The organism is Mycobacterium sp. RTGN6 (assembly GCF_033804605.1).
In the GTDB taxonomy this organism is placed as follows: Bacteria; Actinomycetota; Actinomycetes; order Mycobacteriales; family Mycobacteriaceae; genus Mycobacterium.
On sequence record NZ_JAPZKZ010000001.1, the window covers coordinates 281,857 to 338,652 of the forward strand.

57 protein-coding genes (2 of these 57 cut by a window edge) are annotated in these 56,796 nt (G+C 68.4%); 32 read left to right on the top strand and 25 right to left on the bottom strand.

Annotated features, from left to right (window positions below):
- A protein-coding gene (gene glnA / locus SLQ33_RS01350; RefSeq protein ID WP_319451979.1) for a type I glutamate--ammonia ligase crosses the window boundary here: on the bottom strand, positions 1–1,324 show its 5' portion. It extends 113 nt beyond the left edge of the window; 1,324 of the gene's 1,437 nt are visible here — the first part of the coding sequence; it begins with the start codon at positions 1,322–1,324; its stop codon lies off the left edge, out of view.
- Between the two features lie 117 nt (positions 1,325–1,441).
- Here glnA and SLQ33_RS01355 point away from each other — a divergent pair, with 117 nt between their 5' ends.
- Entirely contained in the window at positions 1,442–1,918 is a 477-nt protein-coding gene (locus SLQ33_RS01355; protein WP_319451980.1) for an RDD family protein, read from the top strand.
- 33 nt (positions 1,919–1,951) lie between these two features.
- On the opposite strand, the gene SLQ33_RS01360 is transcribed toward SLQ33_RS01355, so the two are convergent.
- From SLQ33_RS01360 to sucB, 5 genes are read right to left on the bottom strand one after another with little or no spacing between them, the layout of a single operon-like run.
- Complete coding sequence (locus tag SLQ33_RS01360; protein WP_319451981.1) at positions 1,952–2,707, bottom strand: DUF4191 domain-containing protein; 756 nt, start codon at positions 2,705–2,707, stop codon at positions 1,952–1,954.
- A 4-nt stretch (positions 2,708–2,711) separates the two neighbouring features.
- Positions 2,712–3,656 (bottom strand): lipoyl synthase, encoded by a 945-nt coding sequence (gene lipA, locus SLQ33_RS01365; protein WP_319451982.1) that lies wholly within the window; start codon positions 3,654–3,656, stop codon positions 2,712–2,714.
- Positions 3,653–4,330: a lipoyl(octanoyl) transferase LipB gene (gene lipB, locus SLQ33_RS01370; RefSeq protein WP_319451983.1), complete on the bottom strand. Its 678-nt coding sequence runs from the start codon at positions 4,328–4,330 to the stop codon at positions 3,653–3,655. Before lipB ends, lipA begins: the two co-directional genes overlap by 4 nt.
- A 17-nt stretch (positions 4,331–4,347) precedes the next feature.
- Positions 4,348–5,256, bottom strand: coding sequence for a TIGR01777 family oxidoreductase (locus SLQ33_RS01375; RefSeq protein WP_319451984.1), 909 nt, complete (start codon positions 5,254–5,256; stop codon positions 4,348–4,350).
- Between the two features lie 5 nt (positions 5,257–5,261).
- Entirely contained in the window at positions 5,262–7,016 is a 1,755-nt protein-coding gene (gene sucB, locus SLQ33_RS01380) for a 2-oxoglutarate dehydrogenase, E2 component, dihydrolipoamide succinyltransferase (protein WP_319451985.1), read from the bottom strand.
- A gap of 168 nt (positions 7,017–7,184) precedes the next feature.
- Here sucB and SLQ33_RS01385 point away from each other — a divergent pair, with 168 nt between their 5' ends.
- Both SLQ33_RS01385 and SLQ33_RS01390 read left to right on the top strand, forming a co-directional pair.
- A complete protein-coding gene (locus SLQ33_RS01385) occupies positions 7,185–7,535 on the top strand; it encodes an oxidoreductase (protein WP_319451986.1) in 351 nt (116 codons plus the stop codon).
- Complete coding sequence (locus SLQ33_RS01390; RefSeq protein ID WP_319451987.1) at positions 7,522–9,285, top strand: SDR family oxidoreductase; 1,764 nt, start codon at positions 7,522–7,524, stop codon at positions 9,283–9,285. Before SLQ33_RS01385 ends, SLQ33_RS01390 begins: the two co-directional genes overlap by 14 nt.
- Positions 9,286–9,289: 4 nt before the next feature.
- Here SLQ33_RS01390 and SLQ33_RS01395 read toward each other — a convergent pair whose 3' ends face one another.
- The gene (locus tag SLQ33_RS01395) at positions 9,290–10,801 is read right to left on the bottom strand and encodes a leucyl aminopeptidase (protein WP_319451988.1); all 1,512 of its coding nucleotides are present in this window, start codon (positions 10,799–10,801) and stop codon (positions 9,290–9,292) included.
- A 73-nt stretch (positions 10,802–10,874) separates the two neighbouring features.
- Between SLQ33_RS01395 and gcvT the strand changes: the two genes are divergently transcribed.
- Both gcvT and SLQ33_RS01405 read left to right on the top strand, forming a co-directional pair.
- Entirely contained in the window at positions 10,875–11,972 is a 1,098-nt protein-coding gene (gene gcvT, locus SLQ33_RS01400) for a glycine cleavage system aminomethyltransferase GcvT (RefSeq protein WP_319451989.1), read from the top strand.
- Positions 11,973–11,994: 22 nt separating this feature from the next.
- Complete coding sequence (locus tag SLQ33_RS01405; RefSeq protein WP_319451990.1) at positions 11,995–13,101, top strand: branched-chain amino acid aminotransferase; 1,107 nt, start codon at positions 11,995–11,997, stop codon at positions 13,099–13,101.
- On the opposite strand, the gene SLQ33_RS01410 is transcribed toward SLQ33_RS01405, so the two are convergent.
- The 4 genes from SLQ33_RS01410 to SLQ33_RS01425 are packed head-to-tail and all read right to left on the bottom strand — an operon-like array spanning position 13,098 to position 16,102.
- Positions 13,098–13,823, bottom strand: a complete 726-nt coding sequence (locus tag SLQ33_RS01410; RefSeq protein ID WP_319451991.1) for an adenosylcobinamide-GDP ribazoletransferase — start codon at positions 13,821–13,823, stop codon at positions 13,098–13,100. The two genes, SLQ33_RS01405 and SLQ33_RS01410, sit on opposite strands and share 4 nt — an antisense overlap.
- Positions 13,820–14,881, bottom strand: a complete 1,062-nt coding sequence (gene cobT, locus SLQ33_RS01415; protein ID WP_319451992.1) for a nicotinate-nucleotide--dimethylbenzimidazole phosphoribosyltransferase — start codon at positions 14,879–14,881, stop codon at positions 13,820–13,822. The genes SLQ33_RS01410 and cobT overlap by 4 nt, the downstream gene beginning before the upstream one ends.
- The gene (locus SLQ33_RS01420; RefSeq protein WP_319451993.1) at positions 14,878–15,405 is read right to left on the bottom strand and encodes a bifunctional adenosylcobinamide kinase/adenosylcobinamide-phosphate guanylyltransferase; all 528 of its coding nucleotides are present in this window, start codon (positions 15,403–15,405) and stop codon (positions 14,878–14,880) included. Before SLQ33_RS01420 ends, cobT begins: the two co-directional genes overlap by 4 nt.
- A 13-nt stretch (positions 15,406–15,418) precedes the next feature.
- Positions 15,419–16,102 carry a DUF3043 domain-containing protein gene (locus SLQ33_RS01425; RefSeq protein ID WP_319451994.1) on the bottom strand — a complete coding sequence of 228 codons (684 nt, stop codon included), beginning with the start codon at positions 16,100–16,102 and terminating at the stop codon, positions 15,419–15,421.
- Between the two features lie 70 nt (positions 16,103–16,172).
- Here SLQ33_RS01425 and SLQ33_RS01430 point away from each other — a divergent pair, with 70 nt between their 5' ends.
- Together SLQ33_RS01430 and SLQ33_RS01435 are read left to right on the top strand one after the other, a co-directional pair.
- Positions 16,173–17,258 (top strand): glycerate kinase, encoded by a 1,086-nt coding sequence (locus SLQ33_RS01430; protein ID WP_319451995.1) that lies wholly within the window; start codon positions 16,173–16,175, stop codon positions 17,256–17,258.
- 56 nt (positions 17,259–17,314) lie between these two features.
- A complete protein-coding gene (locus SLQ33_RS01435) occupies positions 17,315–17,677 on the top strand; it encodes an iron-sulfur cluster assembly accessory protein (protein WP_319451996.1) in 363 nt (120 codons plus the stop codon).
- Between the two features lie 14 nt (positions 17,678–17,691).
- Here the strand turns inward: SLQ33_RS01435 and SLQ33_RS01440 are convergent, their stop codons facing one another.
- On the bottom strand, positions 17,692–18,324 hold the full coding sequence (locus SLQ33_RS01440; protein WP_319451997.1) for a hypothetical protein: 633 nt from the start codon (positions 18,322–18,324) through the stop codon (positions 17,692–17,694).
- A gap of 75 nt (positions 18,325–18,399) precedes the next feature.
- On the opposite strand from SLQ33_RS01440, the gene SLQ33_RS01445 reads away from it, so the two are divergent.
- The gene (locus tag SLQ33_RS01445) at positions 18,400–19,374 is read left to right on the top strand and encodes a carbohydrate kinase family protein (protein ID WP_319451998.1); all 975 of its coding nucleotides are present in this window, start codon (positions 18,400–18,402) and stop codon (positions 19,372–19,374) included.
- On the opposite strand, the gene asnB is transcribed toward SLQ33_RS01445, so the two are convergent.
- The gene (asnB, locus tag SLQ33_RS01450) at positions 19,371–21,302 is read right to left on the bottom strand and encodes an asparagine synthase (glutamine-hydrolyzing) (RefSeq protein WP_319451999.1); all 1,932 of its coding nucleotides are present in this window, start codon (positions 21,300–21,302) and stop codon (positions 19,371–19,373) included. The two genes, SLQ33_RS01445 and asnB, sit on opposite strands and share 4 nt — an antisense overlap.
- 127 nt (positions 21,303–21,429) lie before the next feature.
- Between asnB and SLQ33_RS01455 the strand changes: the two genes are divergently transcribed.
- The 4 genes from SLQ33_RS01455 (at position 21,430) to SLQ33_RS01470 (ending at position 24,513) form a co-directional block, all read left to right on the top strand.
- Entirely contained in the window at positions 21,430–22,470 is a 1,041-nt protein-coding gene (locus SLQ33_RS01455; RefSeq protein WP_413467548.1) for a cytochrome c oxidase subunit II, read from the top strand.
- Positions 22,471–22,478: 8 nt separating this feature from the next.
- Entirely contained in the window at positions 22,479–22,898 is a 420-nt protein-coding gene (locus tag SLQ33_RS01460) for a cytochrome c oxidase subunit 4 (RefSeq protein ID WP_319452001.1), read from the top strand.
- Positions 22,899–23,068: 170 nt separating this feature from the next.
- Complete coding sequence (locus tag SLQ33_RS01465) at positions 23,069–23,893, top strand: MmpS family transport accessory protein (RefSeq protein ID WP_319452002.1); 825 nt, start codon at positions 23,069–23,071, stop codon at positions 23,891–23,893.
- Entirely contained in the window at positions 23,893–24,513 is a 621-nt protein-coding gene (locus SLQ33_RS01470; protein WP_319452003.1) for a DUF2561 family protein, read from the top strand. The genes SLQ33_RS01465 and SLQ33_RS01470 overlap by 1 nt, the downstream gene beginning before the upstream one ends.
- An 80-nt stretch (positions 24,514–24,593) precedes the next feature.
- On the opposite strand, the gene SLQ33_RS01475 is transcribed toward SLQ33_RS01470, so the two are convergent.
- The 4 genes from SLQ33_RS01475 to SLQ33_RS01490 are packed head-to-tail and all read right to left on the bottom strand — an operon-like array spanning position 24,594 to position 28,899.
- Entirely contained in the window at positions 24,594–26,276 is a 1,683-nt protein-coding gene (locus tag SLQ33_RS01475) for a cytochrome bc complex cytochrome b subunit (RefSeq protein ID WP_319452004.1), read from the bottom strand.
- Complete coding sequence (locus SLQ33_RS01480; protein ID WP_319452005.1) at positions 26,273–27,439, bottom strand: ubiquinol-cytochrome c reductase iron-sulfur subunit; 1,167 nt, start codon at positions 27,437–27,439, stop codon at positions 26,273–26,275. The genes SLQ33_RS01475 and SLQ33_RS01480 overlap by 4 nt, the downstream gene beginning before the upstream one ends.
- Complete coding sequence (locus tag SLQ33_RS01485) at positions 27,436–28,242, bottom strand: c-type cytochrome (protein WP_413467549.1); 807 nt, start codon at positions 28,240–28,242, stop codon at positions 27,436–27,438. Before SLQ33_RS01485 ends, SLQ33_RS01480 begins: the two co-directional genes overlap by 4 nt.
- Before the next feature lie 45 nt (positions 28,243–28,287).
- Complete coding sequence (locus tag SLQ33_RS01490) at positions 28,288–28,899, bottom strand: heme-copper oxidase subunit III (RefSeq protein ID WP_319452006.1); 612 nt, start codon at positions 28,897–28,899, stop codon at positions 28,288–28,290.
- A gap of 128 nt (positions 28,900–29,027) precedes the next feature.
- Here SLQ33_RS01490 and trpD point away from each other — a divergent pair, with 128 nt between their 5' ends.
- Positions 29,028–30,095, top strand: a complete 1,068-nt coding sequence (trpD, locus tag SLQ33_RS01495; protein ID WP_319452007.1) for an anthranilate phosphoribosyltransferase — start codon at positions 29,028–29,030, stop codon at positions 30,093–30,095.
- A 7-nt stretch (positions 30,096–30,102) separates the two neighbouring features.
- On the opposite strand, the gene SLQ33_RS01500 is transcribed toward trpD, so the two are convergent.
- Positions 30,103–31,905, bottom strand: coding sequence for a DEDD exonuclease domain-containing protein (locus tag SLQ33_RS01500; RefSeq protein WP_319452008.1), 1,803 nt, complete (start codon positions 31,903–31,905; stop codon positions 30,103–30,105).
- A gap of 90 nt (positions 31,906–31,995) precedes the next feature.
- Here SLQ33_RS01500 and SLQ33_RS01505 point away from each other — a divergent pair, with 90 nt between their 5' ends.
- From SLQ33_RS01505 to SLQ33_RS01520, 4 genes are all read left to right on the top strand, one after another.
- Complete coding sequence (locus tag SLQ33_RS01505; protein WP_319452531.1) at positions 31,996–32,265, top strand: hypothetical protein; 270 nt, start codon at positions 31,996–31,998, stop codon at positions 32,263–32,265.
- 153 nt (positions 32,266–32,418) lie between these two features.
- Positions 32,419–33,546: a peptidoglycan hydrolase RipC gene (gene ripC, locus SLQ33_RS01510; RefSeq protein ID WP_319452009.1), complete on the top strand. Its 1,128-nt coding sequence runs from the start codon at positions 32,419–32,421 to the stop codon at positions 33,544–33,546.
- Positions 33,515–34,348 (top strand): peptidase, encoded by an 834-nt coding sequence (locus SLQ33_RS01515; RefSeq protein ID WP_319452010.1) that lies wholly within the window; start codon positions 33,515–33,517, stop codon positions 34,346–34,348. The genes ripC and SLQ33_RS01515 overlap by 32 nt, the downstream gene beginning before the upstream one ends.
- Before the next feature lie 10 nt (positions 34,349–34,358).
- Complete coding sequence (locus SLQ33_RS01520; RefSeq protein ID WP_319452011.1) at positions 34,359–35,501, top strand: glycosyltransferase family 4 protein; 1,143 nt, start codon at positions 34,359–34,361, stop codon at positions 35,499–35,501.
- A 6-nt stretch (positions 35,502–35,507) separates the two neighbouring features.
- Here the strand turns inward: SLQ33_RS01520 and SLQ33_RS01525 are convergent, their stop codons facing one another.
- On the bottom strand, positions 35,508–37,316 hold the full coding sequence (locus SLQ33_RS01525) for a long-chain fatty acid--CoA ligase (RefSeq protein WP_319452012.1): 1,809 nt from the start codon (positions 37,314–37,316) through the stop codon (positions 35,508–35,510).
- Positions 37,317–37,406: 90 nt separating this feature from the next.
- Here SLQ33_RS01525 and SLQ33_RS01530 point away from each other — a divergent pair, with 90 nt between their 5' ends.
- From SLQ33_RS01530 to SLQ33_RS01550, 5 genes are all read left to right on the top strand, one after another.
- Positions 37,407–37,799 carry a polyketide cyclase / dehydrase and lipid transport gene (locus tag SLQ33_RS01530; RefSeq protein WP_319452013.1) on the top strand — a complete coding sequence of 131 codons (393 nt, stop codon included), beginning with the start codon at positions 37,407–37,409 and terminating at the stop codon, positions 37,797–37,799.
- Between the two features lie 90 nt (positions 37,800–37,889).
- A complete protein-coding gene (locus tag SLQ33_RS01535) occupies positions 37,890–38,327 on the top strand; it encodes an SRPBCC family protein (protein WP_319452014.1) in 438 nt (145 codons plus the stop codon).
- Positions 38,324–39,583, top strand: a complete 1,260-nt coding sequence (locus SLQ33_RS01540) for an ArsA family ATPase (RefSeq protein ID WP_319452015.1) — start codon at positions 38,324–38,326, stop codon at positions 39,581–39,583. The genes SLQ33_RS01535 and SLQ33_RS01540 overlap by 4 nt, the downstream gene beginning before the upstream one ends.
- Positions 39,580–39,957, top strand: coding sequence for a hypothetical protein (locus SLQ33_RS01545; protein WP_319452016.1), 378 nt, complete (start codon positions 39,580–39,582; stop codon positions 39,955–39,957). Before SLQ33_RS01540 ends, SLQ33_RS01545 begins: the two co-directional genes overlap by 4 nt.
- 109 nt (positions 39,958–40,066) lie before the next feature.
- Positions 40,067–40,786, top strand: coding sequence for a lysophospholipid acyltransferase family protein (locus SLQ33_RS01550; RefSeq protein ID WP_319452017.1), 720 nt, complete (start codon positions 40,067–40,069; stop codon positions 40,784–40,786).
- Positions 40,787–40,793: 7 nt separating this feature from the next.
- On the opposite strand, the gene SLQ33_RS01555 is transcribed toward SLQ33_RS01550, so the two are convergent.
- Positions 40,794–42,086, bottom strand: a complete 1,293-nt coding sequence (locus tag SLQ33_RS01555; RefSeq protein ID WP_319452018.1) for a glycosyltransferase 87 family protein — start codon at positions 42,084–42,086, stop codon at positions 40,794–40,796.
- A gap of 95 nt (positions 42,087–42,181) precedes the next feature.
- On the opposite strand from SLQ33_RS01555, the gene SLQ33_RS01560 reads away from it, so the two are divergent.
- Genes SLQ33_RS01560 through SLQ33_RS01570 form a run of 3 tightly spaced genes read left to right on the top strand, consistent with a single transcriptional unit; the run spans position 42,182 to position 45,026 of the window.
- Positions 42,182–43,069 carry a hypothetical protein gene (locus SLQ33_RS01560; RefSeq protein WP_319452019.1) on the top strand — a complete coding sequence of 296 codons (888 nt, stop codon included), beginning with the start codon at positions 42,182–42,184 and terminating at the stop codon, positions 43,067–43,069.
- Between the two features lie 6 nt (positions 43,070–43,075).
- The gene (locus SLQ33_RS01565; protein ID WP_319452020.1) at positions 43,076–43,576 is read left to right on the top strand and encodes a polyadenylate-specific 3'-exoribonuclease AS; all 501 of its coding nucleotides are present in this window, start codon (positions 43,076–43,078) and stop codon (positions 43,574–43,576) included.
- A 52-nt stretch (positions 43,577–43,628) separates the two neighbouring features.
- Positions 43,629–45,026 (top strand): class II 3-deoxy-7-phosphoheptulonate synthase, encoded by a 1,398-nt coding sequence (locus SLQ33_RS01570; RefSeq protein WP_319452021.1) that lies wholly within the window; start codon positions 43,629–43,631, stop codon positions 45,024–45,026.
- On the opposite strand, the gene SLQ33_RS01575 is transcribed toward SLQ33_RS01570, so the two are convergent.
- On the bottom strand, positions 45,023–46,273 hold the full coding sequence (locus SLQ33_RS01575; protein WP_319452022.1) for a protein kinase domain-containing protein: 1,251 nt from the start codon (positions 46,271–46,273) through the stop codon (positions 45,023–45,025). The genes SLQ33_RS01570 and SLQ33_RS01575 overlap by 4 nt on opposite strands.
- 23 nt (positions 46,274–46,296) lie before the next feature.
- On the opposite strand from SLQ33_RS01575, the gene SLQ33_RS01580 reads away from it, so the two are divergent.
- Positions 46,297–46,701 carry an Rv2175c family DNA-binding protein gene (locus SLQ33_RS01580; RefSeq protein WP_319452023.1) on the top strand — a complete coding sequence of 135 codons (405 nt, stop codon included), beginning with the start codon at positions 46,297–46,299 and terminating at the stop codon, positions 46,699–46,701.
- Between the two features lie 71 nt (positions 46,702–46,772).
- Here the strand turns inward: SLQ33_RS01580 and SLQ33_RS01585 are convergent, their stop codons facing one another.
- The 4 genes from SLQ33_RS01585 to SLQ33_RS01600 form a co-directional block, all read right to left on the bottom strand.
- A complete protein-coding gene (locus SLQ33_RS01585; protein WP_319452024.1) occupies positions 46,773–48,290 on the bottom strand; it encodes an alpha-(1->6)-mannopyranosyltransferase A in 1,518 nt (505 codons plus the stop codon).
- A gap of 5 nt (positions 48,291–48,295) precedes the next feature.
- Positions 48,296–49,381: a bifunctional (2E,6E)-farnesyl/geranyl diphosphate synthase gene (idsA2, locus tag SLQ33_RS01590; protein WP_319452025.1), complete on the bottom strand. Its 1,086-nt coding sequence runs from the start codon at positions 49,379–49,381 to the stop codon at positions 48,296–48,298.
- Positions 49,382–49,471: 90 nt separating this feature from the next.
- A complete protein-coding gene (locus SLQ33_RS01595) occupies positions 49,472–50,089 on the bottom strand; it encodes an LppM family (lipo)protein (protein ID WP_413467566.1) in 618 nt (205 codons plus the stop codon).
- 89 nt (positions 50,090–50,178) lie between these two features.
- Positions 50,179–50,769, bottom strand: a complete 591-nt coding sequence (locus tag SLQ33_RS01600) for a GNAT family N-acetyltransferase (RefSeq protein ID WP_319452027.1) — start codon at positions 50,767–50,769, stop codon at positions 50,179–50,181.
- A 278-nt stretch (positions 50,770–51,047) separates the two neighbouring features.
- Between SLQ33_RS01600 and SLQ33_RS01605 the strand changes: the two genes are divergently transcribed.
- The 6 genes from SLQ33_RS01605 to SLQ33_RS01630 form a co-directional block, all read left to right on the top strand.
- Entirely contained in the window at positions 51,048–51,452 is a 405-nt protein-coding gene (locus SLQ33_RS01605) for a DUF3040 domain-containing protein (RefSeq protein ID WP_319452028.1), read from the top strand.
- A gap of 332 nt (positions 51,453–51,784) precedes the next feature.
- A complete protein-coding gene (mraZ, locus tag SLQ33_RS01610; RefSeq protein WP_319452029.1) occupies positions 51,785–52,219 on the top strand; it encodes a division/cell wall cluster transcriptional repressor MraZ in 435 nt (144 codons plus the stop codon).
- Positions 52,194–53,339: a 16S rRNA (cytosine(1402)-N(4))-methyltransferase RsmH gene (rsmH, locus tag SLQ33_RS01615; protein ID WP_319452030.1), complete on the top strand. Its 1,146-nt coding sequence runs from the start codon at positions 52,194–52,196 to the stop codon at positions 53,337–53,339. The genes mraZ and rsmH overlap by 26 nt, the downstream gene beginning before the upstream one ends.
- Positions 53,336–54,346, top strand: a complete 1,011-nt coding sequence (locus SLQ33_RS01620; protein WP_413467550.1) for a hypothetical protein — start codon at positions 53,336–53,338, stop codon at positions 54,344–54,346. Before rsmH ends, SLQ33_RS01620 begins: the two co-directional genes overlap by 4 nt.
- Positions 54,347–54,384: 38 nt before the next feature.
- Complete coding sequence (locus tag SLQ33_RS01625; protein ID WP_413467567.1) at positions 54,385–56,262, top strand: peptidoglycan D,D-transpeptidase FtsI family protein; 1,878 nt, start codon at positions 54,385–54,387, stop codon at positions 56,260–56,262.
- A gap of 42 nt (positions 56,263–56,304) precedes the next feature.
- Positions 56,305–56,796: the beginning of a UDP-N-acetylmuramoyl-L-alanyl-D-glutamate--2,6-diaminopimelate ligase gene (locus SLQ33_RS01630; RefSeq protein WP_319452032.1), read on the top strand. 1,038 nt of this gene lie beyond the right edge of the window; 492 of the gene's 1,530 nt are visible here — the first part of the coding sequence; it begins with the start codon at positions 56,305–56,307; the stop codon falls past the right edge of the window.

The window sequence follows — 56,796 nt, forward strand, 5'->3', positions numbered from 1 at the left end:
CGCCACCCTCGGTGAGGTACTCGTGGTCGGCCTCGAGGCGGTCGATCACCGTGGACAGCGAGGTCGGTGCCTGCGGGATGTTGTTGGCCTCGTCCGGCGGCAACTCGTAGAGGTCCTTGTCGATGGGCAGCCCCGGATCGATCTTGTTCTTGATGCCGTCGAGGCCGGCCATCATCATCGCCGCGAAGGCGAGGTACGGGTTGCCCGAGCTGTCGGGGCAACGGAACTCGAGGCGCTTGGCCTTCGCATTCTCGCCCGTGATCGGGATGCGCACGCACGCCGAGCGGTTGCGCTGGCTGTACACCAGGTTGATCGGGGCCTCGTACCCCGGAACCAGGCGCTTGTAGGAGTTCACCGTCGGGTTGGTGAACGCCAGCAGCGACGGCGCGTGGTGCAGGATGCCGCCGATGTAGTGCAGCGCCATCTCCGACAGTCCGGCGTAACCCTTGTCGTCGTAGAACAGCGGCTTGCCGTCCTTCCACAGCGACTGGTGGGCGTGCATGCCGGAACCGTTGTCACCGAACAGCGGCTTCGGCATGAAGGTCACCGTCTTGCCGGCCGCCCACGCGGTGTTCTTGATGATGTACTTGAACAGCAGCACGTCGTCGGCCGCATGCAGCAGCGTGTTGAACTTGTAGTTGATCTCCGCCTGCCCCGCGGTGCCGACCTCGTGGTGGCCGCGCTCGAGCGTGAACCCGGCGTTCTGCAGGTTGGTCGCCATCTCGTCGCGCAGGTCGACGTAGTGGTCGTACGGTGCGACGGGGAAGTAGCCACCCTTCGGGCGCACCTTGTAGCCGCGGTTCGGGCTGCCGTCGGCCTCGAAGGGCTCGCCGGTGTTCCACCAGCCCGACTCCGAGTCCACCTCGTAGAAGGTGCCGTTGATCTTCGAGTCGAATGACACCGAGTCGAAGATGTAGAACTCGGCCTCGGCGCCGAAGTAGCAGGTATCGGCAATGCCGGTGCTCGTCAGGTAGTCCTCGGCCTTGCGCGCGACGTTGCGGGGATCGCGCGAGTACGCCGACTTGTCGTTGGGGTCGTGCACGAAGAAGTTCAGATTCAGCGTCTTGGCCGCCCGGAACGGGTCGATGCGCGCGGTCTCGGGGTCCGGCAGCAGCATCATGTCGGATTCGTGGATGGACTGGAAGCCACGCACGGACGATCCGTCGAACGCCAGCCCGTCGTCGAACACGCTCTGATCGAAGGCTGACGCGGGAATCGAGAAGTGCTGAACCACACCTGGCAGATCACAGAAGCGAATGTCGACGTACTCGACCTTCTCATCCTTGATCAGCTTGAAAATGTCGTCGGCCGTCTTTTCAGACACTGAGTAATCTCCTTTGACTGGTTGCCCGCGGGTGACGCTAGGTACACGATGTTGCACTGCAGTCAACCGCATGTTGCGGCGACGTTACGCAATGCCCCGCAACCCTATGCTGGACGCATGCCCCGCACGTTCGGTTCCTGGCTCTCTGGTGCACCGCTTCCCGAGTCTGGCAGCCCCGCCCAAGGGGCGGGCGACTACCCAGGTCAGCGGCTGGGATTGCCTCAACACGGACCGGGGTCGCTCGTCGGCAGCGGGCGGCGATTCGTCGCCCTTCTGCTCGACTGGCTCATCGCGTACGGACTGGCCGGGCTCGCGATGTCGTTCGGGCTGATCGGCATCCAAGCGTTGTCCACCGCGGTGCTGGTGACCTGGCTGGTGCTCGGTGTCGTGTCGGTGCGACTGTTCGGCTTCACGCCCGGCCAGCTCACGCTGGGCCTGCGGGTCGAGTCCGTGGACCACCGCATCCACGTCGGCCTGGGTCGTGCCCTCGCCCGCGGTGCGTTGGTCGCGCTCGTCGTCCCGCCGTTGTTCACCGACACCGACGGTCGCGGCATCCAGGACAGGGCGACCGGGACCGCCGTCGTGCGGCGTTGAATACTCCTCGCGCAAGCGCTCGTCGGCGCTGACCTACTTGCGCCGGACCGTGCGCTGCACGCCGCGCATCTTCGCCCCCGCTGGGAGCGGTCCCTTGGGCATCGCGGCCGGACCCATGCGGGACCCCAACGCGACCAACTTCGACTCCAGCGCGTCCATCTGCTTGACGGTGATGTTGGCGGGAAGCTTGGTCAGGTGGCGTTCCAGCTTGGCCAGCGGCACCTCGCCCTCGCCGTTGCCGACGACGATGTCGTAGATCGGGACGTCACCGACCAACCGGGCGGTGCGCTTCTTCTCCTGCGCCAACAGGGGCTTGACGCGGGCCGCCGACCCCTCTCCGATGAAGATCACACCTGGCCTTCCGACCACGCGGTGCACGGCGTCGAAGTGTCCCGTCGCCGCCACCCCTGGCGTCACCCGCCACTTGCCGCGCAGATTCTCCAACGCCCACGCCGCAGCGCCTGTCTGGCCCTCGGCCTTGCGGTAGACCGACTTCTGCGCCCGCCGCCCGAAGATGATGAATGCCACCAGGGCACCAAGCAGCACGCCGAGCACGATCAGCGACACCATCGTGAAGGTGCTGCCACTGAAGATGCCCGCCGCCACGGCGGCTGCCACGATCAACACGAACGCGCCGATCATGTACGGCAGTAGCCGGGTGTCTTCCTTGCGCTGAATCTGGAATGCCTGCCACAGCTGGCTGCGCCGCTGCTTGGACGCCGCCTTGCGGGTCGCCTTCGCTTCGGCCTTCGCGGCCTTGACTGCCGCGGGATCGCCCTTCTTCGCCATTCGATCAGGATACGGGTGGGCCGCTACCCAATCTGATGCGCGCGGCTTCTGCGTACAACCGGCCAGCCCGATACGACGAACGAACCAGCGGACCAGCGAGTACTCCGGCGAACCCGAGCTCCTCGGCGAACCGCTGATGCTCGACGAACTCCTCGGGCTTGACCCACCGTTCCACCGGGTGATGCCGGACGGTGGGACGCAGGTACTGCGTGATGGTGACGATGTCGCAACCCGCCTCGTGCAGGTCGGTGAGCGCCGCGCGAATCTCGTCGGGAGTCTCGCCCAATCCGAGGATCAGGTTGCTCTTGGTCACCAGGCCGTCGTTGCGGGCCGCCGTCAGCACGTCGAGGCTGCGCTGATAGCGAAACGCCGGACGGATGCGCTTGAAGATCCGCGGCACCGTTTCGACGTTGTGCGCCAACACTTCCGGACGCGTCTCGAACACCGTCTCGAGTTGTTCGGCGATGCCGTTGAAGTCCGGGATCAGCAATTCGACGCCGGTGTTCGGGTTCAGCGCCCGGATCTGCCGCACCGTCTCGGCCCACAGCCACGCCCCGCCGTCGGGAAGGTCGTCACGCGCGACGCCGGTGACGGTGGAGTAGCGCAGGCCCATGGCGGCGACGCTCTCGGCCACCCGGCGCGGCTCGTCCCGGTCGAGCTCGGCGGGCTTGCCCGTGTCGATCTGGCAGAAGTCGCAGCGCCGCGTGCACTGCTCACCGCCGATCAGGAACGTGGCCTCCCGGTCCTCCCAGCACTCGTAGATGTTGGGGCAGCCGGCTTCCTCGCAGACCGTGTGCAGGCCCTCGCGGCGGACGAGCGCCTTGAGCTCCTGGTACTCCGGCCCCATCCTCAGCCGCGTCTTAATCCACGGTGGCTTGCGTTCGATGGGCGTCTCGGCGTTACGCACCTCGAGGCGCAGGGGCTTGCGAATTCCAGACTCGAGGCTCACGTAGTGAATGCTAGCGCCGTGCGGCCGTCGAGGGCGTCGCGGACCGCGTCGGCCATGGGGCCTGTCGCGTCGTCGCAGGAGATGCGCGTGCCGAGTTCGGCGCTCAGCGACGTGACGCCGGCATCGGCGATTCCACACGGCACGATCTCGGAGAACGCACCCAAGTCGCAGTCGCAGTTCAGCGCGAAGCCGTGCAGCGTCGTCGCGCGGGCGACCCGGATGCCGATCGCGGCGATCTTGCGGTCGGGCCGGCCCGACCGGCCAGGCACCCAGACCCCGGAACGGCCCTGCACCCGGCCCGTCTGCAGGCCGAAGCCGGCACACACGGCGATCAGTGAATCCTCAAGGCGCCGAACGAAGTTCACCACGTCCAGGGGCTGTGCGAGGCCGATGATCGGATACCCAACCAACTGGCCAGGGCCATGCCAGGTGATCTTGCCACCACGGTCGGTGTCGATGACCGGTGTCCCGTCGACCGGTCGCTCGTGCGGTTCGGTGCGCTTGCCCGCGGTGTACACCGACGGATGCTCGAGCAGCAGGAGCGTGTCGGGCCCGCCTGCGATGCGAGCCGCCGCGAGTTCGCGCTGCAACTCCCAAGCGTCCTGGTAGTCGACGGTGCCGAGGCGCTGTACGTCCAGCGGCGTCGCCGCGGACCTGATCGATGTCCTCGCCACGATTCGACGCTACGCGCCTAGGACGACTTCGGCGTGGTGGCGTACGACAGCGCTTCGCCGATGGTGTTGTGGTGGAACTCGAAGCCGGCCCGCTCCAGCGCCGCGGGGATGGCCCGCTGTCCGCCGAGCATGCCTTCCTCGGCGAACTCCCCGAGCAGCGCGCGCAGCGCGAACCCCGGCACGAACAATGGCGTCGGTCTGTTCACCGCGCGGCCCATCGCCGCAGTGAACTCGGCGTTCGTCACCGGCGCGGGTCCCGTCGCGTTCACCGCGCCAGCCAGTTCGTCGCGCCCGATCGCGAACAACAGTGCCCGCACCTCGTCCTCGAGGCTGATCCACGGCATGTACTGGCGGCCGTTGCCCAGCCGCGCGCCGAGGCCAAGGGTGAACAACGGCTTGAGCCGGCTCAGCAAGCCGCCCGTCGCCGACAACACCAGACCGGTGCGCAACAGCACGACGCGCACGCCGGCCCGTGCGGCCGACTCGGTCGCAGCCTCCCAGTCCTCGCACAGCGAGGCGAGGAAGCCACGGCCAGTCGGTGCCGTCTCGTCGACGACGCGGTCGCGGGTGTCGCCGTAGTAGCCGACGGCGCTGGCGTTGACCAGCACGGGCACCTTGGCCTCGACGACGGCGTTCGCCAGGACCTCCGTCGGCTCGATGCGGCTGTCGCGCAGACTCTGCTGGAATGCGCCCGACCAGCGTTTTCCGCCGACGTTGACCCCGCAAAGGTTGACTACCGCGTCCGTGCCGCGCAAGGCGCTCGCGTCGAACTCGCCGACGTCGGGATTCCAGAACAGTTCGTCGGGATTCGACGGTGCGCGACGGACGATCCGCAGCACCCGGTGATCGGATGCGCGCAGTGTCGACGTCAGCGCAGAGCCGATCAGCCCCGACGAGCCTGCGATCGCAATGACGGAGTTGGCCATGGGCTCTAGAGCCCCAGATCGGCCTCGAAGGCTCCCTCTTCGAGGCGCCGCTTGATGGTGGTGAGGAAACGGCCTGCGTCGGCTCCGTCGATCAACCGATGGTCGTACGTCAGCGGCAGGTAGCAGACCGAGCGGACGCCGATCGACTCGTTGCCGTTGTCGTCGACCACGACGCGGGGCCGCTTGACGATGGCGCCGGTGCCCAGCATCGCCGCCTGCGGCGGAACCAGGATCGGCGTGTCGAAGAGCGCGCCCTGGCTGCCGATGTTGGTGATGGTGAACGTGCCGCCGGAGAGCTCGTCGGGCTTGAGGTTGCCCGACCGCGCGCGGGCGGCGATGTCGGCGATCGCGCGGGCCAACCCGCCCAGCGACAGGTCACCCGCGTTGTGGACGACGGGGGACAGCAACCCCTGCTCGGTGTCGACTGCGAAGCCGAGGTGCTCGGCGTCGTAGTAGGTGATCTCCTTGGTGTCCTCGTTGTAGCTCGCGTTGACGTTCGGATGCGCCTTGAGCGCGTCGACCACCGCGACCGCGAAGAACGGCAGGTACGTCAGGTTGACGCCCTCGCGCTCGGCGAAGCTGGCCTTGGCCCGCGCGCGCAGGTTGACGATCTTGGTGAGGTCGACCTCGTGGGTCTGCGTCAATTGCGCTGTGGTCTGCAGGGATTCGCGCGTCTTCTTGGCCGTGAGCTGACGGATCCGGTTGGCCTTCTGCGTGGTTCCGCGCAGGTGCGCCAGCGCGGGGGCGGGCGCAGCAGCGGCCTTGGCCGCCGGGGCCGATGCTGGCGGCGCGGCGGGAGCCTTCTTGGCCTCCTCCTTCTCGCTGGCCGCGGCGAGCACGTCCTGCTTGCGGACCCGGCCGCCGATTCCGGTGCCCTTCACCGACGCCAGGTCCACGCCGTGCTCTCCTGCCAACTTGCGCACCAGCGGCGTTACGTAGGGGCTTGCACCATCGTCGGAGCCCGACGGTTCGGCCGACGCGGCGGGTTCCGGTGTGGGCTGCGGCTTGGGCTCTGGCTTCGGTTCCGGCTTGGGCTCGGGCGCCGCGGCCTTGGGCTCTGGCTTCGGTTCCGGCTTGGGCTCGGGCTTTGGCGTGGGCTCCGGTGCGGGTGCGGCCGCTGGGGTGGCCCCGGCCGCGCCGATCGTGCCTAGCTCACCGCCGACCGCGACGACGTCGTCCTCGCCGGCCGTGATCGACAGCAGCGTTCCCGCCACCGGCGAGGGGATCTCGGTGTCGACCTTGTCGGTGGAGACCTCGACCAGCGGTTCGTCGACCTCGACGCTGTCACCGACCTTCTTGAGCCACCGAGTCACCGTGCCCTCGGTAACCGACTCGCCGAGCTCGGGCATCTTCACCGACGTCGACTCGCCACCCGATGCGGCGGGTGCGGCCGGCTTCGCCGCGGGCTCGGGTTCCGGCTCGGGCTTCGCCTCCGCGACGGGTTCGGGCTCGGGTTCCGGTGTCGGCTCGGGCTCGGGTTCTGGCTCCTTGGCGGCGGGCGCCGCATCGCCTGCGCTCTCGCCCGCCTCGCCGATCAGACCGAGGTCGCCGCCGACCTCGACGGTGTCGTCCTCCTGGGCGATGATCTTGGTCAGCACACCCGCGACAGGCGACGGAATCTCGGTGTCGACCTTGTCGGTGGAGACTTCGAGCAGTGGCTCGTCGACCTCGACGGTGTCACCTTCTTGCTTCAGCCATCGCGTGACGGTCCCCTCGGTGACGCTCTCACCGAGTGCGGGCATCTGGACGGAGATGGCCATGTGTATTGACTCCCTCGAACGGTCGCTCGGCGCTGGTCGAAACTCGGAGTCCATCCTGTCATGTCCGCGAGCGTCGGTCGCCGCAGACCGGTGGACTATTCGCTCTGGCACTATCGAAAGTGAGGTTCCGGCGATAGCGGAAACGGCAGCGAAGGGAGTCCGGTCCAGGTGGGGCTGTTCGACAGGTTTCGCGGGCGCGGTTCGCGGCGCTCGTCAGGCGGCCGCGATACGGCTGCCGAGCTCGGCTACCTGCATCAGTGGGTCGCCGAACACGAAGGCGTCGAGGCCTACGTGGAACCGCAGACCACCGTCACCGAGGTCACCGTCGTCCTGGTGGCCGCCGACGGGGAATGGACCCGACGCCGGACAGGCGGCCATGCCGGGGCCCGGCGGCTGAGCGACCAACTTCACATCCCCGTCTACGACGTGCAGAAGGTGGGATACCCGCAGCGGATGCGTGACTACGACGCCCGGCGTCGCATCGAACGGGAACGGGAGCTTCGTCGTGAATTCGACTGAACGTTTCGTCGACAGCGCCGACGGCGAGCGCATCGCGGTCTATGAGCAAGGCAACCCGGACGGCCCCGTGCTGGTCCTGGTGCACGGTTGGCCCGACTCCCACGTGTTGTGGGACGGCATCGTCCCGCTGCTCGCCGAACGGTTCCGGATCATCCGGTACGACAACCGGGGCGTGGGCAAATCGTCAGTGCCGAAATCGGTTTCGTCCTTCACGATGGCGCGCTACGCCGACGACTTCGCTGCGGTGCTCGACGCCGTCGCGCCGGGTGAGAAGGTGCACGTGCTCGCGCACGACTGGGGCTCGGCGGGAATGTGGGAGTACCTGTCCCGTCCCGAGGCCGCCGAGCGGGTGGCGTCGTTCACCTCGTCGTCGGGACCCAGTGCCGACCACCTCAACCGCTACGTCATCGACGGGCTGGCCCGCCCGTACCGACCCGGCCGGTTCCTGCGGTCACTGGCCACGATGCTCCGGTTGAGTTACATGGGCATGTTCTCGATACCGGTCGTCGCGCCCTTGCTGGTGCGGACGTCGCTGAACGCCAGCATGAATCGGACGCTGCGAGTACGAGATGGCATACCCGCCAACCAGATTCACCACTCCAACACCTTCGTCGACGACGCCATCGCAAGCATGAAGGTCTATCCGGCCAACTTCTTCAAGAACAAGGTGAACGCGCGCACCGAGCACTACGTCGACGTGCCTGTGCAACTCATCGTCAACACAGAAGATCCGTTCGTGCGGCACCACGTCTACGACGACATCACCAAGTGGTGCTCGCGGCTGTGGCGGCGCGACGTCAAGGCCGGCCACTGGTCGGTGTTCTCGCACCCGCAGGTCATCGCACAGTCGGTCACCGAACTCGTCGACCACCTGGCGGGTGCGCCCGCCAGTCGGCAGCTGCTTCGCGCTCAGGTGGGGCGGCCGCGTGAACCCTTCGGCGACACCCTGGTCTCGGTCACCGGCGCGGGCAGCGGCATCGGCCGCGAAACCGCGCTGGCGTTCGCCCGCCAGGGCGCCGAGCTGGTGGTCAGCGACATCGACGAGGCCAGCGTCAAGGAGACCGCCGCGCAACTGACCGCCCGCGGCAGCGTCGCGCACGCCTACGTACTCGACGTCGCCGACGCCGACGCCGTCGAAGCGTTCGCCGAACAGGTCTGCGCCGCGCACGGGGTGCCCGACGTCGTGGTGAACAACGCCGGCATCGGACAGGCCGGCTCGTTCCTCGACACCCCGGCCGACCAGTGGGACCGCGTGCTCGACATCAACCTCGGTGGAGTGGTCAACGGCTGCCGGTCCTTCGCCAAGCGGCTCGTCGTGCGCGGCACCGGCGGGCACATCGTCAACGTCGCGTCGATGGCCGCGTACGCGCCGCTGCAGGCGATGAACGCCTACTGCACCAGCAAGGCCGCCGTCTACATGTTCTCCGACTGCCTGCGCGCCGAACTCGACGCCGCGGGCGTCGGGCTGACCACCATCTGCCCCGGCGTCATCAACACGAACATCGTCGCGACCACCAGGTGGGATCCGCCGCCGGGAAAGTCGGGTCAGGTGGCTGGGCGCCGCAAGCAGGTTGAGGCGGCGTTCGCCGCGCGCCGCTACGGGCCCGACAAGGTGGCCAAGGCGATCGTCTCGGCCGTCACGAAGAACAAGGCGGTCCGGCCCGTCGCTCCCGAGGCGTACCTGCTGTACGGGACGTCGCGGCTGGCGCCTCAGGTGATGCGCAGCGCCGCCCGCGGCAAGCTGATGTAGCCCGTCAGCCGTTTTCTGCGATGTCCTCGAGCACGGCGAACATGGTGCGCGTGGGCACGCCGGTGCCACCCTTGGGCGTGTAGCCCCACGGGCCGCCCGTGTTGTACGCCGGCGCCGCGATGTCGAGGTGCGCCCACTGCACGCCGTCGGCGACGAACTCGCGCAGGTACACGCCCGCGACCAACATGCCCGCGTAGCGCGAGCTGCTGACGTTGGCCAGGTCGGCGACCGTCGACTTCAGGTCGTCCTTGAGCTCGTCGGGAAGGGGCATCGGCCAAGCGTTCTCGCCGACCTCCTGCGACAGGGCCGCCACGCGGTCGCGGAAGTCGTCACTGCCCATCACGCCAGGGGTGCGGGCGCCCAGTGCGACGGTCTGCGCACCGGTCAGCGTCGACGTCTCGATCAGGTAGTCGGGCTCGTCCTCGCAGGCGCGGACGATGGCGTCGGCCAGGATCAGCCTGCCCTCGGCGTCGGTGTTGAGCACCTCGACGGTGATCCCGCCGTACTGCGTCAGCACGTCACCTGGCCGCTGCGCCGTGGACGACGGCATGTTCTCGGCCATCGGCACCGTCGCGATCACGTCGATGGGCAGCTGCTGCTTGGCCGCCAGCACCACCGTGGCGATCACTGCCGCCGCGCCGCCCATGTCCGACGTCATGTGGTGCATGTTGGCGGCCGGCTTGATCGAGATGCCGCCCGTGTCGAAGGTGATGCCCTTGCCGACGAGCGCCACCTTCTTGGCCTTCTTCTTCGTGCCGCCCCGGTGGATCAGCCGCACCAGCCGCGGGGGCCGTGCCGAGCCCTTGCCGACGCCGATCACGCCGCCGTAGCCCGCCTTGTCGAGCGCCTTGTCGTCGAGCACCTCGACCTCCAACCCGGCGGCCTCGCCCAAAGCCTTTGCCCGCTTAGCGAATTCAGCGGGGAACAGGTGGCTCGGTGGCGTGTTGACGAGGTCGCGGGCGGTGGCCACGGCGGCCGCGACGTCCGCGGCGCGAGCGGCTGCGGCCTTGGCACCCTTCGCGGTGGACAGCGCGATCACCTTCGCCAGCCCCGGCTCCTTTGGCGCCGTCTTGGCGCTGCGGAAGTCGGTGAACCGGTAGGCGCCGAGGATCAGGCCTTCGACCGCTGCCTCCACGTCGAGCTCGCTCAGCGTGGTGATTGCGGTCTCGGTGCCGTTCAGCGATCGAGCGGCCACTCCCGCGGCGCGCCTGATCACGTCGGCGGACCATGCGTCGCTGGGCTTGCCGAGGCCGATCGCCAGCACGCTGGCCACCGGCAGCGACGGCGCCACCACGCGGGTGACCTGCTCGGAGGTTCCCTTGGCGCCGAGCGCCTTCAGGGCGACCTCGATCTCGCCGACGGCCTCGGCGTCGAGGAAGGGGTTCGCGACGACCGCCGCCTGATCGTCGTCGCCGGTGACGACCGGCACGATCAGGACCGCCGAGCCGAGGCTCTTCTTTGGCAGAGTGGCCGACACGGTGACGGTGGGGGACTGGTAGCCAGGTGTGGTGCTCACGGGTGACAACCCTAGCTATATAGCTAGGGTGCCGTCGGGCAGGAGCGGAGCGACCCGGGATTAGGCTGCAGCCGTGACTGACGACCTGTTGCAAGGCCCACTGGCGGACCGACACCGCGAGCTCGGAGCGAGCTTCGCCGAATTCTCCGGCTGGTCGATGCCGGTGTCCTACGCGGGCACGGTCAGCGAGCACAACGCGACCCGCAACGCCGTCGGCCTCTTCGACGTCAGTCACCTCGGCAAGGCGCTGGTGCGCGGGCCCGGTGCGGCGGAGTACGTCAACTCCGCGCTGACCAACGACCTGCGTCGCATCGCGCCGGGTAAGGCGCAATACACGTTGTGCTGCAACGACTCCGGCGGTGTCATCGACGACTTGATCGCCTACTACGTATCCGACGACGAGATCTTCCTCGTGCCCAACGCCGCCAATACCCCGGCCGTGGTGGCCGCGCTAGTCGAGCGCGCGCCCGCGGGACTGACCATCACCGACGAACACCGCTCCTACGCCGTGCTCGCGGTGCAGGGGCCGAAGTCGGCCGACGTCGTGGGCGGTTTGGGCCTGCCGACGGATATGGACTACATGGGCTACGCCGACGCCGAGTACGGCGGCGTACCCGTTCGGGTCTGCCGCACCGGCTACACCGGCGAGCATGGCTACGAGCTGCTCCCGGCCTGGGATCGCGCCGACGTGGTGTTCGACGCGCTGGTCGAAGCCGTCGCCGCGGCCGGTGGCGAGCCCGCCGGGCTCGGCGCCCGCGACACGTTGCGCACCGAAATGGGCTACCCGCTGCACGGTCACGAACTGTCGCTCGACATCTCGCCGCTACAGGCCCGCTGCGGGTGGGCGATCGGGTGGAAGAAGGACGCGTTCTGGGGGCGCGACGCGCTGCTGGCCGAGAAGGCGGCCGGGCCGCGACGATTGCTGCGCGGGCTCAAGGCGGTCGGCCGCGGCGTGCTGCGCGCCGACATGACGGTGCTCTCCGGCGATACGCCCGTCGGGGTGACCACGTCGGGAACCTTCTCTCCGACACTGAAACTCGGCATCGCACTCGCGCTCATCGATGCGGACGCCGGGGTCACCGACGGACAATCGGTCGCGGTCGACGTGCGCGGCCGGGCCCTCGAGTGCGAGGTGGTCGCACCGCCGTTCGTGGAGCCGAAAACTCGCTAGTCGCGGGTTATACAATCGGCCTATGACCGATGGCCCCCTCGAGTTCACGCTTGCCCGCAACACGAACCCGGCAAGCGACGAGGTACGTGCCGGGATTCTGCGCGAGCCCGGGTTCGGGCGCTTCCACACCGACCACATGGTGTCGATCGACTACACCGAGGGCAAAGGTTGGCACGACGCCACGGTGCTCCCGTACGGCCCCATCACGCTCGACCCTTCCGCGATCGTGCTGCATTACGCGCAGGAGGTCTTCGAGGGGCTCAAGGCCTACCGCTGGGCCGACGGATCGATCGTGTCGTTCCGGCCCGACGCCAATGCGGCCCGGCTGCGTAGGTCGGCCCACCGGATTGCCATCCCCGAACTGCCCGACGAGGTGTTCATCGAATCGCTGCGGCAGCTGATCGCGGTCGACGGAGCCTGGGTGCCCGCCGCGGGCGGCGAGGAATCGCTCTACCTGCGGCCATTCATCTTCGCCACCGAACCGGGGCTCGGAGTGCGGCCCGCGACGCAGTACCGCTACATGGTCATCGGATCGCCCGCCGGCGCCTACTTCAAGGGCGGAATCAAGCCGGTGTCGGTGTGGCTGTCCACCGAGTACGTGCGGGCCAGCCCGGGCGGCACCGGCGCGGCCAAGTTCGGAGGCAACTACGCCGCGTCGCTGCTCGCGCAGGCCGAGGCCGCCGACAACGGCTGCGACCAGGTCGTCTGGCTCGACGCCATCGAACGCCGCTACGTCGAGGAGATGGGCGGCATGAACCTGTTCTTCGTCTTCGGCAGCGGCGGGACCGCGCGGCTGGTGACGCCGGAACTCAGCGGCTCACTTCTGCCGGGCATCACCCGAGACTCGTTGCTGCAGTTGGCTACCGACGCCGGGTTCTCGGTCGAGGAGCGCAAGATCGACGTCGACGAGTGGCAAAAGAAGGCCGCCGCGGGGGAGATCACCGAGGTGTTCGCCTGCGGCACCGCAGCCGTCATCACGCCGGTGTCGCACGTCAAGTCCGGCGACGGCGAGTTCACCATCGCCGACGGGACGCCCGGCGAGGTGACGATGGCGCTGCGTGACACGTTGACCGGCATTCAGCGGGGCACGTTCGCCGACACGCACGGCTGGATGACGCGGCTCGACTAACGCACGGCCAGTCCGAGCGCGGCCAGCGTCGTCGTCAACTCCAGCGCGGCGCCAAGCACGTCGCCGGTGACCCCGCCGAAGCGGCGCACGCAATGCCTCACCAGCACGGCCGCGACGGCGAACGCGACCAGCACGGCTACCGGACCCTGCCACGGTCGCGGCGTCGCGAACACCGCTGCCCCTGCGGCGACGGCGATCCACGCCAAGCCGACCCACCACGGCTGCGTACCCGCGACCCGTGCGGCCAACGTGCTTCCCGGCGCCGCGGGGACCGACCGCAGGCAGGCCAGCACGACCGCGACGCGGCCCGCGGCCACCGCGACGACGACTCCGACGAGGCCCGTCGTCGAGAACGAAAGCCCTTGAAGCACCAGGGCTAGCACCACCGCCGCGACGCCGAACGCGCCCGTCGACCCGTCGCGCATCACCGCCAACGCCCGTTCGGGCGGCCCGTAGCAGCCCAGCCCGTCAGCGGTGTCGGCCAAGCCGTCGACGTGCAGCCCACGGGTGAGCAGCACCAGCACCGCGACGGCGAGCAGTCCGGACAGTGGATTTCCCTCGCCGAACGCGCGCTCCGCCACCCACACGGTTCCCGCCGCCGCGGCGCCAAGCACCGCACCGACCACCGGCAGCGCGGTGAGCGCACCCCGCCCGAACGGCTGCTGCGTCGGTATCGGCAACACCGTCGCGAACGCGAAGGAGCCGGCCAACGACCGGATCACCCGGTGCCGTCGTTCACGGCCGCCTCACCGAACGTCGCCATGTCGGCAAGCGTGGCCACCGCGGCCCGCAGGATCGGAAGGGCGACGGCCGCGCCCGTGCCCTCGCCAAGGCGCATGCCGAGGTCGACGATCGGATCGAGCCCCAAGCGCTGCAGCGCCAACGAATGCGCGGGCTCGGTCGACCGGTGCCCGGCCTGCCACCATTGCTTGGCGCCAGGGGCCATCCGGTCGGCCACCAGTGCGGCCGACGTCACCACGACACCGTCGAGCAACACCGGCGTGCGTCGGACCGCGGCCTGGGCCAAGAAACCCGCCATCGCGGCGAGGTCCGCGCCACCGCAAACCCGAAGCAGATCAATGGGATCCGCGACGTGTGCGCGTCCGCGGTAGAGCGCATCCCGGATGGCTGCCGTCTTCCGCATCCAGCCTTCATCGTCGACTCCGGTACCGCGGCCGACGACGGCGACGGGCTCGGCATCGGTGAGCGCCGCGATCAACGTCGTTGCCGCAGTGGTGTTTCCGATGCCCATGTCGCCTGCGATCAAGAGATCGGCGCCCGCGTCGACCTCCTCGTCGGCGATGCGGCGACCGGCTTCCACCGCGGCGACGGCCTCGTCGGCAAGCAACGCGTCTTCGACGGCGATGTTCCCGCTGCCGCGACGTACCTTGTGCGCGGAGATGGCGGGAGTCAACGTCGCATCGGAGTCGACGGCGACGTCGACCACCCGCACGCCCGCTCCCGCGAGTTTGGCCAAGACGTTGATCGCCGCGCCGCCCGCCGCGAAGTTCGCGACCATCTGCGCCGTCACCTCGGCCGGAAACGCGGACACCCCCGCCGCGACGACGCCGTGATCGCCAGCGAAGACGACGATGCGCGGGCGCTCGAACTGCCGCGGCGGACAGGCGCCCTGACAGGCCGCGACCCACACCGACAGCGGTTCGAGGCGGCCCAGCGCTCCCGGGGGTTTGGTCAGCGTGTCCTGGCGAGCGAGCGCGGCGGCCCGCGCCTGCTCGTCGGGCGGCTCGACGGCGGCGAACGTTGGGGGAGCTCCGGTCACTGCGACTCCTTCACGATCAGCGCCTGACCGGCGATCACCACTACGACGCGGTCGCAGACCGCCGCCAGCCGCTGGTTGAGCTCGCCAAGCGCGTCGGCGAACAGCTGCCCCGACTCCGTCGCGGGCACCACCGACAGCCCAACCTCCGGGCTGACGACGACGAGCGGCGCACTGAATGCGCCCACCGCGTCGACCAATCGGTCGACGTCGTCGCGCACCGAGCCGCCGGTCCATGCGCCGCGTCGGTCCATCGCCGCCACCAGCCACCCGCCCATGTCGTCGACCAACGTGGCCGATCCAGCGGCGTTCAATTGGGTTGCGACGTCAGCACTTTCGACCGTCGTCCAATGCTGGGGCCTGCGCTCGCGGTGACCCGCCACCCGCGCCGCCCACTGCTCGTCGGTACTCGGCGCGCCCGTCGCCACGTAACGCACGGCGTCATCGGGGCCGGCCAGCGTGGCGATCGTCGCCTCCGCCCACGCCGACTTGCCCGACCGAATGCCACCGAGCGCGAGAACCCGCAACGCAGTCGGACGCCTAGTCAACCTTGTCGCCGCGCTTGACCTGCGGGCGCGGCGCCCGCATCCGGCGTATCTGAGACGCCCGGCTGGAGGCGTAGAGCCCCAGCTTCCAACCACTTTCGACGTTGTCGGGGAACTTCGCGTCGACGAGCTTGTTCACCCGCCTGCTCAGCCAGAGCGCGTCGCCGAGCATGATCACGATCAGTCCCAGCATCGCGAACGACAGCACGCCCTGCGCCGCCAGCGTCGGCGCCGACATCATGACGAAGACCATGCCGAGCGCGGCGGGCATGAACAGGCCGAGCATATTGCGCCGGGAGTCCACCACGTCGCGGACGAAGCGGCGCACGGGACCCTTGTCCCTTGGCAGCAGGTAGGCGTCGTCGCCCGACATCATGCGTTCGCGGCGATCCGCCATGTCGGCGCGGCGTTCCGCCTTCTCGGCCTTGCGCTCGGCGCCCGTCAGCTTGGGGCGGCCGAGCTCCTTGCGGCGCTTGCGCGCCTCGGACGCGGTCAGCGGCGCGGGGGGAAGCGGGCCGCGCTTGCGGGTGGCCTCGCTGCGCTTGGGGGTCGGCCTGCCCTTCGGTGCAGTGCTCGCGTCCTTGGCGGCCTGCTGGGCGAGGTCTTCCTCGGTGAGCGCAGTGGACGTCGCGTCCTCGGCGGCTTGCGCGTTGCCCTTCTTACGGCCCAGCAGATTCACCCCACCAGGTTACGTCCGCAGCCGCGGCGCCCGGCATGCACCTCCGGTTGCGCCGACATACTCTGCTGGGATGACGGGCCAGGCGCTGCGCGTGCTGATCGCCCCCGACTGTTACGGCGACAGCCTCACCGCGGTGCAGGCCGCCCAGGCGATCGCGGACGGCTGGCGGAGCGGGCGCGCTGACGACGTCCTGACCCTCGCGCCGCAATCCGACGGGGGCCCCGGATTCGTCGACGTGCTGGCGAGTCGGCTGGGGGAGCGTAGGTCGGCGCGCGTGTCGGGTCCGCTGTCCTCCGACGTCACCGCCGAGTGGGTGTTCGACCCGGCGTCGCGCACCGCGTACGTCGAGTGCGCACAGGCGTGCGGCCTGGCGCTGTTGCCCGAGGGCCCCACGGTCGAGACCGCGCTGGATGCGCACAGCGGCGGTGTCGGTCAACTGCTCGACGAGGCGTTGCAGGCCGGCGCGCGGACCATCGTCGTCGGGCTGGGCGGCAGCGCGTGCACCGACGGCGGCCGCGGCCTCGTCGATGCGCTCGGCGGGTTGTCGCAGGCGCTGACCCGGCTGGACGGGGTCGACCTCATCGCCGCCACCGACGTCGAACACCCGCTGTTGGGCGTCATGGGCGCCGCGCACGTCTTCGGCCCGCAGAAGGGGGCCGATCCTGACACCGTCGCCGTGCTCGAACAGCGCCTTGCGGACTGGGCCTCGGAACTGGCTGCGACGACGGGCCGCGACGTGCGCGCCGAACCCGGCGCCGGCGCCGCGGGGGGCCTCGGCGCTGCGCTGCTGGCACTCGGTGGCCGCCGCGAGTCCGGCGCCGCCGTCATCGCCGAGCACACCGGCCTCGCGGGCGACGTCGCCGCGGCGCAGCTGATCATCACCGGTGAGGGCAGGTTCGACGACCAGTCCCTGCACGGGAAGGTGGTGAGCGCGCTGGCCGCGGGCGCCGGGGACGCCCCGGTGGTCGTGCTGGCCGGACAGGTCACCTTGGACGAGCCGACGCTGCGTGGTGCGGGTATCGCTGAAGCGCACTCGATCGCCGACTACGCCGGATCGATCCAACTCGCGATGGACGACGCCGCCAACCAGCTGACGGGTGTGGCGCGGCGCACCGCGGCCGATTGGGCATACCCGCGGCTCGAGAGTCGGGAATAGCGGCCGGACAAGGTACCGTTGAGCTAGTTCGAGCCTATTTATCTCAGGAGAAATTGATGACTGTTCAGGACGAGACGGCGACCAGCACCGCTGCCCACGGCGCGGTCCTGACGGACGCTGCCGCGGCCAAGGCCAAGACGCTGATGGAGCAGGAGGGGCGCGACGACGTGTTCCTGCGCATCACCGTCGAGCCGGGCGGCTGCGCGGGCCTGCGCTACAAGCTTGAGTTCGACGACCGCAACCAGGACGGCGATCTGGACGTGGACTTCAACGGAGTCGTCCTCACGGTCGACCGGATGAGCGCGCCCTACCTACAGGACGCCCAGATCGACTTCGTCGACGCGCTGACCGGCGGCGGCTTCACGATCAACAACCCCAACGCCACCGGATCCTGCGCCTGCGGCGACTCGTTCAACTGATCCCGAGGGACCTTTTAGAACGGTCCCGCATTGCGCGGCAGGTACGAGCACACCAGGATCTCCTTGTCCTGGATGAGCAACTGAGCTACCCCTTGCCGTTGCTGCTCGGTATTTGCGCCGCGGCCCGCGGGCTTCGCCTTCATGGTGAACAACACCTGCGCCTGGTTCGGCGACCACGTCACGATCTTGTCGATCGACGACACTTGAGCACTGCTGAATTGTCTGCGGAACGCGTCGCTGGCGAGGTTGGCCAGTGCCATGTCGGCCTGGCGGTCCTCGATGGCGTCGAATAACCCGCAAGAGGCGTGTTCGGCGATCCGCTCGTCCTTGCCCTGTGAGAGTGCGTCCAGGTAGTCCTGGATGGCCGCCTTCGCCGAGTCGTCGGTGAGCGTCGCGGCCGAGGCCTCCTCGGTGCGTCCTCCGACGAGGAGCAGCGTCCCGACCACGGCCGCCACGACCAACGCCACCAGCAGTCCGAGAGCGATCGCCAGGAAGCGCCGACGCCGCGGGGTCCCGGGGTAGTCAACCGGTGGCGGAAGGGTGCCCGGGTACGGCGAAGGAACCTGTGGCGCGCCGGGTGGCGGAAAGGGCTGCTGGGGTGGTGAATTGGAATACGGGGATTCGGGGTACGGAAAAGGGCCGGCCATGACGTTGTTAGGCTAGCGCACCGACCTGCGGTTTATTTCGGCTAATCATGCGACTCGAATGAAGGGTGACGCTGCGTGACCATTGCGGTGACGGGATCCATTGCGACCGACCATCTGATGCAGTTCCCTGGCAAATTCTCCGAACAGCTGCTGGCGGATCATCTGCAGAAGGTGTCGTTGAGCTTCCTCGTCGACGATCTGGTCATCCACCGCGGAGGTGTCGCGGGCAACATGGCGTTTGCGATCGGCGTGCTCGGCGGCGACGCCACGCTCGTCGGGGCGGCAGGCAAGGACTTCGCGGACTACGGGCAGTGGCTCGGCGCGCACGGCGTCGACTGCGAGAGCGTGCTGATCTCCGAATCGGCCTACACCGCACGGTTCGTCTGCACCACCGACGAAGACATGGCTCAGATCGCGTCGTTCTATCCAGGCGCGATGTCCGAGGCCCGCAACATCAAGCTCGCCGACGTCGTATCACGAACGGGTACACCGGAACTCGTCATCATCGGCGCCAACGACCCGGAAGCGATGTTCCTTCATACCGAAGAGTGCCGTGCGCTCGGGCTTGCGTTCGCCGCCGACCCGAGCCAACAGCTGGCGCGGTTGTCGGGGGAGGAGATCCGCAGGCTCATCGGCGGGGCGGCCTACCTGTTCACCAACGACTACGAGTGGGACCTGCTGCTGCAGAAGTCCGAGCTGAGCGAGGCCGAGGTGATGAACCAGATCGGGCTGCGCATCACGACGCTGGGGCCCAAGGGCGTCGACCTGGTGTCCTCGGACGGAACCTTCGTCCACGTCGGCGTCGTCCCCGAGAAGCACCAGGCCGACCCGACCGGCATCGGCGACGCGTTCCGCGCGGGGTTCCTGACGGGCCGCAGCGCCGGACTGAGCCTCGAGCGGGCTGCGCAGCTGGCGTCGATGGTGGCCGTGCTGGTGTTCGAGGCGCCAGGGCCGCAGGAGTGGACCTGGGACGCGACCACCGCGATCACCCGCATCTCGGACGCCTACGGTGCGGATGCCGGCGCCGAGATCGCCGCCGCGCTCGCCTAGAGCTGCACGGGGTACTGCGGCTCGCTGATCTTCGGTGTGACGCTCCCCTCGACGAAGATCGCATGCCACAGCATGAAGATCAACACCGTCCACAGTCGGCGGCTGTGATCGCTTGCGCCGCTGCGGTGTTCGTCGAGCATTCGGCGCACCGCCGCGAGGTCGATCAGCTCACCAGCCGCCGACGCCGCGACCGTCGCGTGCGCCCAGTCGAGTAGCTCGCCAGCACGCAGCCAATGGCGAATCGGCACCGGAAAGCCCAACTTCGGCCGGTTGAGCACGTGGGCGGGCACGATCGGCTCCAGCGCGCGGCGCAACGCGTACTTCGTCGTGGCGCGGGTGATCTTCTGATCGAACGGCAGGCGTGAGGCCACCGCGAAGACCTCGGAGTCGAGGAACGGCACCCGCAGCTCGAGCGAGTTGGCCATCGTCATCTTGTCTGCCTTCACCAGGATGTCGCCGCGCAGCCAGGTGAACAGGTCGATGTGCTGCATGCGGGCCACCGGATCCCAGCCGGCCGACTCGGCGTACCAGGGCGCGGTGACGTCGGTGTGCGTCCACTCCTGACGGAAGCCGGGCAGCGTCGCGCGCAGCTGGTCGTCGGAGAAACTGCGGGCATTGCCGTAGTAGCGCTCTTCCAGCGTCAGCGAGCCGCGATGCAGCAGGCTCTTGCCCCGCATCCCCTCGGGCAGCGGCCGCGACGCCTTGCCCAAGGTCCGGCGCACGTGTCGAGGAAGGTAGTCGAAGGCCTTCAGCGACAACGGCTCTCGATAGATCGTGTAGCCGCCGAACAGTTCGTCGGCCCCTTCGCCGGACAGCACGACCTTCACGTGCTTGCGGGCCTCGCGCGCGATGAAGAACAGCGGGACGAGCGCCGGGTCGGCGACGGGTTCGTCGAGGTACCAGACGATCTCGGGCAGTGCGGAGACGAATTCGGCCGGGCTCACCACCTTGGTGACATGGCGAGCGCCGATGGCCTCGGCCGACGCAACGGCCACGTCGACCTCCGAGAAGCCCTCCCGCTCGAACCCGGTGGTGAACGTGATGAGCCGTGGGTTGTGCCGCATCGCCAGCGCCGCGATCGCCGTCGAGTCGATGCCGCCGGACAGGAAGGCACCGACGGTGACGTCGGCGCGCATGTGCTTGGCGACCGAGTCCTCGAGCACGGCGGTGAGCTCGTCGTAGCGGCTCTGCTCGCGTCCGGCGACGAACGGGACGGCCGTGAACTTGGGCACGAAGTAGCGGGTGACCTCGGGCGTAGCACCGGGGCGCACCCGTGCGTAGCTGCCGGACTCCAGTCGCCGAACCCCGCGGTGCAGCGTCTCGGGCTCCGGCACGTACTGCAACACCGTGTAGTGCTGTACGGCCCGCACGTCGATCGCGAGGTCGATGCCCGCCTGTTCGGCCAGGTCGAGCAGGCACTTCTTCTCGCTGCCGACGATGGTTCCACCGGGACCCGAGGCCATGAACAGCGGCTTGATGCCGAACGGGTCCCGCGCGCAGAACAACTCCTGCAGCTTCGTATCCCACAGCGCGAACGCGAACATGCCGCGCAGCCGGTTCAGCGCCGCGGTGCCCCAGTGGTGGTAGGCGGCGATGATCGCCTCGCCGTCGCCCTCGGTGGCGAACTGGACGCCGTGATCGGCGGCGAGCTCGTCGCGCAGCTCGAGGTAGTTGTAGATCTCACCGTTGAAGACCAGCACGTAGCGGCCGGGCGCTTCCGGTGGACCCCAGCGCAGTGGCTGATGGCTGTGCGCGATGTCGATGATCGACAACCGGTTGAAACCCAGCACCACGTCGGCGTCCGACCACGTCCCCGGCTCGTCGGGACCCCTGTGGCGCATGAGGTGGGCGGTGCCCGACACCGCGTCGACGAGCTCGGACGTTGCCTCCGTGGACGGGTCGGTCAGGTAGGCAAGGAGTCCGCACACCGCGCCAGTATGCCGGTTCGGCGAGGTGTGTCGAGACTGGCATCCACGCGTGGTCTACGCTGCGTAGTATTCGCCTGAATTCACCCGACCGCGCTGCGGTCCATTGATAAACGCAGGAGGCGCCAACGTGACCGCTCGCGGGTTCAAGTTGGTGGCGTTGTCCGTCCTCCTTGGCGGTACTGCGCTGCTGCTCAGCGGGTGTAGCTGGTCGGAGGCGCTCGGCCTCGGCTGGCCCAACGGAATCACCCCGGAAGGCAAGCTCAACCGCGAGTTGTGGATCGGTTCGGTGATCGCCTCGTTCGTCGTCGGCATCATCGTGTGGGGGCTGATCTTCTGGTCAAGCGCGTTCCACCGCAAGAAGAAGACCGACACCGAGTTGCCGCGCCAGTTCGGCTACAACATGCCACTGGAACTGGTGCTGACGGTGGTCCCGTTCCTCATCATCTCCGTGCTCTTCTACTTCACCGTCGTGGTGCAGGAGAAGATGCTGCACAAGGACCCCAATCCCGAGGTCGTCGTCGACGTCACGGCGTTCCAGTGGAACTGGAAGTTCGGCTACCAGAAGGTCGACTTCAAGGACGGCACGCTCAGCTACGACGGCGCCGACCCCGCCCGCAAGGCGTCCATGGAGTCCAAGCCGGAGGGCACGGACGAGCACGGCGAGGAGATCGTCGGCGCGATCAAGGGGCTCAACCCCGAGGACCGCACGTACCTGAACTTCGACAAGATCGAGACCGTCGGCACCAGCACCGAGATCCCGATCCTGGTGTTGCCGAAGGGTAAGCGGATCGAGTTCCAGATCGCGTCGGCCGACGTGATCCACGGGTTCTGGGTGCCGGAGTTCCTGTTCAAGCGCGACGTCATGCCGGACCCCAAGGCGAACAACTCGGACAACGTCTTCCAGATCAGCGAGATCCAGGAGATCGGCGCGTTCGTCGGTCGCTGCACTGAGATGTGCGGGACGTATCACTCGATGATGAACTTCGAGGTCCGCGTCGTGGAGCCCAACGACTTCAAGGCCTACCTGACGTACCGGAGCGACCATCCGAACGGCACCAACGCCGATGCCCTGCGGGCCATCGGGCTGCCGCCCGAAGCACAGACGACGCATCCGTTCGACACCCGACGTGGTGAGCAGGCCGGATCGCCCACTCAGGCGAGCAAGTAGGGACACCCATGCACATCGAAGCGAGGCTGTTCGAGTTCCTGACCGCGTTCTTCGCGCTGTCGGCCGTCGTGTACGGCGTCCTTACGGCGCTGTACGCATACGGCGGCATCGAGTGGGCAGGCGTCACGGCGCTGGTGCTCACCACGGGCCTGACGTTGATCACTGGCACGTTCTTCCGGTTCGTCGCACGCCGTCTCGACACTCGGCCCGAGGACTACGAGGACGCCGAGATCGCCGACGGGGCAGGGGAGCTGGGGTTCTTCAGCCCGCACAGCTGGTGGCCACTGCTCATCGCACTGTCGGCGTCGGTCACCGCCGTCGCGGTCGCGTTGTGGTTGCCATGGTTGCTCGCCGCGGGCGCCGTCCTGGTGATCGCCTCCGCCGCCGGCTTGGTCTTCGAGTACTACACCGGGCCCGAGAAGCACTGACACGCAGCGCCCAAGATCACAAAACGGGCGTCAGTTTGGCCGACGAGTCGCGCTGCGAGGGCTGCTCGCCCGTCGCGTTCGGTAGGGTTGCCGAGGCACAGCCAGTCACGACATCCCTGTTGACGGCGCGCCGAATGATTGGTCGAAGGATAGGCTGAAAAGGACAGGCGATGAGCGGGCCGAATCCCCCAGGGCCGGATTCTCCGACACCGGACGAACCGACCCCTGAGGCACCTCCTCCCACCGGCGAGACGGAGATCTATTCGCGGGCGTACTCCGCGCCCGAGTCCGAGCACTTCACCAGCGGCCCGTACGTGCCCCCCGACGGAGGGCTGTACGAATACGACGACTATGACGGCCCGGCAAGCGGCGCCGAACCGGAGCCGCCGCGCTGGCCGTGGGTGGTCGGGGTGGTCGCGATCGTCGCGGCGGTCGCGCTCGTCGCATCCGTCGCGGTGCTCGTCACGCGCACCGAGAACACCAACGTGGCCACGCCGTCGACCAGCACCACCACCCCCGGGCCTCCTGTCCAGGACGAAATCACGACCACCACGCCGCCCCCTCCGCCACCCCCACCGCCTACCTCGGAGGAGCCGCCGCCCCCGCCTCCGGAGACGGTGACGGTGACCCCGGAGCCACCCCCACCGCCCGCTGGCCCATCTGAGGCCCCGCCGCCACCGGAAGCGACGTCGGCGCCGCCGCCCGCCAGCACCGCCCCGGCCGGGCCCCGGTTCATCACGTACACCGTCACCGGAACGAAGGCGCCGCTCGACCGGATCTCGGTCACCTACACCGACGCATCCGGCAGGCAGCGCACGCAGCAGAACGTGTACATCCCGTGGTCGCTGACGGTCACCCCGATTTCAATGTCGGAGTACGGTTCGGTCCAGGCGTCGAGCCTCTTGCGGCTGAGCAGGTTGAACTGCTCCATCACCACGAGCGACGGTCAGACGATCGCCTCTCAACAGAACAACGATTGGCAGACCAGCTGTTGATGACAGCCCCTGAAACACAGGACCAGACCGACCGCATCCTGCTCGCCGTGTGTGCCGCACTCTGGCTGGCGGCCCTCGGCGCGACGGTGGCCGCCATCGTGGCGCTCGTCGACCTCGCGAGCCCGAATTCGGCCGGCTCGGACGACTCCGAAACCCCCTGGTTGCTCTACACCGTGATCGCCGTTTCGGCACTCGTGATAGCCGGCGCGATCCCACTGCTCATCCGGGCCAGGCGCACGGCGCTCGACGGCGGGCCGCAACCCGCCGCCGCTGGACGGTCCGGGTCCGCGCAGAACGTATTCGGCCCGCCGCTCGGCACGGAGGGCAGGCAGCGCGCCTTCGACAACCCCGCGATCCGCAGGCATCCGACGCCACCGGCGACCAGCCGCGTCGGCTTCCCGACCGCCGCAGTGGAACAGGTGTGGCTGCGCTGCTCGGTCGTACTCGTGGCGGCGATCGGCGCGGCGACGGCGGCCGTCGGCGTCGCCACATACCTGATGGCCTCCGAAGAGGACGGCTTCGCATGGGCCGCTTACGGTGTGGCTGCACTCGTCACGCTTGCGATGCCCGTCGTCCCGTGGCTCGCGCTACGGCAGTTGCACCAGCTGCTCGCCAGTTAGCGTCGAGTCCTACGCCGCGAGACTCCAAACACGAAGCGGGGCACCCGTTTCCGGGTACCCCGCTTCGTTAGTGCGTGCGATCAGTGCTGGCCGTTGGACGAGCCGTTGCCGTCCGAGGAGCCGTGCCCGTCGGACGAGCCGTTCTGCACGCCGTGCTCGTCGTCCTGGTATTCCTTCAGCGCGGTCAGGGCGCGATGCTCGGAGGCGTGCGCCGCCTCGGCGAGCGCCTCGCTCTCCGACACCGGGTCGGCCCTCAGGAAGCTGCCGGTGCCCGTGGCGCCGCCGGAACCAAGCTTGTTCATCCGCTTGGGCAGCGCCGCGCCCTGGTACTCCAACGGAATCGGATGGCCGTGGTCGTCGACGGGGCCGAGCGGCTGGTGCAGCTCGATGTAGGCGCCGTGCGGCAGGCGCTTGAGGATGCCCGTCTCGATGCCGTGCTCCAGCACCGCGCGGTCTGCGCGCTGTAGTCCGACACACCACCGGTAGGTGACGTAGTAGACGATCGCGGGTAGCACCACCATGCCGATGCGGCCGATCCAGGTGGTCGCGTTCAACGAGATGTGGAACTTCAGCGCGATGATGTCGTTCATGCAGGCGAACGTCAGCACGATGTAGAACGCGATCGCCATGGCGCCGATCGACGTGCGCACCGGAACGTCACGCGGTCGCTGCAGCAGATTGTGATGGGCGTTGTCCTTGGAGAACTTCTTCTCCAAGAACGGGTAGATGATCAGCAGTACGAAGACCGCGCCCATGATCAGCGCGACCCACACCGACTGGCCGATGGTGTGGCCGAACGGATAGAACTCCCACGCCGGCCAGAGTCGGGCGACACCGTCGGTCCACATCATGTAGAAGTCGGGCTGGCTGCCTGCCGAGATCTGCGACGGCTTGTAGGGACCCAACTGCCAAATTGGGTTGATCTGCAGCAGTCCGCCCATGAGACCGAGCACGCCGACCGTCATCGCGAAAAACGCGCCGGACTTGACGGCGAAGACCGGCATGACGCGCACGCCGACGACGTTCTTCTCGGTGCGGCCAGGGCCGGGGAACTGGGTGTGCTTCTGGAACCACACCAGCGCCAGGTGAGCGCCGATGAGCCCCAACATGATTGCGGGGATCAGCAGGATGTGTAGGGCGTACAGCCGCGGAATGATGATCTCGCCGGGGAAGTCGCCGCCGAACAACGCCCAGTGCAACCAGGTGCCAATCACGGGCATGCCCAGCGTGATCGAGGAGAACGCCGCCCGCAGGCCGGTGCCGGACAGCAGGTCGTCGGGCAGCGAGTACCCGAAGTAGCCCTCGAACATCGCCAGGATCAACAGCAGGGAGCCGATCACCCAGTTGGCCTCGCGCGGCCTGCGGAACGCGCCCGTGAAGAAGATGCGGGCCATGTGGACCATGATCGACGCGGCGAAGAGCAGCGCGGCCCAGTGGTGGATCTGGCGGACGAACAATCCACCGCGCACCTCGAAGCTGATGTCGAGCGTCGTCTCGTAGGCCCTCGACATCTGCACGCCGTTGAGCGGCTGGTACACCCCGTGATAGGTGACCTCGGCCATCGACGGGTCGAAGAACAGGGTGAGGTACGTGCCGGTGAGCAGCAGCACGATGAAGCTGTACAGCGCGATCTCACCGAGCAGGAACGACCAGTGGGTGGGGAACACCTTGTTCAGTTGGCGGCGCACTGCCGCCGATGGGTGGTAACGCGAATCGATTGCGTCGCCCTGTGCGGCTGCGATATCAGCGAGTTTTGGACTCATGATTTCCGCTCCCAGAATGCCGGACCCACGGGCTCGATGAAGTTGCCGTTGGCGACTAGATACCCGTCTTTATCGATTGTGACCGGAAGTTGCGCCAGGGCGCGCGCAGCCGGGCCGAAGATCGGCCGGGCGAAGTGCAGCGCGTCGAACTGCGACTGGTGGCACGGGCAGAGAATGCGATAGGTCTGCTGCTCGTAGAGCGACGAGGGGCAACCCAGGTGCGAGCACACCTTGGTGAACGCGAACAGTTCACCGAAGTTGAAGCTCTCCTGGCCTTGCCGCTTGACCACCTTGGACATGTCGCCCGGCCTGATGCGGATGAGCATCACCGGGTTGCGCACGCCCATCGCGATCTCGGTGAGCTTGTGGGACGACTCGACGGTGGTGCCGTCGCCGTCGGACTCGCGCCACGGGAATACCGTCTCCATGCCACCCGCGTCGAGGTCCTCGGGCCGCATCTTGACGAAGGGCGATTCGCCCGGCAGCCCAGTGGCGCGGGCCATGTAGATGGTCTCGCCGTGGAAGCGCGGGGTCCACCCCGACGTGAACAGCACCGCGTCCTTGCCGTTCGCCGTCGGGACGACCTTGGCCCACGGGTTCTTGATGAGTCCGCCGACGAAGGCGACGGCCGTGCCGAGTCCGAAGGCGCCGAGGCCGACGCCGAGCGAAAGCCCGATCAGCTTGCGGCGCTTGATGGTCGAAGCCTCGAGGGTGTCTGTCAGGTTGGCCGCGATGGTCTTGCGGTGAATCTCCGCCGACGCGCCGTCGTGGCGGTCCTGGATGGAGATCTCCTCGGGGATGAACTTCTTCTGGTAGAGCACCGCGCCGATTCCGATGGCCAGAATCGACAGTCCGAACGTGACCCCGTACAGGGGCGTCGCCAGCACGTACAGCCACTCGCCCTCGGAGCCGAACGGCTTGTACTCCCACGGCCAGAACAGGAAGACCACCAGGAGCGCCAGGCCCGAAACACCGCCGAACAGAAGCCAATACGCCACCGAACGCTCGGCGCGCTTCTCGGCCTTGGTGCCCTCGACGGGCCAGCGCGGCTCCTTGAAGACGGTTTCGACACCGTCGATCCGGCCGCCGAGTTCGACCAGTTCGTCGCGGGACATCTCCGCCAATTCGGCGTCGGTTGGAGTGTCCTTCAGTCCGTCGCTCATGCGCGTGATCCGATCCACATCGAAATGCCGATCACCGCGACCATCCCGATGATCCACGCGGCCATGCCCTCCGGGGCCGGGCCGAAGCCGCCGAGGCCGTAGCCGCCGGGGTCGGGGGTCGCGGTGGCCTCGCGGACGTAGGCGACGATGTCGCGCTTCTGTTCCGGGCTCAGCTGCCGGTCGGAGAACTTCGGCATGTTCTGCGGTCCGGTCAGCATCGCGGTGAAGATCTGCGCGGGCTCGGCGTCCGAGAGGTCGGGTGCGTACTTACCCGACGACAGCGCGCCGCCCTTGCCGGTGAAGTTGTGGCACGACGCGCAGTTGAGCCGGAACAGGTCGCCGCCGCGGGCGACGTCGCTGCCCAGCAGCGAGTCCTGAGCCACTTCGCCGTTGTCGTCGCGGGGGACCATCGGTCCGCCGCCGTTGGCCTGGATGTAGGCGCCGAGCGCGTCGATCTGGTGTGGGTCGAAGATGGGGTCCTTCGTCGGTGCCTGGGCCTCGCCGCGCATCGCGGGCATGCGGCCCGTGGAGACCTGGAAGTACACCGCCGCCTCGCCGGTGCCGATGAGGCTCGGCCCACGGTCGGGCACGCCTTGGAGGTTCGCGCCGTGGCACGTCACGCACGAGGTCTCGAACAGCTGCTTGCCGGTGCGCAGCAGCGCGAGCGACTCCTCGTCGGCCTGCGCGACCTGTGGCTTCGGCGTCAGCGTGGCCGCAAGGCCACCCGCGACGAGAAGTCCGATCAGCAGCAGCATCGCTGCCGACAGGCGTCGGCGCAGCCGACGGCGGGACTTGCTGGTCATCGAACCCCTTCTCATCGACTGCTTCTCGGTAGAGCTCATCGTCCGTTACCGGACGAAGTAGATGACGGCGAACAACGCGATCCAGACGATGTCGACGAAGTGCCAGTAGTACGACACGACGATCGCCGCGGTGGCCTGCGCAGGGGTGAACTTGCTCATCGTCGTGCGCGCCAGCAGGAAGATGAAGGCGACGAGACCGCCGATGACGTGCAGTCCGTGGAAGCCGGTGGCGAGGTAGAAGACGGAGCCGTAGGCGCTGCCCGGGATGGTGGTGCCCTCGCTCACCAGCTGGACGTACTCGTAACCCTGGCCGAGCACGAAGAACAGGCCCATCACGAACGTGATCACGTACCAGCGGCGCAGCCCGTAGACGTCGCCGCGTTCGGCCGCGAAAACGCCCATCTGACAGGTGAACGACGAGGCGATGAGCACCAGCGTCACCGGCACGGCCTGCACCAGGTTCAGTTCGGTGGGGTGCGGCGGCCAATCGCCGCCGGCCTGGGCCCGCGCGGTGAAGTACATTGCGAACAGTCCAGCAAAGAACATCAACTCGCTGGAAAGCCACACTATGGTGCCGACACTGACCATGTTTGGCCGGTTCAGCGAATGTACACGCGCCGTGATCGCGGTACCCGAGGTCCCTACAGCACTCGTCACAACATGAAGTATGACGCTTTGTAGTTGTTGAACTCCACCCGGGTCGAGACATTCGTCATTAATTCGGGCCCTCGGATACCTCCCGCCTGCACGGGAGCCCGGATCGGGCCGGGGATTAGGCTGCCCGCGTGTCTTCTGACGAATCCCCGACGTGGCCCCAGCTGCTCGGGCGACTGACCACCGGACAAGCGCTGCTCCCCGGCCAGGCGGCCTGGGCGATGGACCAGATCATGACGGGGGCGGCAACCCCTGCGCAGATCGCCGGGTTCGCCGTGGCGATGAAGATGAAGCGCCCGACGTCCGCCGAGGTGACCGAACTGGCGGACACCATGTTGCGGCATGCGCGGCGCATCCCCGCCGAGACGCTGGGTGGTGCCGCCGCCAATGCCGTCGACGTGGTTGGCACGGGCGGCGACGGCGCCAACACCGTCAACCTCTCCACGATGGCGTCGATCGTGGTGGCCGCCAGCGGAATTCCCGTCGTCAAGCACGGCAACCGCGCGGCGTCCTCGTTGTCCGGTGGCGCTGACACGCTCGAGGCGCTCGGCGTGCGCATCGACCTCGGTCCCGACGAGGTGGCGCGCAGTGTCACCGAGGTGGGCATCGGGTTCTGCTTCGCGCCGCAGTTCCACCCCTCCTACCGACACGCGTCGGTGGTGCGGCGTGAACTCGGCGTCCCGACCGTCTTCAATCTGCTTGGGCCGCTGACGAATCCGGCGGCGCCCCGGGCCGGCCTGATCGGCTGTGCGTGGGGCGAGCTTGCCGAGGTGATGGCGGGCGTGTTCGCTGCGCGCGGGTCGAGCGTGCTGGTGGTGCACGGCGACGACGGACTCGACGAACTGACCACGACGACGACCAGCACGATCTGGCGGGTGCAGGCCGGCACGGTCGAGCGGCTGACGTTCGACCCGGCCGCGTTCGGTTTCGAGCGGGCGCACCTGTCCGCGCTGACGGGCGGCGACGCCGAGGCGAACGCCGCATCGGTGCGCGAGGTGCTCGGGGGAGCGACGGGACCGGTGCGCGACGCCGTCGTGCTCAACGCCGCAGGCGCCATGGTGGCCCACGCCGGGCTGTCCAGCGATGCCACCTGGGTGCCCGCCTGGGAGGCTGGGCTGGCGCGCGCGGCCGAGTCGATCGATTCAGGGGCCGCCGAGAAGCTGCTCGCGCGCTGGGTGCGGTTCACGCAGAAGCTCTGACGCCGCTTCAACCGACTTGCGCGTCAACGTTTTTCGCCAAGCGCGGCTGCAACATCCTGACGAGTTCGGCGTCGTCGTCGACCGCCTGCGCGGCGGCGATGCGGGCGGACTGGGCGGTGGCCGACCACGTGGCCAGGCGGCCCGCCGACCCGATCGGGGTGGCATAGCCGGATTCGGCACGCACGATGCGCACCTCGGGCGCAGCGAGCCAGCGGGTCAGTAGCCCGGTTTCCTCGACGAGGGCCCCGCCAAGCGGGGATTCTGACGGCAGAATCACTTGTGCGGCAGCACATATCGCGTCGACGACGGGCATCGGGGGAACGCCCCGCGCGGCGTTGCCCGCCGCGGCGAGCTGGCCGTGGCGCATGACGGCGAGCTGCCAACCGCCCGCGCCGTCGGGCCGGGCGGCGACGAGCTCCTCGACGGCCGTCAGAGCACGCAGGCGCTGGCCTCTCCAGAGCCCGTCGATGGCGGTGGCGGTGTGGTCGCGCAGCCGCGCGGCCGTCTCGTACCGACCTCGACCCGCCAACTCGTCGATGTGCGCGAGCGCCGTCTGCAGTGCGGAGTCGTCGGCGCCGGCGATCAACCGGCTCGCGCCGTCGACGACGGCCGCGTAGTCGGCCGCGGTGACGCCGCGCGGGGCGGGACAGGGCGACAGCTCGCGTTCGACGCAGGACGGCCCGTGTACTGCCGCCCGGGCCAGCCGTGCCGTGCATGTCCGCACGCCGGTGAACCGGGCCAGCAGCGCCGCCGTCTCGACGGCGTCGGCATGGGCGCGAAACGGTCCGATCGCGTGGTCGTGTTTGGGTGCGCGGACTACGGAGAACCGCGGGAAGGCCTCATTGGTGAGTACCAGCCACCACCACCGGTGCGGAAACTTCGACCGTCGGTTGTACGGCGGCGCATGCGCGGCGAGCAGGCGCAGTTCGCGGACCCCCGCCTCGAGTTCGTGTGCGCATTCGACGTGGTCGACGCGCGTGGCCAGCGACGCCATCTCCTTCATGCGGGTCCTCGGATCCGCTCCGTTGAAGTACTGCGCCACGCGCCTGCGCAGATCGACGGCGGTGCCGACGTAGAGCACCTCGTCCGTCGGGCCGCGAAACAGGTAGACGCCGGGGCGTCTGGGCAGCCCGGTAGCCAGATGTCGGTTGCGGCGTTGCGCGGGGGTGACGTCGGGCAGGTACGCCCGTAGGTCCGGATAGGTGTGCACGCCCTGATTGCCGACGCGCTCGACGAGCGCGTGCAGTACGTCGACCGTGGCGCGTGCGTCGTCGAGCGCGCGGTGCGTCGGCGTGGTGGACGCCCCGAACAACTGAGCCAACGCGGACAGCCGCACGCTGGGCGCCTCGTCGCGCGTCAGCACGCGGCGGGCCAACTTGACCGTGCACAGCACCGGCGGCCGCGGCCACGGCAGCGCAGCGCGCTCTGCGGCCGCCCGCAGGAACCCGATGTCGAACCCCGCGTTGTGGGCGACCAGTACCGCCCCGCGGGAGAACTCGAGGAACGCGGGCAGCACGGACGAGATGGTGGGGGCGTCGCGCACCATCGCCGTGGTGATGCCGGTCAGCGTGACGATCTGGGGTGGGATGGCGCGACCCGGATCGACGAGAGTGGCCAGTTCCCCGAGCACTTCGCCGCCGCGCACCTTGACCGCTCCGATCTCGGTGATCGCATCGTGGTCGTTTCGGCCGGGAGCGGAGTCCGTGGCCCGGCCGCCGGTGGTCTCGAGGTCGACGACGACGAACGTGGTGTCACGTAGGGACAGGAGATCATCGTCCGATCCGAGGTCGGCGAAGCTCAGCTGCTCCATGGCGGTGACGGTATGCCCCGCGACTGACAGCCGTGTGATTTGTCGGTGGGCGCGGTTAGCGTGTCGAACATGAAGCGAGAGGAGGGCGGGATGGCACAGACGCCCAAACCCCCGGAGTTGGTCCCCGAGCCGACCATGCCGGACACCGGCACCGTCGTCATCGACTGCGACGATTGCGCAGTGCGCGGAGTCGGCTGCCAGGACTGCGTCGTGAGTGTGTTGCTCGGCGTTCCTGAGACTTTGCTGGATGACGAACGCAAGGCCCTGGAGGTGCTCGCCGACGCGGGGATGGCCCCGCGGTTGAGGCTGGTGCCCATCCATCGGCACCTCGAGCCCGGAGGGAATTCAGGCGCCGCATAACGACACGCGCTGTCATCGACAGCGAAGAAAATTCCCGTAACTCCTGCTAAATTTGCGCCTTCTGTTGGACAACCCCGATGCCGTTTCGTAACCTACTTGAGACCTAAGAGCAGTTCGACGCGATTCATAACGGCAGTTGAAGGACGCGAAATCTTGAGGCCCGACCGCACGCACCGATGCAAGCGTGGAATTCGACGACCCATTGCCAGCGCGATCATCGGCCTGACGGTCTTCGCCGGCATTCTCGCCGGAAGTGTGCAGGCCGACCCCGCCGACGACGCCATGGCAAAGCTCAACGAGCTATCTCGACAAGCCGAACAGACTACTGAGGCCATGCACGCCGCCCAGCTGGACCTGAACGAAAAGGTTGCGGCACAACAGAATGCGGATGCGCAGCACGCCGCGGACATGCTGGCCGTCGATTCGTCGAAGACGCAGCTGGCAACGTTCCAAACCGCCGTCGACAAGGTTGCTGCCGCTCAGTACATGGGTGGACGTACCGACGGCCTCAACGCGATGCTCACCGCTGACTCCCCGCAGAACCTCATCGACCAGCTCGCGGTACAACGGGTCATGGCCACCGAGATGTCGGTGCAGATGCAGAACTTCCGCAAGGCCAGCGAGCAGGCGACGCACATCGAGGCGGCGTCCGCCAAATCCGCCGCCGACGCGAAGACCGCCGCCGAGCAGGCCGCCGCCGTGCGCGCCGACCTGCAGTCAAAGCAAAGCAAGCTTCAAGTTCAGATCGCCGTCGTCAAGTCTCAGTACACGGCGCTCACCCCCGCCCAGCGCGAGGCCTTGGCGACGTTGCCGCCTGCACCGGAACCCGAGGTTGCGCCGCCCGATGACGGCCCCCAGGTTCTTGCTGCGGCGCCTGGCGGGATCATGCCGGGCGACATCGCTCCGCCCGAGGCCGCCGTGATGCCTGCGCCGGGTGGAGAGGGCATGCTCGCCGTTCAGGCCGCGCTGACCCGGATCGGCTCGCCTTATTCGTGGGGGGCCTCCGGTCCCAACGCCTTCGACTGCTCCGGCCTGGTGATGTGGGCGTTCGGTCAGGCCGGCGTCAACCTTCCGCACTCCAGCCAGGCCCTCGCCAATGGCGGCCAGGCGGTTTCCAGGGACCAGATGCAGCCGGGTGACCTCGTCACCTACTACTCCGACGCCTCGCACGTGGCGATCTACATCGGCGACGGCATGATGGTGCACGCCTCCACATATGGCACGCCGGTGCGCGTCGCGCCGGTGGACAATGCCCCGATCCACAACGTCCGTCGCTACTGAGCGTCCGCTCCTGGGCCTGCTGCTCGTCGTCGAACTGATCGTCGCCGTCGCGCTGCTTGGCCGCACCGGGGACGCGCCTGCGCCGCCTCCAGCGACCACGTCGGCGCTGCCCAGCACCCGTGCCGCGCCCTCGTCACACGTGCTGCGTGACGGTCGCACCGCGGAAGTCTTGGTGCTTGGCGGGGCGCGGGGTGCAGAACTGGCCGGGCACATCACCTCCGACCTCGACGACGCCGCCGACGCCGTCACCGCGTTCTGGGGCGACGACTGGCCTCGCCACGTGGTGGTCGTGCTGACGGGCACCGACGAGGAGTTCCGCGCCATCGGTGGCGGAGGGTCCGACATCGCCGCGACGACGACGGCGCAACGGATCGCGTTCGCGCCCGGCGCGGCCACGATGAGCGCGGGCTCGTTGAGAATCGTGCTGCGCCACGAGCTGTTCCACTACGCCGCCAGAACGCAGACGGCCACCGACGCGCCGCGCTGGCTCACCGAGGGCGTCGCCGACTTCGTGGGCCGCCCGCCGGAACCGGTACCCGGCCCGCGGCGGGCGGCCGAGCTCGCCGTCATCCCGACCGACGCCGACCTCGACACCCCGGGCCAGGTCCGCTCACTGGCCTACGACCGGGCCTGGTGGTTCAGCCGGTTCGTCGCAGACCGGTACGGGCCGGACGCCCTGCGGCGGCTGTACCTCGCGGCGTGCGGCCCGGGTCACGCCGACACAGACACCGCCATCCGCACAGTGCTGCACGCCGACACCGCCGAGGTACTGGCCGCGTGGCGCGCATGGCTCGCCGGATAACCTGTCCGCGATGGCTCGCGTGCTGCTGGTGACCAATGACTTCCCACCGCGGCGCGGTGGCATTCAGTCCTACCTCGAGAACCTGGTGAACGAGCTCGTCGCCGGGGGAGCGCACACGCTGACCGTGTACGCGCCGAAATGGAAGGGCGCCGCCGAGTTCGATGCCGCGGCCAAGACCACCGGCTACGACGTGGTGCGCCATCCCACGACGTTGATGGTGCCGGAGCCGTCGGTCGCGCTGCGCATGCGCCGACTCATCGCCCGCGACGACATCGACACCGTCTGGTTCGGCGCCGCGGCGCCCCTGGCACTGCTCTCCGGGCTTGCCCGCGACGCAGGGGCCGCTCGGGTGATCGCCAGCACACACGGTCACGAGGTGGGCTGGTCGATGCTGCCCGCGGCGCGAACGGCGTTGCGGCGCATCGGCAATGACACCGACGTCGTCACGTTCATCAGCCAGTACACGCGGAGCCGGTTCGCGTCGGCCTTCGGACCCAACGCGGCGCTCGAGCACCTCGCGCCCGGAGTCGACACGGCCCGGTTCGAACCCAACTCCGTCGCGCGGGCCGAGATGCGAGCCCGCTACGGACTGGGCGAGCGCCCCGTCGTCGTGTGCGTGTCACGGCTGGTGCCGCGCAAGGGCCAGGACATGCTGATCCGCGCACTGCCCGCGATCCGCCAGCGGATCGCCGGAGCGGCTCTGGTGATCGTCGGCGGCGGTCCGCACGCCGACGCGCTGAAACGGCTCGCACATGGCTTCGGGGTGGCCGAGCACGTCGTCTTCACCGGCGGGGTACCCGGCGACGAGTTGCCCGCGCACCACGCGATGGCCGACGTTTTCGCCATGCCGTGTCGGACACGCGGGTCGGGGCTCGACGTCGAGGGGTTGGGGATCGTGTACCTCGAAGCATCTGCCACGGGGGTGCCGGTCGTGGCGGGGCGGTCCGGAGGCGCACCCGAATCGGTGCGCGACGGCGAGACCGGGCTGGTGGTCGACGGCTGGGACGTCGGGGCGATCGGCGCCGCGGTCGCCGAGCTGCTGGCCGACCCGGACCGGGCCGCCGCGATGGGTCGCGAGGGCCGCGCGTGGGTGGTCGAGAACTGGCAGTGGAAGTCCAAGGCGCAGCGCCTCGGTGAGTTACTGGCCGGTTAGCGCCTGCTACTCGCCGTCCTTGGCGTACAGCGCGTCGATGTCGGCCGCGAACTTCTCCGCCACCACCTTGCGCTTGACCTTCAGCGTCGGCGTCAGCTCGCCGGTGTCCTCGGTGAAGTCGACGGGCAGGATCACGAACTTGCGGATGGCCTCCGCCTTGGACACCACCTGGTTGGCTTCCTTGACCGCCAGCTCGATCTCGGCGAGCAGATCCGGATCGTCGGCGAGGTCGCCGACGGAAGCGCCCGCGTCCTTGCCGTTGCGCTGCTTCCATCCGGGGAACGCCTCGGGATCGATCGTGATCAGCGCCGCGATGAACGGTTGCGCGTCGCCCACGCACATCGCCTGGCTGATCAGCGGGTGCGCGCGCAGCCGGTCCTCCAGAAGGGCAGGTGCGACGTTCTTGCCACCCGCGGTGACGATGATTTCCTTCTTGCGGCCGACGATCGTGAGAAAGCCGTTGTCGTCGATGGCGCCGAGGTCTCCCGTGTGGAACCAGCCGTCGGAGAAGACGGCCTTGGTCTCCTCCTCGTTGTGCCAGTAGCCGCCGAACACCACGCCGCCCTTGACGAGCAGTTCGCCGTCGTCGTTGATGCGCATGCTGTTGCCGGGCACCAGCTTTCCCACGGAGCCGACCTTGAGGCCGTCGATCCGATTCACCGTGATCGCCGCACTGGTCTCGGTGAGCCCGTAGCCCTCGTAGATCGACAGTCCCACCCCGCGGTAGAAGTGCCCAAGCCGGGCGCCAAGCGGTGCGCCACCCGAGATGGCGGATCCGCAGTTGCCGCCGAGTGCGGCGCGCAGCTTCCCGTAGACGAGCTTGTCGAACAGCGCGTGCTTGAGCTTCAGGAACAGACCGGCACCGCCGGTGTCCTGGGCCTGGCTCCACTCGATGGCGGTGTTTACCGCCGCCGCGAAGATGGGCCCCTTGCCGTCGTTGCGGGCGTTCTGCTCGGCGGTGTTGTAGACCTTCTCGAACACCCGCGGCACGGACACCACCAGCGTGGGCTTGAACACCGCGAGCGTCGGCACCAGGTTCTTGATGTCGCTGGTGAAGCCGAGCGTCACCCCGTTGGTGAACGCGGCGATGGTGATCGCCCTGGCGAGCACGTGCGCCAGAGGCAAGAACACCAGGAGCTTTTCGCCCTTGTCCAACTGCTCGGGGAAGCACGCCTTGGCACCCCGGAGCTCGTAGAGCAGGTTGGAGTGCGTCAGCTGGCAGCCCTTGGGGCGCCCCGTCGTGCCCGACGTGTAGATGAGCGTTGCGGGGTCGGCCGACTTGATGCTGGCGAGGCGGGTCTGGAGCTCACCAACGTCGGTGTTCTTGCCCGCTTCGGCGAGCTCGTCGAGTGCCGCAGGCCCGGACCCGTCGATGCGCAGCACCTTGCGTAGGTCCGGTAGCCCAGCCTCTTGCTGCTCGATCCGCTCGGCGTGATCGTCGGTCTCGGCGAACGCCACCACGGCGCCGGAGTCGGCCAGCACGAACCGCACCTGTTCGGCCGAGCTGGTCTCGTAGATCGGCACGGTGAGCGCGCCGACGGACAGGATGGCGAAGTCGATGATCGGCCACTCGTAGCGGGTGGCTGACAACACCGCGACACGGTCGCCGGCCTGGACCCCGAGCCCGATCAAACCCAAAGCGGCCGAGCGGATCTGGGCGGCGACCTCCTTGCAGGTGACGCCGGTCCACGACCCAGCGACGAGTCGTTGAATGATGATGTGGTCGGGGTCGTCGCGCTCGAGGTCGAACACGGCACTGACGACGTTGTCGTGCTCGCCGACTGAGAACGACGCGGGAACACTGATCTCACGCACGAACTTGGCCTTTCGGTCGATATCGCCTGGTCGCTTCAGCGTAGTCGGCCGCCGGAAGCCCACGTCGGCGCATGTGTGAAGCTGTCCGTGATGAACAGCATCCAGATCGCCGACGAGACCTTCGTGTGCGCCGATCCCATCGACGTGGGCAAGGCCGTGGCGAATCCGGCCAGCTGGCGGCGGTGGTGGCCGGATCTGCGGCTGACCGTCGTCGAGGACCGGGGGCCCGCAGGGCACCGCTGGACCGTCACCGGTGCGCTGACCGGAACCATGGAGATCTGGCTCGAACCGTCCTTCGACGGTGTGATCTTGCACTACTTCGTGCACGCCGAGCCGGCGGGTGTGGCGGCGTGGGAGCTCGCCAAGATGAACCTGGCGAAGATGAACCATAAGCGCAGGGTGGCGGGCAAGGACATGGCCTTCGAGGTGAAGCGGACGCTGGAGGAAACGCGTCCCGTCGGAGTGTCTCGGCTGACGCCATAGCGGGCCGGGTCGGAAGCTGGGCGGGTAGATTCCTGTGCGGAAGGGCGCCGGTCTGCCCTTCCGCGCACGAGCGATTCGGGGAAGAGAAACGTGGCGGACAAGACCTCGCAGACGATCTACATCGACGCCGAGCCGTCGACGGTGATGGACGTGATCGCCGACATCGGTTCCTACCCTGACTGGGTCGCCGAGTACAAGGACGCCGAGGTGCTCGAGTCCGACGCTGCGGGCTATCCGAAGACGGCACGCCTGGTGCTGGACGCGGCCGTGCTCAAGGACACCATGGTGTTGTCCTACGTCTGGCCGCCGGACCACGAGTCGGTGACGTGGACGCTGGTATCCAGCTCGCTGCTGAGGGCCCTCAATGGAGCATATCTGTTGTCGCCCAACGGTTCTGGAACCGACGTCACCTATGAGCTTTCCGTCGACCTGATCATCCCGATGATCGGGTTGCTCAAGCGCAAGGCCGAGCGCAGGCTCACCGACACCGCATTGAAGGATCTCAAGAAGCGTGTCGAGGTGCAGTGACCGAAGCCGAGGCCGCCGCCCGGATCAGTCTCTTCGTCGGCAAGGGCGGGGTAGGTAAGTCCACGCTGGCGACCGCCGCGGCCGTGCGCGCGGCCCGCAGTGGGCTGCGGGTGTTGATCGTGTCGACCGATCAGGCTCACTCGACGGGTGACGTGCTCGGCGTGACGGTGACGCCGACGGGGGAGCGGGCGCCCACCCGGGTCTTCGCCGAACTCGACACGGGCCAAGATGGTGGCTTCCTCGATGCACTGGCCCTCGACACGCTCGCCCTGCTCGAGGTGCGGTGGCGTGAGGTGGCCGGGGTACTCGCCGACCGATTCCCGGAATCTGACCTGGGAAACTTTGCCCCCGAGGAACTTTCGGCACTACCAGGCATTCAGGAAGTGCTCGGGCTTCACGAGGTGGGCGAGTTGGCCGCCTCGGGCGACTGGGACCAGGTCGTCGTGGACTGTGCGTCCACCGCCGATGCGTTGCGGATGCTGACGCTGCCCGCGACCTTCGGGCTCTACCTCGAACGAGCGTGGCCGCGCCATCGCCGGCTCTCGCTGGCCGCCGACGAAGCCACCTCGGCGGCGGTGGTGGCGCTGCTCGAACGCATTGCCGCGGGCACCGAGCAGCTCGGCGCGCTGCTGACCGACGAGGCCCGCGTGGCCGCGCATCTGGTGCTGACGCCCGAACGGGTGGTCGCCGCCGAGGCCACCAGGACCCTCGGCGCGCTGGCGCTCGTCGGCGTCTCCGTCGAAGAACTCATCGTCAATCAAGTACTGGTGCAGGACGATTCGTTCGAGTACCGCAATCTGCCCGAACATCCTGCCTTCGACTGGTACACCGAGCGGATCTCCGAGCAGCGGGTGGTGCTCGACGAGCTCGACACCACCATCGGTGACGTGAAGCTGGTGCTCGTTCCGCACCTGGCCGGCGAGCCCATCGGCCCCAAGGCGCTGACCGAACTGCTCGATGGCGCGCTGCTGCGAGACGGGTCGCCGCCGCCACGCCCGCTGCGACCCGTCGTGGACCGGGAATCAGGCTCCGGACTCGATTCGGTGTATCGATTGCGGCTAGAGTTGCCGCAGGTCGATCCGGCGGCGCTGACGCTGGGCCGGGTCGACGACGATCTGATCATCGGGGCCGCAGGCCTGCGGCGCCGGGTTCGATTGGCGTCCGTGTTGCGCAGATGCATCGTGGTGGACGCACAGCTGCGAAGCGGCGAACTGACGGTGCGATTTCGACCTGATCCGGAGGTGTGGCCAGCGTGAGTGGGGCTCACCCCGAGATTCCTCCGGAATTGCGGCAGCTGGCGGAAACGATCCTGAACCGGCTCGATCCCGCCGTGCGGTTGGCCGCTGCGCGGGCAACGGCGGGCGGTGCGGGCAAATGCGAGCAAGTGTGGTGCCCGGTCTGTGCCCTCGCCGCGCTGATCAACGGGGAGCAACACCCCCTACTCACCGTGATCGCCGAGCACAGCGTCGCGCTGCTCGCCGTCGTGCGCGCGATGGCCGAACCCGCCGAGGGCGCAGGCCACCCCGAGCCGCCCGACCCAACCGCGCCAGGAGGTCCGCCTCCGCCGGAGGACGAGCCGCCGCCGGGGCCTGGGCGCTACCAGCACATCCCCGTGACGGTCGAGGAGTAGTCACAGGATCTTCTACCGCGCTTCCCACCACTGCCGTGTGGTCGAGTCAACAGGCCGTGGGTAAGGTTGTCGCAGGGCACCGGCCGAGGCGCCCGCCGCGGGAGGGTCGATGTGGTACTGGTTGTTCAAGTTCATCTTCATGGGACCCTTGCTGACGCTGTTGGGTCGTCCGAAAGTCGAAGGGCTGGAATACGTTCCGGACTCCGGCCCGATGATCTTGGCCAGCAATCATCTCGCCGTCGCCGATAGCTTCTACCTGCCGCTCGTCGTCAAGCGCAGGATCACCTTCCTGGCGAAGTCCGAGTACTTCACCGGTTCCGGGCTCGCGGGTTGGTTCCAGCGCTGGTTCTACACGGCCGCCGGTCAAGTGCCCATCGACCGCACCGACGCGGACTCCGCGCTTGCCGCGTTGACCACCGCCCAGCGCGTGCTCGATGGGGGCAAGCTGCTCGGCATGTACCCCGAGGGCACCCGCTCACCAGACGGCCGGCTCTACAAGGGCAAGACCGGACTGGCGCGCGTCGCGCTGCAGACCGGAGTGCCGGTGATCCCCGTCGCCATGATCGGCACCGACGTCGTGAACCCGCCGGGGAGCAAGATGTGGCGGTTCGGCCGTGTCCAGGTGAAGTTCGGCAAGCCCATGGACTTCACCCGCTTCGAGGGACTGGCAGGCAACCGGTTCATCGAACGGGCCGTCATCGACGAGGTCATGTACGAGCTCATGCGCCTGTCTGGCCAGGAGTACGTCGACCTGTACGCCGCCGACGTCAAGGAAAACGCCGAAGCCGCTAAACCGGCAGCACGCATCCCCGAAGCCGCCGCGGGCTGACGCCCGCCTAGCCGGTCGCGACGACGGGCGCGGTGGCGTCCACCGCGGGACGGTCGGCGTCGTCGCGCCGTGGCACGAGTCGGCCCGCCACCGCACCGGACACCGCGATCACTGCGAGCGCCCACCACACGTACGGCCCGCCGACGAGCTGACGCCAGACCGACGCGGCCGACTCATGGTGTTCGGGCAGCAGCACGTACGGCAGGGCGACCATCAACACGATGCCGACGGCGCTGAGGGCGGCGAGCGCCACGTTGCGTTGGCGGTAGGCGATCACCGCGGTCACCAACACCGACGGCAGCGCCCACACCCAATGGTGCGACCACGACACCGGCGAGACCACCAGTCCGAACAGCGCGACGCACACCAGCGCGAGGACGGGTTGATGCGCGGCGAGGATCCGGCGCACGGCCCAGACCGTCAGCGCGAGCACTGCGAGGCACGCCAGTGCCCACAGCACGAACCGCGGCCCCTCGTCGATGCCCAGCCGCGCCAGCCCGCCCGCGATGTTCTGGTTGGTATTGAACGTGACGGTCCCGATGCGGTCCGTGTCGTGCACGGTCTCGGTCCAGTACTGCAGCGAGTCGCGCCAGGCGAAGGCGAACCCGACCAGGGTGGCGCCGACCGCCGAGATCGCCGCGGTCAGCAAGGTGCGGGTGTCGCGGCGCAGCAGGAAGTACAGCAGGAAGACCGCTGGCGTGAGCTTCAGCGCCATGGCCAGCCCGAGCAGCAACCCCCGCGGCCACGGCGTCTTGCGGGGCACGCAGTCGGCGATGACGAGCGTCATCAGCACCACGTTGATCTGACCGAACTCGAAATTCGACTGGATCGGCTCCAGGAACAGCACCGCGGGCGCGACGATCGCCGCGGCGAGCCAACAACGCCGCCGCCAGGCCGGGCCGGTGGTCGCGGGCCACCGTTCGGCGACCCGAAGCCGGGTCAGCACGATCCACGTCGACACGACCAACAAGACCAGAGTGGTGACCGTGATCGCGGCGCCGGCGACTGGAAGCGACAGCATCGCGAATGGCGCGAACGCGATGGCAGCCAACGGGGGATAGGTGAACGGCAGGTCGAGGCCCGCTTCGGTATGGAACAGCACCCCGTCGCTGTACAGCGGATTGCCGTCCAGCCACGCCCGTCCGCCCATGCGGTAGACGTCGATGTCGATGCGATAGGCCGTGTGTCCCAACAGCTGCCACGCCGCCCAGAGCAGCGCCGCAGCGGTGAGGAGCTGGAACAGCCTCCACGCCACGGTTGGCCACAAACCCGCCGTGGCGGGCAACCGCTGAGTACTCATGTCGGATCACAGCCTATCGGGGTGCGATGACGCGTCGGAGACGTATCCGACGTGTCCTGTCCAAGACCAACGCTGGTCGGCGTAAGTTTTCGTCCGTGGATCTGAGCTTCCAGCTGGACTTCGTCACGCGTGAGCGGCTGCCGTTGTTGTGTTGCCTGGTCGCGTTCATTCTCACCTTCTTCGTGACGCGAACCATCGTGCGCTACATCCGTGCGCACGCCGGCAGTGACGCTCCGCGCAAGTGGTGGCAGCCACGCAATATCGGGCACGGAGGTGTGCACATCCACCACGTGGTGATCGGGGTGGTCCTGGTCATGCTGTCCGGAGTGACGATGGTGACGCTGGCCGTCAACGGGGGAGTACCCGAATTCACGGTCGCGGCAACCTTCTTCGGGATAGGCGCCGCGCTGGTGCTCGACGAGTTCGCGTTGATCCTGCACCTGCAGGACGTCTACTGGGCCGAGGACGGCCGGACCTCGGTGGATGCGGTGTTCGCCGCGATCGCCGTCGCGGGCCTGCTCGTGCTGGGTTTCAACCCGCTGTCGTTCTTCGACGTCGGGGCCTGGCGTGACGACGACTCCTGGGTGGTCCGCACCTTGGTGATCCTTGGTGCGGTGCTGACACTGATGCTCGCGGTGGTGGTGCTGCTGAAGGGCAAGGTGTGGACGGGGCTGGTGGGGATGTTCATCACGCCCCTGCTCGTCGTCGGCGCGATCCGGCTGTCCCGTCCGCACGCGCCGTGGGCACGCTGGCGCTACACGACGCGGGCCCGCAAGATGCACAAGGCGCTGGTCAGGGAGCGCCGCCTGCGCAGACCCGTGGTCCAGGCGAAGTTGTGGTTGCAGCACGTCGTCGCGGGCGAGCCGCACTTCCCCGATGACAGCGAAGTCGATCAGCAGCTCGATCTCGAGATCCACCCCGCGCCACCGCCGCCGCCCGAGCCCGCAGCGGTGCCCGCCGGCGAGCAGACGGCGAGCGTCTGAGCCCTCATGCGCTACTTCTATGACACCGAGTTCATCGACAACGGCCGCACCATCGAGCTCATCTCGATCGGTGTGGTGGCCGAAGACGGGCGCGAATATTACGCCATCTCAACGGAATTCGACCCTGATCGGGCGGGCAGCTGGGTGCGCAAGAACGTGCTGCCCAAGCTGCCGTCACCGTCGTCGAAGCTATGGCGCTCGCGGCGCCAGATCCGCGACGAGCTCGAGACCTTCTTCGATATCGACGGCGATGCCCCCATCGAGCTCTGGGCGTGGGTGAGTGCGTACGACCACGTGGTGCTGTGCCAGCTGTGGGGGCCGATGACCGACCTGCCGCCCTCGATTCCGCGCTTCACCCGCGAACTGCGGCAGTACTGGGAGGAGCGCGGGTGCCCGCGCATGCCACCGCGGCCGAGGGAAGCCCACGACGCGCTCGTCGACGCCAGGCACAACCTGCGCCGCTACCAACTGATGACCGAGGGTGGCGACTGGGCGCAACGGGCCTGATCTGCACCTACGGGTTGCAAAAGCGGTTGGTTGGCGCAGTTACCATGTACGGGTGAACTGGACCGTCGACGTACCCATCGACCAGCTGCCGGACCTGCCTCCGCTGCCGGCCGACCTGCGCCAACGCCTCGACGCCGCGCTGGCCAAGCCCGCGGCGCAGCAGCCAAGCTGGCCGGCCGACCAGGCCGCGGCGATGCGGACCGTGCTCGAAAGCGTCCCACCGGTGACGGTGCCTTCGGAGATCGAGCGGCTCAAGCGTCAGCTGGCCGACGTCGCGCGTGGCGAGGCATTCCTGCTGCAGGGTGGCGACTGCGCCGAGACGTTCGTCGACAACACGGAGCCCCATATCCGCGCCAACATCCGCACGCTGCTGCAGATGGCGGTCGTCTTGACCTACGGCGCGAGCATGCCGGTGGTGAAGGTGGCCCGGATCGCGGGCCAGTACGCCAAGCCGCGCTCGTCGGACATCGACGCGTTGGGCCTGACGTCCTACCGCGGCGACATGGTCAACGGGTTCGCGCCCGATGCCGCGGTCCGCGAACACGACCCCTCCCGGTTGGTCCGCGCCTACGCGAACGCCAGCGCGGCGATGAACCTGGTGCGTGCCCTGACGTCGTCGGGATTGGCCTCGCTGCACTCGGTGCACGACTGGAACCGCGAATTCGTCCGCACGTCACCCGCAGGGGCGCGCTACGAGGCGCTGGCCGGTGAGATCGACCGCGGCTTGAAGTTCATGACCGCGTGCGGGGTCAACGACCGCAATCTGCAGACCGCCGAGATCTACGCCAGCCACGAGGCGTTGGTGCTCGACTACGAGCGCGCGATGCTGCGACTGTCCGACGAGTACCCGGAAGAGGCCCCCGAGCCGCGCCTCTACGACCTCTCCGCGCACTACGTGTGGATCGGGGAGCGCACCCGCCAACTGGACGGCGCGCACATCGCCTTCGCCGAGACCATCGCCAACCCGATCGGCGTGAAGATCGGCCCGACGACTGCGCCCGAACTGGCCGTCGAGTACGTCGAACGCCTCGACCCGCACAACCAGCCCGGTCGGTTGACGCTGGTGAGCAGGCTCGGCAACGGCAAGGTTCGCGATCTGCTGCCCCCGATCATCGAGAAGGTGCAGGCCACCGGGCATCAGGTGATCTGGCAGTGCGACCCGATGCACGGCAACACCCACGAGTCGTCGACCGGTTACAAGACCCGCCACTTCGACCGCATCGTCGACGAGGTGCAAGGTTTCTTCGAGGTGCACCGTGCGCTCGGCACGCATCCGGGCGGCATCCACGTCGAGATCACCGGTGAGAACGTCACCGAGTGTCTCGGTGGGGCGCAAGACATCTCGGACAGCGACCTGTCGGGGCGCTACGAGACGGCATGTGATCCGCGGTTGAACACCCAGCAGAGCCTCGAGTTGGCCTTCCTGGTCGCCGAGATGCTGAGGGACTAAAGCAATCCGGGCAGGTTGCTGCCCAACGTCCAGGCTCCTGCGGCCACCAGCCCGGTGAACGTCAGGATCACCAGGACCCACAGCAAGAGCGTGCGCCTCCCGCGCTGCCTCGCCCATTCGAACTCGCTGAGCTCGATGCCGGCGAAGTGGTCGGATCGTCCAGGCGCGGAACGGTCTTCGAGCGTGCGCTCGTCTCGGGTGAACTCCCGAGTGTGCTGGATGGGCGGGCGCGGCGCGGGCTCGTCCGGAACGGGCGTCCGCACCGGCAGGATCGGCTGCGGGGGCGCGGGCGCGGCGGTGGCCGCCGTCGTGCGCTCCTCGAGCACCCGGCTTTGGTAGGCGGCCGCGGCCTGATGCTGGGCCGAATTGCGCGGCGCCGGAACGCGAAAGGCGGGCAGGCCCAGTTCGTCGGAGATGGCCTCGAGCTCGGCGCCCATCTCCTGCGCGTCGGCGTAGCGGTCGGCGGCGTTGCGTGCAGTTGCGCACGACACGAACTCGTCGAACTGCGCCGGTACGCCGGTGATCGCGAGGCTGGGGGCGGGCACGTCGTTGTCCATCCGCTGGTAGGCGATGGCGAGCGCGCTGTCGCCGGTGAACGGCGTAGTGCCGGTGAGCAATTCGTAGGCGAGGATGCCGACGGCGTACACGTCGCTGCGTGGGCTCGCGTCGCCGGTGCCGACCTGCTCGGGCGACAGGTAGGCCGCGGTGCCGAGGATGACGCTGGTGGAGGTGATCTTCGCCTCGGCGACCGCGCGCACCAGCCCGAAGTCCGCGATCTTGACGTCGCCGTCGTCGGAGATCAAGACGTTCTCGGGCTTGACGTCACGGTGGACCAACCCGGCTCGGTGGGCGACGGCCAGCCCGCTCAGCACGGGACCCAGCACCGCGGCGACCGCGTGGGGCGGCATCGGACCCCGCTCGCGCAACAACTCGCGCAGGGTGCCGCCCTCGACGAGTTCCATCACCAGGAACGGGTGCCGCCCGTCGAAGCCCTGGTCGTAGACGGCAACGAGCCCTGGATCCTTGAGCCGGGCCACCGCGCGGGCCTCGCGCTGGAACCGGGTGAGGAACTGTTGGTCGCCCGAGTAGCGGGAATCCATCACCTTGAGCGCGACGGGCCGATCCAGTCGGACGTCGAGTCCGCGGTACACCGTCGACATGCCTCCGGTGGCGATCATCCCGTCGACGCGGTAGCGCCCATCCAGCACGACACCGACGAGGGTGTCCGATTGTTGGCTGGCTTCCACGCCTGCATCTTAGACTTGGCCCGGTGAGCAACATTCCGGCCGCCGAAGACGTTCTCGACCCAGACGAGGCCGTCTACGACCTGCCCTCCGTAGCCTCCCTGCTTGGCATTCCCGTGACGAAGGTGCATCAGCACCTGCGGGAGGGCCACCTCATCGGGGTGCGCAGGGCCGGCGTCGTCGTCGTGCCAAAGGTCTTCTTCGACGACAAGGGCCACGTCGTCAAGACGCTGCCCGGGCTGATCGTCGTGCTGCACGACGGCGGCTACCACGAAACCGAGATCGTGCGCTGGCTGTTCACCCCGGATCCGTCGCTGACCATCAGCCGCGACGGGGCCACGGAGCACCTGTCCAATGCGCGTCCGGTCGATGCGCTGCACAGCCATCAGGCGCGTGAAGTGGTGCGACGCGCGCAGGCAATGGCCTATTGACCGCACCGCGGTCGTGGCCTATTGACCGCACCGCGGTCGTGGCCTACTGACCGCACCGCGGTCGTGGCCTACTAGACGGCCTCGGTCGTGACCTTGTCGACGGGCGCTTTGGCGAGCCAATACCAGGCCGCCACAGCGCATCCCGTTGCCAGCAGCACGTGCAGCCAGGAGTACATGCCGTGTGAGCCGTCGGGTTTGAAGACGACCATGATCCACGTCGAGAAGCCGGCGATCACCGCGATCGCCGCGCGGCTCTGAGCCAGCACCGACACTATCGCCAGCGGCCAGGTGTAGTACCAGGGGAGCGCGGCGGGAACGAACAGCACGACGACGAGCATCGCCAGTGCGATGCCGGTCAACGCCTCCCGGTCGTCGTGCCGAAACCGCCACCACAGCAGCGGTAGCGAGATGGCGATGATCGCGACGCCGATGATGCGCGTGACGTCCAGCACCGCATAGAAGTTGACCGGCAGGAAGAGCCCGCCGAGCGCATTGACGAGGTTGGCCGCCGCCGTCGGCAGGGTGAGCCAGTTGATGATCTTGACCGAACCCGCGAGAGCTGTCAGCCAGCCGAGCCCGACCCCCGCCAGCCACGACACCACCGCGAAGACCAACCCGAAGATCGCCACCGACGCCGCAGTGGCAATGGCGAAGGCGCGCAGCGGCCCGAATCCGTGTCGGTCGCGCAGCCGGTGCATCCACATCCACACCATGAAGGGCAGGGCGATTCCGGCCGTTGCCTTCACGGCCACGGCCATGGCGATCAGCACCACGCCCCACCCCGGCCGGTCCGTGACCGTCAACGCGATGGCCGCCATCATCAGCCCCACCATCAGCATCTCGTTGTGCACCCCGCCCATCAGATGGATGATCACCAACGGATTGAGCACACAGATCCACAGTGCCGCAGCGCCGTTGGCCCCGACGTGGCGGGCCACCCGGGGTGCCGCCCAGATCAGCATCACCAACCCGGGCAGCATGCACAGCCGCAGCAGCATGGTGCCCGCGATGACGTCGTTGCCGACGACGTTCGTCACGAACTTCGCCACCATGATGAACGCCGGGCCGTAGGGCGCCGTCGTGGTCGTCCAGATCGGACTCACGTTGTCCAGCAACGAGTTCGGGTTGTCGATCGGCCCGACGACGTACGGGTCCAAACCATCGCGCAGCAGTGCGCCCTGGGCGAGGTACGAGTACGTGTCGCGACTGAACACCGGCACGCTCAGCAGCAGCGGAGCCAGCCAGAAACCGGTGGTCGCCACCATCGTGTACTCGGTCGCGGTGCCGTCGACCACGCGTCTGCCCAGCCACAGCCACGAGATCAGCATCACGGCGACTCCGGCCCACAGCAGCACCGACGACAACACCAAACCGTGGCCGAACCGCATCCACGACAGGTGAAGTGACTCGAGCAGCGGGTCGTGCAGGCGCGTGCTGCCTGCGCCGAGCCCGCCGGTGGTGATCAGGCAGGCGCCGAGGAAGCCCAGTAGCGCGGGCCTGCCCTCCTGAGCGGTTGCGAAGGCTCGCAGAGCGCGGACGTGTCGACCCAGCCCGGTATTCGGGTCGCGAGTCGAAGTGGGGGTAGTCATGCTCCTCAGGCGGACCGGTTGGAGGCCAATCTGCCGAGTTCGGCGAGGCCAACCTTGGCGTGGACGTCGACGGGGGCGGCGTGCAGCGTCTCCAGTGCGCGCCGCGTCAGCGTCGTGATGCGGTCCTCGACGGCGACCAGCGCGCCCACCGACTCGATGACCCCGCACAGCTCCCGCACCTGCGGCTCGGAGAGCTCGGTGCCGATGGACGTGCGCAACAGCTTGGCCGCAACGGGATCGGAGGCCTCGGCGCGTTCGACGGCCTCGGCGAGCAGCACCGTGCGCTTACCCGAACGCAGATCGTCACCAGAGGGCTTGCCGGTGACTGCCGGGTCGCCGAACACCCCGAGCACGTCGTCGCGGAGTTGGAACGCGATGCCGAGGTCGGTGCCGAGCTCGTGAAAGATCGCCTGAACGTCGGGGCGGTCGGCGGCGGCTGCTGCACCGAGCTGCAGCGGGCGCGAGACGGTGTAGGACGCCGTCTTGTAGGTGTTGACCGTCATGGCCGACGCCACGGAGTCCGCTCCGCTGGCCTCGGCGGCGATGTCGAGGTACTGCCCGCCGAGCACCTCGGTGCGAATGTCGGCCCACACGCGCTGCACCCTTCGGTGCGCATCGAGGGGCAGTTCGGCGGTGGCGACGATGTCGTCGGCCCAGACCAGCGCGAGGTCGCCGAGCAGGATCGCCGCGGAAACGCCGAACTGGTCGGCGCTTCCGTGCCAGTTCCGCTCCCGGTGCCGGTCTGCGAACGAGCGGTGCACGGTCGGAAAGCCACGGCGCGTCGCGGACGCGTCGATGACGTCGTCGTGCACGAGGGCGCACGCCTGTAGGAGCTCGAGTGCGGAGAACAGCCGAAGCACGTCCGGGCCGGCGACCGCGCCCTCGGGGGCCACCGCGCGCCAGCCCCAGTAGGCGAACGCGGGTCGGAGCCGCTTACCGCCGCGCAGTACGAATTCCTCGAGGGCGGCCGTCACCTCGGAGTAGTCGGCCCCGATGTAGGCGGCGTCCTTGCGACGCCCGCCGAGATAGTCCCGCAGTTGGTCGGTGACGGCGCTCGTCAACTCGACCGCCGACGGTGCCGCTGTATCCACGCTCAGCCGGCTGCCCTTTCGCTACCCCACGTACCCAGCACTACCCTGAAGTGCCTTCAGAGTAGAGCCTGGAAACGGATTCGAGGCAACTCAGCGCTGTTCGTGAGGGTTCGCCAGCACCGGACTACGGTCGCGGCTCATCCACGCCACCCCGCCCAGCACCCCCGCCACGAGGAACGCTCCGATGGCCAGCCAGATCGCGGCGCCGGTGAACGACCGCGCGCTCGGGTCGGTGTAGCGGGCCTGCGCGTTCATGGTGCTGACCACGCCGGGCTTGAGCTTCCACTCGACGACGTCCGATGACACCTGCTCGCCGTTGGTCGACGTGACGTCGCCAGGGAACGCCACGGACAGCGACACGTCGGCATCTGGGTCGTTGAGCGACGTGAGGTCGGCGCGGCCTTCGAGGATCACCAGGTCGCCTGCGCGACGCAGTGAGATGTCGACGCCTGCGGCGTCGCGGTTCATGTTCGCGAGCTGCGGCAGTTCGGCGAACGTCAGGTCCGAGAACACCGCCTGTGAACCGACGTAGTCGTCGCGCTCGTAGCTCGACACCGACACCTTGTTGCTGAACGGAAGCGTGTTGAGCAGTTGGGGGCCCTTGTCGTCGCCGTCACGCGGTTTGGCGGAGGCGATGATCTGGCCCGACACCCGGTCGTCCGGCGACACCGTGATCGACGCCCTCACCCGGACGCACCCTGCGGCCATCGGCACGATGATCAGCAGTAGCAGCAGGGCCACAAAGCGGGTGGCGCGTCTATGGGCGGGCACCGGGTCATCGTGCCATGTTGCGCTGCTCAGAGCGGCAGGGACCGGCCGAGGATTGCGAACGGCCGGGGGTCGCCGGCGAAGTGGTAGCCCCGGATCACGTCGTTGAACCCCAGTCTGCGGTACAGCCGCCACGCTCGGTTGGACTCGCCGTTGATCTCCGGGGTGGACAGCAGCACGTGCGATTCGTCGCGTCCTGCGAGCAGGCGCCGGGTGAGCGCCTCGCCAAGGCCGCGCCCCTGGGCCCGCGGGGCGATGTGCAGTTCGGTGAGCTCGAAGTAACTCGTCATCAACTCGGTGATGCGGGTGGCGTCGGTGCCGCCGCGATGGAGACCCGCGACCACTTGCTGCTGCCACCACTGGTCGGGAGCTCCGCAGTACCCGTATGCCACGCCGAGCATCGGCGCGGCGGCCAGCGCCGCCGGATCGGTCGAGCCGTCGGCGGCGTCGACGGCGGCGACGGCCTTCCAGCCGTGTCGGCGGGTGTGCTCCAACCACATCGATGCGCGTTGTTCCTCGGTTCCGCGCGGATAACGCATGGCCTCGACGTAGATGGCGAGCGCATCGGTGACTCTGGAGTGCATGTCGCCCGGCGACAGGTCGATCAGAAACGTCGACAAAACCTCGGTGCCCTTCGCGCGCTTCGGGTGCGGATGCGGACCCGCCTGCGACCGGATCGGTCGCCGCAGGAGCCGATGCCATTATCCGGTCGACGCCGGGTCACTGGTGGGGCGCCTCGCCAGCCGCGGCCAACGTCATACAATCGTGGGACGAAGTAGGTGGTACGGCTCAGATTGACCTCGTATCATTACTGTTAGTCGCCCGTCTGTGCGGGCACACGTCGTTGAACAGTTCAGTAGGCCCCGGCAGTTGGCGGAGTCAGGCAAGGGAGGCACGCATGCCACTCTCCGATCATGAGCAGCGCATGCTCGACCAGATCGAGAGCGCGCTCTATGCCGAGGACCCCAAGTTCGCATCGAGCGTGCGTGGCGGCACGCTGCGCGCACCGTCGGCACGTCGGCGGCTGCAGGGGGCCCTGCTGTTCGCGATCGGTCTAGCGCTCCTGGTTTCGGGAGTGCCGTTGTACACCAACGTCAGTCACGTCTTCCTCATTCTCAGCATCATCGGGTTCGTCGTGATGTTCGGTGGCGTGGTGTTCGCCATCACCGGCCCCCGGGTCGCAGGCGGACGTGAGCGTGCCGCCGGTGAGGCGGGCGGTTCGCGGGCGAAGCGGGGCAAGGGTTCCGGCGGCTCGTTCACGAGTCGCATGGAGGACCGCTTCCGCCGCCGTTTCGAAGAGTGACCACCGCTTCTTGACGTTGGGGTAGCTCCAGTTCGGAGCTGCCCCAATTTTCTTTGCGCAACGACACGCCGGGCGAACGCTTTGCCGGGTGTTCAGCAGGTTTGCCGCCCCACCCCGCCCCACTGCACGTCGCTGGGGTTGCTAGCTGGGGTTTTCCCATGCGCTGGGCATGTTTCGCGGCGCTCGTGCGGGTCCGATAGGGCCGTTGGTGGCGAATGGTGGGGGAGTTGACCAATCTTTTGCCAGTGGATGGAGCTAAGTGGGGGATTGTGGGGTAAAGTGGCGACCAGCGGAGCAACCGGGGTTCCGCTGGAGGGCTCGGAGGTGGCGGGATGTTTCTCGGCACCTACACGCCCAAGCTCGATGACAAGGGGCGGCTGACGCTGCCCGCCAAGTTCCGCGATGCGCTGGCAGGGGGGTTGATGGTCACCAAGAGCCAAGATCACAGCCTTGCCGTCTATCCGCGGGCCACGTTCGAAGCCATGATCACCGAGAAGAACGAGCGGGCATCACGCGGCAATCCGGAGGCCCGCGCCTACCTGCGAAACCTGGCCGCAGCCACTGACGAGCAGCATCCCGACACACAAGGTCGGATCACGCTGTCGGCCGACCACCGCCGCTACGCGAACCTCACCAAGGAGTGCGTCGTGATCGGCTCCATCGGTTTCCTGGAGATCTGGGACGCCCAGGCCTGGCAGGACTACCAGAACGCCCACGAAGAGAACTTCTCAGCGGCCTCCGATGAAGCTCTCCACGACATCATCTGATTCGGAGGCTGGCCCTGCCCTAGCCCATGCATCGTGGCCTCTGCCCGAACCGACCCTGGCGTACTTCCCCAACGCCAGGTTCGCGACCTCGGACAGGGACCTCGATGCAGGGGCACTCCTTCTTCTCGAGGCTGCCGTCATGCCCGAATCCCGCGACCAGGACTACCCCCACGTCCCCGTCCTGCTCGACCGCTGCGTCGAACTGCTCACCCCCGCCCTGACCCGCCACGATTCCACGGGTGCAGGCGCGGTGCTGGTGGACGCCACCTTGGGCGCCGGCGGGCACGCCGAGCGCTTCCTCACTGACCTACCGGGGCTGCGGCTCGTCGGCCTCGACCGCGACCCCACCGCGCTGGCCATCGCCGAGACCCGGCTGAGCCGATTCGGCGACCGGGTCACGTTCGTCCGGACCCGCTACGACGGGTACTGGGCGGACCGCGCGGACGCCGACGTCGACGGCGTGCTGTTCGACCTCGGCGTCTCGTCGATGCAGCTGGACCGGCGCGAGCGTGGCTTCTCCTATTCGCATGATGCGCCGCTCGACATGCGCATGGACCCAGACGCCCCGCTGACCGCCGCCGACGTGCTCAACACCTACGACGTCAAGGAGCTCGCCCGGGTGCTGCGCGAGTTCGGTGACGAACGGTTCGCCTCGCGCATCGCCAAGGAGGTCGTGAAACGCAGGCAGCGCGCCCCCTTCGCCACCACCGGAGAGCTCGTCGAACTGCTGTACGCGGCAATTCCCGCGCCGGCCAGACGTACCGGCGGGCACCCCGCCAAGCGCACCTTCCAGGCGCTTCGCACCGCGGTGAACGGCGAGCTCGACTCGTTGCGCGATGCGTTGCCCGCCGCGATGGATGCGTTGCCGTCGGGCGGACGCATCGTCGTCATGTCGTACCAGTCACTCGAGGACAAGATCGTCAAGAGCGAGTTCGCCGCGGCGACGGCCTCGCGCTCGCCCGTTGGGCTGCCGGTGGAACTGCCAGGCTACGAACCCGACTTCGTCGCGTTGACCCGCGGGGCCGAGAAGGCGAACGCCGAAGAGCTCGAGTTCAACCCCCGCAGCGCGTCGGTTCGGCTGCGTGCCCTGGAAAAGGTTGCTAGAAGGGATGGTTCGTGATGGCCAAGCGAGTCGAAAAGCAGCGCGCAGGCAATGAGCGACGTCGTCGCCACCCCGAGAGTGCAGTGCCCCGGCGGGCTGGTGAGGGGAGTCCTCGTCCCCGCAAGCCTGCCAAGGAGCAGCGGCCCGTCCGTTCGGCGCCGCGCACCACCCCGATCGCGCGGCCGTCCACCACGCCGGCACCTGCGAAGAACAGCGCCCAGGCGAAGGCGCGGGCCAAGGCACGTAAGGCCAAGGCGCCCAAGATCGTTCGCCCGCCATTGCGGGAGCGGATACTCGTCAAGCTCTCGTCGATCGACCTGAACCCGCGCAACTACGTCACCAGGGTGCCGTTCGTCGTACTCGTCATTGGGGCGCTCGGCATCGGGCTCGCCGTCACGCTGTGGCTGTCGACCGACGCCGCCGAGCGGTCCTACCAGTTGGGCCACGCGCGTGAGGTCAATCAGGCGCTGCTGCAACAGAAGGAAGCGCTCGAGCGTCAGGTGCTCGAGGCGCAGGCCGCTCCCGCGCTCGCCGAGTCGGCCCGCGGGCTCGGAATGATCCCGTCGCGGGACACCGCGCACTTGGTCCAGGATCCCTCCGGCACCTGGGTCGTGGTCGGGACGCCGAAGCCGGCCGAAGGCGTTTCGCCGCCGCCGCTGAACTCCCCGCTGCCCGAGCCGACGCCACCGGGCCCGCCGCCGCCGCCCGCGCCGCGGGTCGTCGAACCACGTGAATTGGCAGTGCATCTGCCGCCAAGGGCCGCCCAGGCGCCGAATCCGGAGGCTTCCGTACCGGCCGCGCTGCCCGGGCTCGGCGTGCCCGCGGCGCCCGTCGTCGCGGCGCCGGGTGCCGAGGTGCCCACTCTGCCCGTGCCCGCTCCGCCGGCCGGGCCCGCGGAGCTCCCGGTCTCGCCGCTGTCCGTCGACGTTGAGCATGCGCCCACGTCACCGGAGACGCGTCCACTTCCGGGGCCGGCCGCCGACACTGAACTGCTCGCCCCCGCGCCGGCCGGGGCGCCCGCGTGAGTCGTGCCGATCGGCGGCAGCCCAAGAAGCCGCCCCCGGTGGCCAAAGCCGCTGCCGCTCAGCCGCGTTCCGCGCGCGTACGGCGCACCCGAACCTCATCGGCCGACGACGGGCTGCGCAGCGCGTCGTTCGTGTTCCGCCACCGGGTGGGCAACGCGGTGATCCTGCTGGTGCTGGTGGTGGCCGGCACTCAGCTCTTCACTCTGCAGGTGTCCAGGGCCGCAGGCCTGCGGGCCGAATCGGCGGGGCAACTCAAAGTCACCGACGTGGAGGAAGCCGTGCGTGGCAGCATCGTCGACCGCAACGACGACAAGCTGGCGTTCACCATCGAGGCCCGCGCGCTGACGTTCCAGCCGACGCGAGTCCAGGAACAGCTCGCCGAGGCGAAGCAGAAGAAGCCCGACTCGCCGGAACCCGACCAGCGGCTGCGCGATATCGCCGCGGGGGTGTCCGGGCTGCTCAACAACAAGCCCGACACGGCGACCATGCTGAAGAAGCTGACCAGCAAGGACTCGTTCGTCTACCTCGCGCGCGCCGTCGACCCGTCGATCGCCGACGCCATCATCGCGAAGTACCCCGAGGTCGGCGCGGAACGGCAGGACATCCGCCAGTATCCGGGTGGATCGCTCGCCGCGAACATCGTCGGCGGCATCGACTGGGACGGTCACGGGCTACTCGGCCTCGAGGACTCGCTCGACGCGAAGCTGGCGGGCACCGACGGATCCGTCACCTATGACCGCGGGTCCGACGGGGTGGTGATTCCCGGCAGCTACCGCAACCGCCACGATGCGGTCGACGGTTCGACCATTCAGTTGACCATCGACGACGACATCCAGTTCTACGTCCAGCAGCAGGTGCAGCAGGCCAAGAACCTGTCCGGGGCCAAGGATGTGTCCGCAGTGGTGCTGGACGCGAAAACCGGTGAGGTGCTTGCGATGTCGAACGACAATACGTTCGACCCGAGCCAGGACATCGGCCGCCAGGAGGATCGCGAACTGGGCAACCTCGCGGTCACCTCCCCGTTCGAGCCAGGCTCGGTGAACAAGATCGTCACTGCGGCGTCGGCCATCGAATTCGGGCTGACCAATCCCGACGAAGTGCTGCAGGTGCCTGGCTCGATCGACATGGGCGGGGTCACGGTCAAGGACGCGTGGGATCACGGCGTCGCGCCGTACACGACCACCGGGGTGTTCGGAAAGTCCTCCAACGTCGGCACTCTCATGCTGTCGCAGCGCATCGGCCCGGAGCGCTACGCCGACATGCTCGACAAGTTCGGGCTAGGCCAGCGCACCGGCGTGGGACTGCCCGGCGAGAGCTCCGGTCTCGTTCCGCCGATCGACCAGTGGTCGGGTAGCTCGTTCGCCAACCTGCCCATCGGACAGGGTCTTTCGATGACCCTGCTCCAGATGACCGGCATGTACCAGACGATCGCGAACGACGGGGTTCGCATGCCGCCGCGGATCATCAAGGCGACCGTCGCAGCCGACGGCACCAAGACCGAAGAGACCCGGCCCGAACCGGTCCGCGTGGTGTCGCCGGAAACCGCGCAGACCGTCCGGCGCATGTTGCAGGCCGTCGTGCAACGCGATCCGCGCGGCGAGCAGCAGGGCACCGGGCCGCAGGCGGCGGTCGAGGGCTACCAGATCGCGGGCAAGACCGGCACCGCCCAGCAGATCAACCCCGGCTGCGGCTGCTACTACGACGACGTCTACTGGATCACCTTCGCGGGCATGGCCCCCGCCAACGATCCCCGCTACGTCGTCGGCGTGATGATGGACAACCCGCACCGCAACGCCGAGGGCGCGCCGGGCACCTCGGCGGCGCCGCTGTTCCACAACATCGCGGCCTGGTTGCTGCAGCGCGAGAACGTGCCGCTGTCGCCGGATCCCGGCCCGCCGCTGGTGCTGCAGGGCTGACGGAGCCGGGTGGTCCTACCGGGCCGGTACTGTGTCATCGCCATGAAATTGCGTCCCTCGCGCCCGGTGGGTGAAACCCTCGCGTCGCTGGCCGAACGGGTGGGGGCCGTCGCCGCACCTGGGCGTCCGACCCCAGACCTGCGTGTCACGGGTGTCACGCTGCGCAGCCACGACGCCGTCGCGGGTGACCTGTTCGCGGCGCTCCCCGGCGCGAACACCCACGGTGCGCGCTACGCGGCCGACGCGGTGCACCGCGGGGCGGTAGCGGTGCTCACGGACGCCGACGGCGCCGACCTCGTGGCCGCGGCCGTCGACGTCCCGATCCTGGTGCATCCTGACCCCCGCGCCGTGCTCGGGACGGTGGCCGCCACGGTTTACGGAGATCCCTCGCAGCGGCTGCGCGTCATCGGCGTCACCGGTACGTCCGGCAAGACCACCACCACCTATCTGGTCGAGGCGGGGTTGCGCGCGGCGCAGCGAGTGGTGGGACTCATCGGAACGATCGGCATCCGCATCGATGGCTACGACGAACCC

Coding starts and splice junctions, on each gene's coding strand:
- SLQ33_RS01355 (WP_319451980.1), top strand. CDS start 1,442: ATGCCCCGCACGTTCGGTTCCTGGCTCTCTGGTGCACCGCTTCCCGAG.
- SLQ33_RS01360 (WP_319451981.1), bottom strand. CDS start 2,707: ATGGCGAAGAAGGGCGATCCCGCGGCAGTCAAGGCCGCGAAGGCCGAA.
- SLQ33_RS01375 (WP_319451984.1), bottom strand. CDS start 5,256: ATGGCCAACTCCGTCATTGCGATCGCAGGCTCGTCGGGGCTGATCGGC.
- sucB (WP_319451985.1), bottom strand. CDS start 7,016: ATGGCCATCTCCGTCCAGATGCCCGCACTCGGTGAGAGCGTCACCGAG.
- SLQ33_RS01405 (WP_319451990.1), top strand. CDS start 11,995: ATGACCGATGGCCCCCTCGAGTTCACGCTTGCCCGCAACACGAACCCG.
- SLQ33_RS01430 (WP_319451995.1), top strand. CDS start 16,173: ATGACGGGCCAGGCGCTGCGCGTGCTGATCGCCCCCGACTGTTACGGC.
- SLQ33_RS01435 (WP_319451996.1), top strand. CDS start 17,315: ATGACTGTTCAGGACGAGACGGCGACCAGCACCGCTGCCCACGGCGCG.
- SLQ33_RS01440 (WP_319451997.1), bottom strand. CDS start 18,324: ATGGCCGGCCCTTTTCCGTACCCCGAATCCCCGTATTCCAATTCACCA.
- SLQ33_RS01460 (WP_319452001.1), top strand. CDS start 22,479: ATGCACATCGAAGCGAGGCTGTTCGAGTTCCTGACCGCGTTCTTCGCG.
- SLQ33_RS01465 (WP_319452002.1), top strand. CDS start 23,069: ATGAGCGGGCCGAATCCCCCAGGGCCGGATTCTCCGACACCGGACGAA.
- SLQ33_RS01470 (WP_319452003.1), top strand. CDS start 23,893: ATGACAGCCCCTGAAACACAGGACCAGACCGACCGCATCCTGCTCGCC.
- SLQ33_RS01475 (WP_319452004.1), bottom strand. CDS start 26,276: ATGAGTCCAAAACTCGCTGATATCGCAGCCGCACAGGGCGACGCAATC.
- SLQ33_RS01480 (WP_319452005.1), bottom strand. CDS start 27,439: ATGAGCGACGGACTGAAGGACACTCCAACCGACGCCGAATTGGCGGAG.
- SLQ33_RS01485 (WP_413467549.1), bottom strand. CDS start 28,242: ATGACCAGCAAGTCCCGCCGTCGGCTGCGCCGACGCCTGTCGGCAGCG.
- SLQ33_RS01500 (WP_319452008.1), bottom strand. CDS start 31,905: ATGGAGCAGCTGAGCTTCGCCGACCTCGGATCGGACGATGATCTCCTG.
- SLQ33_RS01505 (WP_319452531.1), top strand. CDS start 31,996: ATGGCACAGACGCCCAAACCCCCGGAGTTGGTCCCCGAGCCGACCATG.
- SLQ33_RS01515 (WP_319452010.1), top strand. CDS start 33,515: ATGCCCCGATCCACAACGTCCGTCGCTACTGAGCGTCCGCTCCTGGGC.
- SLQ33_RS01520 (WP_319452011.1), top strand. CDS start 34,359: ATGGCTCGCGTGCTGCTGGTGACCAATGACTTCCCACCGCGGCGCGGT.
- SLQ33_RS01530 (WP_319452013.1), top strand. CDS start 37,407: ATGAACAGCATCCAGATCGCCGACGAGACCTTCGTGTGCGCCGATCCC.
- SLQ33_RS01550 (WP_319452017.1), top strand. CDS start 40,067: ATGTGGTACTGGTTGTTCAAGTTCATCTTCATGGGACCCTTGCTGACG.
- SLQ33_RS01555 (WP_319452018.1), bottom strand. CDS start 42,086: ATGAGTACTCAGCGGTTGCCCGCCACGGCGGGTTTGTGGCCAACCGTG.
- SLQ33_RS01565 (WP_319452020.1), top strand. CDS start 43,076: ATGCGCTACTTCTATGACACCGAGTTCATCGACAACGGCCGCACCATC.
- SLQ33_RS01585 (WP_319452024.1), bottom strand. CDS start 48,290: ATGACTACCCCCACTTCGACTCGCGACCCGAATACCGGGCTGGGTCGA.
- SLQ33_RS01595 (WP_413467566.1), bottom strand. CDS start 50,089: ATGGCCGCAGGGTGCGTCCGGGTGAGGGCGTCGATCACGGTGTCGCCG.
- SLQ33_RS01605 (WP_319452028.1), top strand. CDS start 51,048: ATGCCACTCTCCGATCATGAGCAGCGCATGCTCGACCAGATCGAGAGC.
- mraZ (WP_319452029.1), top strand. CDS start 51,785: ATGTTTCTCGGCACCTACACGCCCAAGCTCGATGACAAGGGGCGGCTG.
- rsmH (WP_319452030.1), top strand. CDS start 52,194: ATGAAGCTCTCCACGACATCATCTGATTCGGAGGCTGGCCCTGCCCTA.